Origin of the sequence: Fibrobacter sp. UWH5 (assembly GCF_900142505.1) — a bacterium.
Lineage (GTDB): Bacteria > Fibrobacterota > Fibrobacteria > Fibrobacterales > Fibrobacteraceae > Fibrobacter.
Genome location: NZ_FRBB01000011.1, coordinates 57672 through 107741 on the forward strand (window position 1 = coordinate 57672; position 50070 = coordinate 107741).

43 protein-coding genes and 2 pseudogenes (1 of these 45 cut by a window edge) are annotated in these 50070 nt (G+C 44.4%); 21 read left to right on the plus strand and 24 right to left on the minus strand.

Features of this window, described 5'->3' with window-relative positions; all coding sequences use genetic code 11:
* The 5 genes from BUB38_RS10060 to BUB38_RS10080 all read right to left on the minus strand — a co-directional run.
* Nucleotides 1-367, minus strand: the start of a protein-coding gene (locus tag BUB38_RS10060; RefSeq protein WP_073160142.1) for a circularly permuted type 2 ATP-grasp protein. 1124 nt of this gene lie to the left of the window's left edge; the window shows 367 of its 1491 coding nt (coding positions 1-367); its start codon is at nucleotides 365-367; its stop codon lies beyond the left edge, outside the window.
* Between the two features lie 57 nt (nucleotides 368-424).
* Entirely contained in the window at nucleotides 425-1300 is an 876-nt protein-coding gene (locus BUB38_RS10065) for a transglutaminase family protein (protein ID WP_073160144.1), read from the minus strand.
* Nucleotide 1301: 1 nt separating this feature from the next.
* Nucleotides 1302-3713 carry a circularly permuted type 2 ATP-grasp protein gene (locus tag BUB38_RS10070; protein ID WP_254794936.1) on the minus strand — a complete coding sequence of 804 codons (2412 nt, stop codon included), beginning with the start codon at nucleotides 3711-3713 and terminating at the stop codon, nucleotides 1302-1304.
* 361 nt (nucleotides 3714-4074) lie between these two features.
* The gene (locus BUB38_RS10075) at nucleotides 4075-4761 is read right to left on the minus strand and encodes a hypothetical protein (protein ID WP_073160148.1); all 687 of its coding nucleotides are present in this window, start codon (nucleotides 4759-4761) and stop codon (nucleotides 4075-4077) included.
* Nucleotides 4748-6103, minus strand: a complete 1356-nt coding sequence (locus BUB38_RS10080) for an AAA family ATPase (RefSeq protein WP_139258395.1) — start codon at nucleotides 6101-6103, stop codon at nucleotides 4748-4750. Before BUB38_RS10080 ends, BUB38_RS10075 begins: the two co-directional genes overlap by 14 nt.
* 232 nt (nucleotides 6104-6335) lie before the next feature.
* On the opposite strand from BUB38_RS10080, the gene BUB38_RS10085 reads away from it, so the two are divergent.
* Genes BUB38_RS10085 through BUB38_RS10100 form a run of 4 tightly spaced genes read left to right on the plus strand, consistent with a single transcriptional unit; the run spans nucleotide 6336 to nucleotide 12751 of the window.
* Nucleotides 6336-7187 (plus strand): GIY-YIG nuclease family protein, encoded by an 852-nt coding sequence (locus tag BUB38_RS10085; protein ID WP_073160151.1) that lies wholly within the window; start codon nucleotides 6336-6338, stop codon nucleotides 7185-7187.
* Between the two features lie 4 nt (nucleotides 7188-7191).
* Entirely contained in the window at nucleotides 7192-9903 is a 2712-nt protein-coding gene (locus tag BUB38_RS10090; protein ID WP_073160153.1) for a type I restriction endonuclease subunit R, read from the plus strand.
* Between the two features lie 3 nt (nucleotides 9904-9906).
* Nucleotides 9907-11307, plus strand: a complete 1401-nt coding sequence (locus BUB38_RS10095; RefSeq protein WP_073160154.1) for a type I restriction-modification system subunit M — start codon at nucleotides 9907-9909, stop codon at nucleotides 11305-11307.
* Between the two features lie 13 nt (nucleotides 11308-11320).
* Entirely contained in the window at nucleotides 11321-12751 is a 1431-nt protein-coding gene (locus BUB38_RS10100; RefSeq protein WP_083542094.1) for a restriction endonuclease subunit S, read from the plus strand.
* On the opposite strand, the gene BUB38_RS10105 is transcribed toward BUB38_RS10100, so the two are convergent.
* Nucleotides 12743-13276, minus strand: a complete 534-nt coding sequence (locus BUB38_RS10105; RefSeq protein WP_139258396.1) for a restriction endonuclease subunit S domain-containing protein — start codon at nucleotides 13274-13276, stop codon at nucleotides 12743-12745. The genes BUB38_RS10100 and BUB38_RS10105 overlap by 9 nt on opposite strands.
* 83 nt (nucleotides 13277-13359) lie before the next feature.
* On the opposite strand from BUB38_RS10105, the pseudogene BUB38_RS17020 reads away from it, so the two are divergent.
* Nucleotides 13360-14163: pseudogene (locus BUB38_RS17020) on the plus strand (tyrosine-type recombinase/integrase).
* Nucleotides 14164-14206: 43 nt separating this feature from the next.
* Here the strand turns inward: BUB38_RS17020 and BUB38_RS10115 are convergent.
* Complete coding sequence (locus tag BUB38_RS10115; protein WP_217650878.1) at nucleotides 14207-15445, minus strand: restriction endonuclease subunit S; 1239 nt, start codon at nucleotides 15443-15445, stop codon at nucleotides 14207-14209.
* Between the two features lie 160 nt (nucleotides 15446-15605).
* On the opposite strand from BUB38_RS10115, the gene BUB38_RS10120 reads away from it, so the two are divergent.
* The 4 genes from BUB38_RS10120 (at nucleotide 15606) to BUB38_RS10130 (ending at nucleotide 19209) form a co-directional block, all read left to right on the plus strand.
* On the plus strand, nucleotides 15606-16871 hold the full coding sequence (locus BUB38_RS10120; RefSeq protein ID WP_073160158.1) for a PH domain-containing protein: 1266 nt from the start codon (nucleotides 15606-15608) through the stop codon (nucleotides 16869-16871).
* Between the two features lie 82 nt (nucleotides 16872-16953).
* Nucleotides 16954-18219 (plus strand): hypothetical protein, encoded by a 1266-nt coding sequence (locus BUB38_RS10125; RefSeq protein WP_139258397.1) that lies wholly within the window; start codon nucleotides 16954-16956, stop codon nucleotides 18217-18219.
* Nucleotides 18220-18407: 188 nt separating this feature from the next.
* On the plus strand, nucleotides 18408-18488 hold the full coding sequence (locus BUB38_RS17025; protein WP_371328338.1) for an ORF6N domain-containing protein: 81 nt from the start codon (nucleotides 18408-18410) through the stop codon (nucleotides 18486-18488).
* A 355-nt stretch (nucleotides 18489-18843) separates the two neighbouring features.
* Nucleotides 18844-19209 carry a helix-turn-helix domain-containing protein gene (locus tag BUB38_RS10130; protein WP_073160162.1) on the plus strand — a complete coding sequence of 122 codons (366 nt, stop codon included), beginning with the start codon at nucleotides 18844-18846 and terminating at the stop codon, nucleotides 19207-19209.
* 220 nt (nucleotides 19210-19429) lie between these two features.
* Here BUB38_RS10130 and BUB38_RS10135 read toward each other — a convergent pair whose 3' ends face one another.
* The 13 genes from BUB38_RS10135 to urtA form a co-directional block, all read right to left on the minus strand.
* A complete protein-coding gene (locus BUB38_RS10135) occupies nucleotides 19430-20140 on the minus strand; it encodes an urease accessory protein UreD (RefSeq protein ID WP_073160164.1) in 711 nt (236 codons plus the stop codon).
* A gap of 20 nt (nucleotides 20141-20160) precedes the next feature.
* Nucleotides 20161-20472, minus strand: coding sequence for a hypothetical protein (locus tag BUB38_RS10140; RefSeq protein ID WP_073160166.1), 312 nt, complete (start codon nucleotides 20470-20472; stop codon nucleotides 20161-20163).
* Between the two features lies 1 nt (nucleotide 20473).
* Nucleotides 20474-20839: a hypothetical protein gene (locus tag BUB38_RS10145; protein ID WP_073160170.1), complete on the minus strand. Its 366-nt coding sequence runs from the start codon at nucleotides 20837-20839 to the stop codon at nucleotides 20474-20476.
* A gap of 38 nt (nucleotides 20840-20877) precedes the next feature.
* Nucleotides 20878-21486 carry an urease accessory protein UreG gene (gene ureG, locus BUB38_RS10150; protein WP_073160172.1) on the minus strand — a complete coding sequence of 203 codons (609 nt, stop codon included), beginning with the start codon at nucleotides 21484-21486 and terminating at the stop codon, nucleotides 20878-20880.
* A gap of 10 nt (nucleotides 21487-21496) precedes the next feature.
* Nucleotides 21497-22189, minus strand: coding sequence for an urease accessory protein UreF (locus tag BUB38_RS10155; RefSeq protein WP_083542084.1), 693 nt, complete (start codon nucleotides 22187-22189; stop codon nucleotides 21497-21499).
* Nucleotides 22190-22197: 8 nt separating this feature from the next.
* A complete protein-coding gene (locus tag BUB38_RS10160) occupies nucleotides 22198-22692 on the minus strand; it encodes an urease accessory protein UreE (protein WP_073160176.1) in 495 nt (164 codons plus the stop codon).
* Nucleotides 22693-22716: 24 nt separating this feature from the next.
* Nucleotides 22717-24429, minus strand: a complete 1713-nt coding sequence (gene ureC, locus BUB38_RS10165) for an urease subunit alpha (protein WP_073160178.1) — start codon at nucleotides 24427-24429, stop codon at nucleotides 22717-22719.
* 1 nt (nucleotide 24430) lies between these two features.
* On the minus strand, nucleotides 24431-25111 hold the full coding sequence (ureA, locus tag BUB38_RS10170; RefSeq protein ID WP_073160180.1) for an urease subunit gamma: 681 nt from the start codon (nucleotides 25109-25111) through the stop codon (nucleotides 24431-24433).
* Between the two features lie 2 nt (nucleotides 25112-25113).
* Nucleotides 25114-25827 carry an urea ABC transporter ATP-binding subunit UrtE gene (urtE, locus tag BUB38_RS10175; RefSeq protein WP_073160182.1) on the minus strand — a complete coding sequence of 238 codons (714 nt, stop codon included), beginning with the start codon at nucleotides 25825-25827 and terminating at the stop codon, nucleotides 25114-25116.
* A gap of 2 nt (nucleotides 25828-25829) precedes the next feature.
* Complete coding sequence (gene urtD / locus BUB38_RS10180) at nucleotides 25830-26660, minus strand: urea ABC transporter ATP-binding protein UrtD (protein WP_083542086.1); 831 nt, start codon at nucleotides 26658-26660, stop codon at nucleotides 25830-25832.
* Nucleotides 26661-26669: 9 nt separating this feature from the next.
* Complete coding sequence (urtC, locus tag BUB38_RS10185) at nucleotides 26670-27743, minus strand: urea ABC transporter permease subunit UrtC (protein WP_073160184.1); 1074 nt, start codon at nucleotides 27741-27743, stop codon at nucleotides 26670-26672.
* 31 nt (nucleotides 27744-27774) lie between these two features.
* Nucleotides 27775-28677: an urea ABC transporter permease subunit UrtB gene (urtB, locus tag BUB38_RS10190; protein ID WP_073160186.1), complete on the minus strand. Its 903-nt coding sequence runs from the start codon at nucleotides 28675-28677 to the stop codon at nucleotides 27775-27777.
* 137 nt (nucleotides 28678-28814) lie between these two features.
* Nucleotides 28815-29981, minus strand: a complete 1167-nt coding sequence (urtA, locus tag BUB38_RS10195) for an urea ABC transporter substrate-binding protein (RefSeq protein WP_346348701.1) — start codon at nucleotides 29979-29981, stop codon at nucleotides 28815-28817.
* 502 nt (nucleotides 29982-30483) lie between these two features.
* Here urtA and BUB38_RS10200 point away from each other — a divergent pair.
* Entirely contained in the window at nucleotides 30484-32124 is a 1641-nt protein-coding gene (locus BUB38_RS10200; RefSeq protein WP_073160189.1) for an acetolactate synthase large subunit, read from the plus strand.
* A gap of 18 nt (nucleotides 32125-32142) precedes the next feature.
* The gene (locus BUB38_RS16380) at nucleotides 32143-32313 is read left to right on the plus strand and encodes a hypothetical protein (RefSeq protein WP_158236723.1); all 171 of its coding nucleotides are present in this window, start codon (nucleotides 32143-32145) and stop codon (nucleotides 32311-32313) included.
* Nucleotides 32314-32375: 62 nt separating this feature from the next.
* Here the strand turns inward: BUB38_RS16380 and BUB38_RS10205 are convergent, their stop codons facing one another.
* The 3 genes from BUB38_RS10205 to BUB38_RS10215 all read right to left on the minus strand — a co-directional run bounded on the left by BUB38_RS10205 (nucleotide 32376) and on the right by BUB38_RS10215 (nucleotide 36858).
* Nucleotides 32376-34718, minus strand: a complete 2343-nt coding sequence (locus BUB38_RS10205) for a DUF4859 domain-containing protein (protein WP_073160191.1) — start codon at nucleotides 34716-34718, stop codon at nucleotides 32376-32378.
* Nucleotides 34719-34807: 89 nt separating this feature from the next.
* Entirely contained in the window at nucleotides 34808-36016 is a 1209-nt protein-coding gene (locus tag BUB38_RS10210) for a LamG domain-containing protein (protein ID WP_073160193.1), read from the minus strand.
* Nucleotides 36013-36858, minus strand: a complete 846-nt coding sequence (locus BUB38_RS10215) for a TIGR02147 family protein (protein ID WP_073160195.1) — start codon at nucleotides 36856-36858, stop codon at nucleotides 36013-36015. Before BUB38_RS10215 ends, BUB38_RS10210 begins: the two co-directional genes overlap by 4 nt.
* A 491-nt stretch (nucleotides 36859-37349) precedes the next feature.
* Here BUB38_RS10215 and BUB38_RS10220 point away from each other — a divergent pair, with 491 nt between their 5' ends.
* The 5 genes from BUB38_RS10220 to BUB38_RS10235 all read left to right on the plus strand — a co-directional run bounded on the left by BUB38_RS10220 (nucleotide 37350) and on the right by BUB38_RS10235 (nucleotide 45100).
* A complete protein-coding gene (locus BUB38_RS10220; protein WP_139258398.1) occupies nucleotides 37350-38144 on the plus strand; it encodes a Fic family protein in 795 nt (264 codons plus the stop codon).
* A 227-nt stretch (nucleotides 38145-38371) separates the two neighbouring features.
* Complete coding sequence (locus tag BUB38_RS10225) at nucleotides 38372-39400, plus strand: PDDEXK nuclease domain-containing protein (protein ID WP_073160199.1); 1029 nt, start codon at nucleotides 38372-38374, stop codon at nucleotides 39398-39400.
* A 379-nt stretch (nucleotides 39401-39779) separates the two neighbouring features.
* Nucleotides 39780-40721, plus strand: a complete 942-nt coding sequence (locus tag BUB38_RS15835) for a restriction endonuclease subunit M (RefSeq protein WP_083539797.1) — start codon at nucleotides 39780-39782, stop codon at nucleotides 40719-40721.
* Nucleotides 40711-41739: an Eco57I restriction-modification methylase domain-containing protein gene (locus tag BUB38_RS15840; RefSeq protein WP_083539798.1), complete on the plus strand. Its 1029-nt coding sequence runs from the start codon at nucleotides 40711-40713 to the stop codon at nucleotides 41737-41739. The genes BUB38_RS15835 and BUB38_RS15840 overlap by 11 nt, the downstream gene beginning before the upstream one ends.
* 7 nt (nucleotides 41740-41746) lie before the next feature.
* Nucleotides 41747-45100: a DEAD/DEAH box helicase family protein gene (locus BUB38_RS10235; RefSeq protein ID WP_073160224.1), complete on the plus strand. Its 3354-nt coding sequence runs from the start codon at nucleotides 41747-41749 to the stop codon at nucleotides 45098-45100.
* Between the two features lie 375 nt (nucleotides 45101-45475).
* Here BUB38_RS10235 and BUB38_RS10240 read toward each other — a convergent pair whose 3' ends face one another.
* The gene (locus tag BUB38_RS10240) at nucleotides 45476-46192 is read right to left on the minus strand and encodes a hypothetical protein (protein WP_073160201.1); all 717 of its coding nucleotides are present in this window, start codon (nucleotides 46190-46192) and stop codon (nucleotides 45476-45478) included.
* 11 nt (nucleotides 46193-46203) lie between these two features.
* Between BUB38_RS10240 and BUB38_RS10245 the strand changes: the two are divergent.
* The 5 genes and pseudogenes from BUB38_RS10245 to BUB38_RS10265 all read left to right on the plus strand — a co-directional run.
* Nucleotides 46204-46602: pseudogene (locus BUB38_RS10245) on the plus strand (N-6 DNA methylase); the annotation flags it as partial.
* A gap of 126 nt (nucleotides 46603-46728) precedes the next feature.
* Entirely contained in the window at nucleotides 46729-47640 is a 912-nt protein-coding gene (locus BUB38_RS10250) for an Abi family protein (protein WP_175547672.1), read from the plus strand.
* Between the two features lie 210 nt (nucleotides 47641-47850).
* The gene (locus BUB38_RS10255) at nucleotides 47851-48105 is read left to right on the plus strand and encodes a hypothetical protein (RefSeq protein WP_073160205.1); all 255 of its coding nucleotides are present in this window, start codon (nucleotides 47851-47853) and stop codon (nucleotides 48103-48105) included.
* A 37-nt stretch (nucleotides 48106-48142) separates the two neighbouring features.
* Nucleotides 48143-49399: a restriction endonuclease subunit S gene (locus BUB38_RS10260; RefSeq protein WP_139258401.1), complete on the plus strand. Its 1257-nt coding sequence runs from the start codon at nucleotides 48143-48145 to the stop codon at nucleotides 49397-49399.
* A 2-nt stretch (nucleotides 49400-49401) separates the two neighbouring features.
* Nucleotides 49402-50001, plus strand: a complete 600-nt coding sequence (locus BUB38_RS10265) for a hypothetical protein (protein WP_073160207.1) — start codon at nucleotides 49402-49404, stop codon at nucleotides 49999-50001.
* Nucleotides 50002-50070 lie beyond the last annotated feature (69 nt).

Below are 50070 nucleotides of genomic sequence, written 5' to 3' on the forward strand. Positions count from 1 at the left end.
GACTTTCGGGGACAACCTTGTCGCGCAAAATCTTGCGGTCGTTGTAGATGTCTGTCAAAAAGCAGTTCAACGCTTCGGTACGCTGCTTAAGACCTGCTTCCAGATGTTTCCAGTCGGCGGCACTGACGATACGGGGGATGACATCGAAGGGGATGATCTTGTCCTTACCATCCTTGTTGCCATACACGGCGAAAGTGATGCCGTTGTCGTAGAAGGCTGATTCTGCAACTTTCTGACGACGCTGCAGTTCTCCTTCGGGGAGTTCGTTGATGCGGCTGATCAACGGTTCTGCCGCCGGACGGGGAGTTCCATCGGGAAGGCAGAGCTCATCGTAAAAGCCCTCGGTATTGTAGTTTCCAAATTTCATGTTCTGTTTTCCTTGTGTGTTTTTTAGGTACGAGGCTTCTGGTTCCAGGTACGAGGTTTATTTCTCGTCTACGTTTACGGCTACTTTCAAGGTGTGATCGCCGCCGCCCGTAATGACGCCCTTTAGGGGGCTTACGTCACCGAAGTCTCTTCCCCAGGCGAGGATGATGTGTTCCTCGCCGCCCAGCACATTGTTGGTGGGGTCCAGTTCCACCCAACCGTGGCCGGGAATGTAGGTGCTTGCCCAGGCATGTGTGGCGTCGGCGCCTACAAGTTTTGGCTGACCCTCGGGCGGGTGGGTTCGCAGGTAACCGCTTACATAGCGGCACGGCAAATGCAGTGACCTTAGGCAACCAATCATCAAGTGGGCGAAATCCTGACAGACGCCTTTGCGCCCGCGAAGAATTTCTTGGGGTTGTGCGCCGATTCTTGTGGCACCGGGAGTGTACTTGCAATCCGTGTAGATGCGGGTCATCAGTTCCTTGGCGGCGTCAAAAATTGGGCGGCCCGGTTCAAAACTTTCCAGCGCGTAGTTCTTGACAGATTCGTCGAAGTTGGCGAAGGGCGAAGTGTAGGCGTACATGGCCGCGTCCAGAATTTCATCGTTGTTTGGACGTTCCAGAATTTTTGCCACTTCTTCCCAGGGCATGGTTTCTCCGGCTTTGGGCGGTTCCTCTTCACGGACTTCTACAACGCCTGTGGTGTTGAATCTGAAATGAGTGTGTTCTTCTTCAACGCTAAAGGCGAGAACGCGGTTTCCGAAAATGTCCAACCTTTCCTGGCGTGCCGTAGGATTGGGTTCCACTTCGATATTGTGGCTAATCCAATTCTGCCGGCTGACCATGCGGGGGAGCATATGGGCCAGGTGATTGCTGTAGAGAACGGGCAGATGGTAATCGTAAACTGTTTCGTGATCGATCTGATATACAGGCATTTTAAACCTCCGACACTTCTGTGGTTGTGGCGTGAATAACTCCTGCGCGAGGAGCGTGGTTCAAGTAGAGCCTGCTTATGATTTCTGCGATATGTTCTACATTCTTTATTTGTTCGTCAACTAGTCTTGTTAAGTTCTCCCTTTGATATCCGATAGTTCCTGCTAACGATTCGATGTTCGCCAGACGAAGATCCGTAAGGACTCGCATCAATTCAAGATCCAGAGGCGAGAAGGCGGCTTCTCCCTGGAGGTTTCCTGGCAGGTGTTCCGTTTCTTCACGCAGGCGTGCAATCTGATAGGCGACGCTTCGCGGATTTGATTCGTCAGACAACAGCAAATCCAATACCGGCACCACTTGCAAACGGCCGCCGTAGCGACGGTGGTAAGTCATGAGACCGTCACCAATTTCAAGTACGGCCTGCAACAGGCGCAGGTTTGCAATTTCTTCGGCGGGGGCCGTAGACAGCAGACTTTTAATCAGCTGTAAGGTGCGAATGGCGCATTCTATCTGTCGACCGATTTCTAGGAATCGCCATTCGTGGCCGCGCGTCATGGAGTCCGCTGCGAGCCCGGCCACGGCAGCACTGTCTGATAAGACTGCCTTTAGGTAAGGCAACAGTGATGCTGCACCTGCCCCCGCCGGCATTTCTGCAACACCGAATCCGTTCAGGTAAAGCCATAGATCTTCAGAAATTCTGTCTCGCAACTGAACAGCCAGATCGCGAATTTCTGTCAGTACACATTGCATCCCGTTATGGTTATCCTTTCTCAGGATGAAGTAGCGCAATGCGTTTTCCGGATCCTGTGCCATTCTCGCCAGGGATTCATCGGAAAGGCCTGCTTTCAGAATCCAGGGAAGTTCCGGCATTTCTGTCCAGGATTCATCAGACAGTCGCACTGCAATTCCTCTTGCAATACGAGCCATCATGTTGGAAGCGGACAGGTCCCGGCCGAGGCGATACAAATTCTCAGCAGCGCGGCTGGGCAAATCACCGCCTGCTCGAGAAGGTGTAATGGCCTGGTCGGCCGGGGCCAGGAGAGAGAAGTGGGCAACAGGTCTTTCGGAAAGCACCCAGATGTCCTTTTCTCCAACATCGCGTTCAAGGATGTGGGCCTTTGAAATGCTTGCTGCGGCGCTGTTTGCCAAGTTCTTGTCGATGAACTGGAAGATCCCCAGTCCGCCGGGCATTACGGAAGTTTCCTTTGCTGTGTTTACGGCAAAGAACCTCATCAGCGAAACGGCCGGTTCAATGCTTGCGGAACTGCTGACATCGCCTGGACGGTGTGCTAGAACTGTTGCCAAGTCTACGGACTTTTCGGCGACCCATTGTTCCGGCGAATTTTCGATAGCCTGCAACAGCGCAAGCTGCGCCGTTGTGGTCATGGAAGCGTATGCCTTGGGCTCCGGCTCCTTGAAATTTCCAGCGTCCCTAAAGGCTTTCTTGAAAATCCACTTTTCGGGTTCTGCAAGAACACGATCTATATCGTTAGCGTTTCCAAGCCAGACGGTTTCCACATCCTTCAGGAGCAATTCTTCTCCGAGAAGTTCCTTGCAAATCTCCGGGAGGAAGGGCTTGAACATAGGCGTTTCTAAAACACCTGTTCCAAGGAAGTTTCCGATGGCCACGTTCCCTGCGCGTACGGTGCTGATCAGGCCCACTGCCCCTTCGCCACTATCAATGCGAAGTTCCAGCGGATCGCACATGCCATCTTCGACACGACGGAAAATGGTACCGATTTTTTTCAGCCCCATCAAGGTCTTCATGTAGACTTGCAAATTTCGTACGGCCAAGTCGTCGTTTTCGACCAGGGGGATTCCCAAGTAGCGGGCCAGCATGGCATCTTCGGCACGACGGGGGTTGTCCGGCCCCGAGGCCAGAAGCACAACCTTTCCACTGTCGCCTCGAGGATCTTGGGCGTTAATATCCTCGTGCATGGCGTCTAAACCATCCAGCAACTTCTTGAAGAAACCTGCCAGACGTTCCGTACGCATGCTGCGGAATAATTCCGGGAATGCGCGGCTGACGCCAATGCGGTTTTCCAGGGCGCGGCCTAAACCTTCGGGCACTTGCAAATGGTCTGCGATGGCGACGAAGGAGCCGTCTTCGAGGCGGGCCACATCTGTTGAGGATAGATTCACGAAGATGCCGCCGGCGGGTTTTACCTTCCAGGCCACTTGCATAAAGTCCGGATTGGAGAACAACAATGCGGCTGGCAACTTGCCCTTTTTCCACAAAGTCTGATCGCCGTAAATGTCATGGGCCAAGGCGTTAAAAAGCCTGGCTCTCTGAGCAACGCCTGCTTCCAGGATGCTCCATTCCTCAGACGAAATCACCAAGGGAATGGGGTCGGTACCCTTGTGGCTGCCGCTGGAACTGGACGAAAGATCGTTCTCGTCCAGAACGTTATGCAAGCGCCTACAACGGTGCTCGAACTCCTCCTTCGACAATGCCGAAAGGGATTTGATAAATGAGTTTTCTGATTCCACACAGTTCATACCCCTGCAGATGCAAAAGCCGTGCCAAAGTCTGTGATGTTTCGATGAAATTGAAAAAGCGCCTAGCCTAAACGCCCCAAGCTTGCTGAACAAATTGCTTTTAAGACATTTTCCGACAAATTTTTCGTTTTTGACGAGTTGGTAATTTTATCGTAAGAATTATGTAGATACAATTCTTGTTTATTTTACAATTTTTGTTTGTAAAATGAGGCTAGCGGTCGAGCTATACTCGCTTCGCTCTCCGTGCCTTGTCGATGAAGGCCATCAGACTATTTTATTACTTGTCAAAGAATACGTGAAAATTCGACCAACGTTCCAGAGAATGTGTGCCCTCGTTGATAAATTTCCAAGAGTCTTCGTAATTCCCTGGCGCTGCGAATCCGCCGGAGCGCAGGTGTTCGACAAAATCTTTAGGCCTGTCCGCATAGAAATCGTCAAACTGTTCTGCAAGGGTCATCTTTTCTGCCGAAGAAAGTTCGCGACTCTCGTTGTGTAGCGAGTGTTCCATGTTTCTTGAAAAATAGAACATCTTGTAAGGTTTCTTGCTGATTTCGCTTTTCCCTCGAAGAATGCTCACAAAACTTTTCTTTTGGGCGTTCCTTTTCAATATGGACTCGACGTTGGCAGTCTGGATTGAGTTTTCTGTGTACTCAACGTGTGCTGCTTCGCTTTTTTCCACTACAGCGGTATTTGGAACGAAGGCTCCGTCAGTGTCAATCAGATGGACGACGCTGTACAAGTCGGAAGACTTGAACGCATTCTTCTGCAGGGCTACTTTCACAATTGCGTTTACCCTATTTACAACATTGCTTGGGGTCACGCTGTTATTAGTTGTAATATCGCCATCGGTCATGGCAAAACGCACGGTCTCGCTGTTGAGCAAGTTGGTCAATACGTTACCAAGGGCGGTCTGGTCGGTTATGCCCTCGACAATGAACAAAATGACCTTCTTAGTTTTTGCCATCGTTCATCTTCCCTGCTTTTCTAAATGCTCTATCAATCTTGAAATGACTCGTTTCCTGGTAGATTTCTTCCTTCTGGCCACCCAAGCTAATGCTACGCAGATAAACATTGCGCGGATTATTGTTTGTCTGAATTCCTGATAGGCGAATATAACGATTGGAAGCGTTGGTCGTCGTAAAAATCAATGAATCCTTCTTGATCATTTCAAGAGGGCGAAGGTTGTGGGATGTGAACAGCAAACGACCCTTTGCCTTTTCGTCAACGATGTTCAGGATTTCTCCTAAAAGGTACTCGTAAATTCCTGCGTCCATTTCGTCAACAGCAAGGCACATGGCGGGGTTGTTGTACACGGAAATCAAAATGCTCAAGATGGAAATAATCTTTTTTACGCCTTCTGATTCGTAACGAAGAGGGATGGCATCTGCATCTCCCTTTTTTGAAAGGAGCTCGAACCGCACCCCCTCGGATCCATCTTGCGTTTGCTGGGGTCCCTCGTTTTTGACAATCACGTTGAGACCAGGCACAATCTCCTGGAGGACCACGTTCATTTCGTTGAGAGAGTTTTCAATCAACTGAAACAGTTGCTTGGGGAAAACCGTCGGATTGATTAGTGAAATACCGATATTGCCGTAAGTTAAGTTCTTGCCTTCTTCGTGCCTGAAATTAAATGGGAACGAGAAATCGAGGCTGTAGGGACCGTTACCGTTGTTCTTGATGACAAAAAGATTGGCTTGTGCGAATGCCCTGATCTTATCGGCAATTTCCAGCTTCTTTACAGGACTGTTGGCCATGGACTTTACAAAATTTGCCAGGTCGGCAGAAAATAACAGAGAACGATGTTCCCTGGAGGTCATTTCCTTAAGCACCTCTAATTTTACGGACGATTCCTTTGTAGAGGAGGCGAACTCCCAATCTGCGGTGGGTGTAATCCATTTTTCTTGTTGTGATTTGTCTATGCATACAACTGTGGATTTGCTTCGTTTTCCGGATTGCTTCTCTGAAATCTGTTCATAGCAAACTTCTACACCGCCCAATGAACTATGTTGGATTCGGAAAACATATTCCACCAGGCTTTCAACGACTCCTTCTCCGTTGTTCAACTCAAAAGTCAGGGCGCATTCCGCATAGGGCTTGCCACACATGATCAGATTCTCGACAAAAGGAGGAAGAACTTCGCCTCTAGCGACCGCCTGGAATATCTCCAGTGCATCAACAAGGGCGGTCTTACCGGAACCATTCTGGCCATAGACCCCAAGAATGTTGTTCTTGAAATCAACGGAACCAGAAACTACGTTCTTGAAGTTAACGAGAGTAATAGACTTGATTTGAATAAACGGAGTCATAAGAATATTGAAAATCTGATTAAAACTATACAAAATGTATAAATTTTATCTAAAAATTTCAAATTTTTGTTTGAGGAAAAGTAAAAAAATAATACAAATTGTATTTGTTTTTGTTCTTTGGCTGTTTTTTCTCTAAAAACGCAATGCTAGCCCGCAATCCTTAATGACCAATTCAAAAAAGAGAGTATATTTATATCGTTATTGATAAATTTACGAGAGTGGAACTAAAGTCATGAGTGCAAAAAACGCCTTCACTATCCACACCGAATTGATAGATGGAACTCTTTTTGGTGCTAGAAACATCTATATGGGTGCAAATTCGACTTGCCACTTGTACGTCATCCCCCGTGAAGAGATTAACATCGCTAATAGTATAGCTGATATTGCTGGTCAACCGGCATTTTACATTTTACTTGGTGATGCCAACGCTTTGAAGCCCGAAGCATACATCGGTCAGACAACGGATTTTGCAAACCGTAAAAATGACCATGTCCAGAAGAAAGACTTTTGGAAGACAGCTCTAGTGTTTATCTCTGACAATCACAAGATATATGGTGATGATGTAAAATACTTAGAACATCTTGGAATTGAGTCAGCTCAAAGTGCTGATTCTTTTACTCTCTTAAATGGAGCAAATCCCCGTAAGCCAAATATTGCTCCCTTCCGAGTCAATGACATGGAGGTATTCTTCCGTGATATACAATTGCTCACTCGTTTCTATGGCTGCGGTATTTTTGACGTTCCTGTTGCAAAGCCTCAATCCAAACATTTATTCTATGTGCGTGCAACCGATCGCCCTGCGGAAGGAATTGGCTATTACGATGAAAACGCAAAACAGTTTGTTCTTGTCAAGGGCTGTATAATTGCAAATGGTGTCGTGGCGAGCTACAAGCCTAAGACCGCTCGTGAAAAGTTTATCAAAGAACACTGCAAGACAGACAAAGGTCAGATTGTTCTGCAAAGCGATGTACCTATAGAAAGTCCAAGTGGTGCTAGTGGAATAGTCCTTGGTCGTCCAAGTAATGGCTGGGATGACTGGAAGGATTCGGACGGCAATAAGCTAGGAAACATTGTAAAACGATAGTAATATGACTCCCGAAGAACGAGCTAGGGTCAAGATAGACCAAATGTTTGAGGATGCCGGCTGGCAGGTTGTTGATAGAGATTTCTATTCACCAACAATTAGCGCTGCGGCTATCCGAGAAGGACTCCTTAAAGGTAATCATGAAGCAGACTACTTTCTGTTTATCAACGGAAAGGCTATTGGCGTACTTGAGGCAAAACGCAAAGAGGTTGATGTCTCCTCTAGCAAGGTTTGCGAGCAGACTGCAATGTATGTTTGCGGAGTGCCAGAATATTATCAAACATGGCAACGTCCTCTCCCTTTTGGTTATCAGTCAAATGGTGAAGAAACCTACTTCCGAGATTTTAGGGATAAGGATGGCAGTCTAAAACTTCTTAACCGCATCCATACTCCTAAAGAACTAACAAAAATGATGGGCATAGAAGACCCTTATGCGGGTCTTCCAACGCTAAAGAAGAAAGGTCTACGAGACTGTCAGTTTGAAGCAATTACAGAATTGGAAAAGTCTTTCCGTGCCGGGCAGAATAAAGCACTGATGGTGTTGGCTACTGGTTCCGGTAAGACATATACAGCTTGCTTGGCTTCGTACAGATTCCTGGCGTATACTCCAATGAGGCGCATCCTTTTCCTTGTTGACCGAAATAATCTTGGGAAACAGGCGGAAGGAGAGTTCGGAATGTTCCGACTCACAGAAACGGGAGATCCGTTCAACACGATTTTTACCGTCAATCGTTTGAAATCTGCCAAGATTCCAAGTGACAGCAATGTGGTGATATCTACTATTCAGCGTCTGTTTTCCTTGCTGAAGGGCGAAGACATTACAGATACTGATGATGAGGATGACAATAACGATACGATTGTAGAACTTCCCGAAAATCCGACACTTCCAAAAGATTTCTTTGACGTTATTATCATAGACGAATGCCATCGCAGTATTTATGGAAACTGGAAGAAAGTTCTTGACTACTTTACAACAGCCAAGATGATTGGTCTTACTGCAACTCCTGTTCCTGAGACCATGGCGTTCTTCAACAACAATCGCATTGTCAATTATACGCTAGAAAAGAGTATTGTTGATGGAGTAAACGTAGATTGCCGAATCTATCGCATTAAAACAGAGATTACAGAGAATGGCGGTGCAATTAGGCAAGGTGACAAGCTACGTGTTGAAACTCGGTACACAGGTAAGGTTGAAACTGTAAATCAAAAAGAGACGAAACAATACTCTAAGGAAGAACTGAACCGAAGTGTCATTAACCCGGCTCAAATCAAACTTATTCTTGAGACTTATCGAGACAGTGTCTATACAGAAATGTTCACAGACCCGCAACGTGAACCAAACATGGATTATCTGCCAAAGACGTTGATTTTCGCGTTAAATGAAGCTCATGCTACAAACATCATGAACATTGCCAAGGAGGTGTTCGGGCATACTGGCGAGAATGATCCGTTCGTTCAAAAGATAACCTACAGTGCAGGCGATAGTAATGAACTGATACGCCATTTCCGCAACGACAAGGAATTCCGCATTGCTGTAACTTGTACCCTTGTGGCTACAGGTACAGATGTAAAACCTTTGGAAGTGGTCATGTTCATGCGCGATGTGCAGTCACTTCCTCTTTATGTTCAGATGAAGGGACGAGGGGTTCGCACTATCGGTGATGAGCAGTTGCGCAATGTTACACCGAATGCTTTCTCTAAAGATTGCTTCTACCTAGTTGATGCAGTGGGTGTAACTGAACATGAAATGTACATCCCATCTGTTAGTTCCGAAGAAGAACAAAAGGAAACTGTTTCTTTCAAGATTCTGCTCGAACTGATAACGCACGGCAATGTGACTGACACGTACTTGAGAATGTTAGCCTCTCGTCTCGCTCGTATATACAACAAGTGTGATGATGAACAGCGAAAAAAGTTTACGGATCTGGCTCTACTAGACATGAAGGAGCTTTCATCCGCCATCTTTACGGCTATTGACCAGCAGCTATTACCTCCATTTGAGGACATTAATCAACCGAATAGCGAACGCAAGTGTTTGGTCGGTTGTATTATCAATCATCCTGAGGTACGCCAATATCTGCTTACTCTCAATGCCGGTTTTGTTGAAATTCTGATGCCGGGCGAAGACAATCTTATAAGCAAGGGTTTCTCTATTGAAGATGCCAAGGATACAACCGAATCTTTTGAAAAGTATTGTAATGAGCATCGTGATGATATTGAGGCTTTGCGAATCATTTGGAACAATGATGGTGAACCGCTCACATACGCGGTACTGAAGGATTTGGAAAATAAACTGAAGATGGCTAACAACCGATTCTCGGCAAGCCGTCTTTGGAATTCCTATTCGTTGATAACACCCAGGGATGTGCGCAAACATTCTACTAAAGAAGAACGTTCTGCGATGACAAACATCATTCAGCTTGTCCGTTATGCGTTCCATCAGATTGAGAAGTTGGACAGCGTTTATGCAACGGCTCAACAGTATTTCAATCTTTGGTGCGGCCAACGTAACAACGAAAAAACTCCCAAACAAATTGATGTTATGCGACAGGTTGTTGACTATGTGGCAAGCAATGGAGCAGTAACAATCAAAGACATAAGGGAAGACGACAATACACGTGCAGCTCAGCTTATCCAAGCTTTTGGCGGAATGGAACCTGCTACAAACGCTCTTCTCAGTTTGTATAAATTCGTAGTTTATAGAAAGACAGCATAAAAAATGGCGACAAATACAGAATCATCACTCACTAAGAAAGTCTGGACACTTGCAACAACTTTGGCAGGTCAAGGCATCGGCTTTACTGATTATATCACACAGCTCACTTATCTTCTTTTCTTGAAGATGGACAACGAGAACACCGAAATGTTCGGTGAAAACTCAGCGATACCAGAAGGTTTCCGCTGGTCAGACCTCATTGAATTAGATGGTCTTGACCTCATTGCTCAATATGAGTCAACATTGAAGAAACTTAGTGAGGAAGAGAACCTTATTGGTACTATCTTCGTGAAGGCCCAGAATAAAATTGACAAGCCAGTCTATTTGAAGAAAGTCATCTCCATGATCAATGAAGAACAATGGCTTGTCATGGATGGAGATGTAAAGGGAGCCATCTACGAAAGCATTCTTGAAAAGAATGGTCAGGATAAAAAATCTGGTGCAGGCCAGTACTTCACCCCTCGTTCGCTCATTCAGGCTATGGTTGATGTGGCACAGCCAAAGATTGGCGAGACTGTCTGCGACCCAGCATGTGGTACTGGCGGATTCTTGCTTGCTGCATACGACTACATGAAAAATCAGAGTCAGGACAAGGCTAAACGAAAATTCCTTCGTGATAAGGCTTTGCATGGCTTCGATAATACCGCACTTGTTGTTACCCTTGCTTCAATGAACCTCTATTTGCACGGTATTGGAACAGATCGTAGCCCAATTCTTTGCCAAGACTCGTTGGAGAAAGCCCCTGATACTCTTGTTGATGTTATCCTGGCCAACCCTCCCTTTGGAACCCGTCCGGCGGGTTCCGTAGATATTGACCGTCAGGACTTTTATGTTGAGACAAAGAATAATCAGCTAAACTTCCTTCAGCATATCATGGTGATGTTGAAGAATACGGGCCGTGCGGCAGTGGTTTTGCCTGATAACGTACTCTTTGAAGGTGGAGCCGGTGAAACAATCCGCAAGGAACTTCTGAAGAACTTCAATCTGCATACAATCCTTCGTTTGCCCACAGGCATCTTCTATGCCCAGGGAGTCAAGGCTAACGTGCTGTTTTTCCAGAAGGGAACTCCGACCAAGAATGTGTGGTATTACGACTACCGAACAGGTGTCAAGCATACCCTGGCGACAAAGCCCATGCAGCGTCAGCACCTTGACGATTTCGTGAAGTGCTACAATGCTGGTGATATTAGCCAGCGTACAGAAACAGAACGATTCAAATGCTACCCTGTAGATGAATTGCTTTCTCGAGACAAGACGAGCCTTGACATCACGTGGATTAAGCAAACCGACGATGACGAAGATGTTTCGCTCGGTGAAATAATCTCCATTATGGAAGAAAAGAGTCTGAACATAGCCAATGCAGTGGCTTGTCTCAAGGAACTCATGTCAGGCATTGAAGAATAACGAAAGGGAAAGTATGGACACAAAGAAATTACGTCAGAAGATACTCGACCTCGCTATTCATGGTAAGCTTGTTCCACAGGATCCTAACGATGAGCCAGCAAGTGTATTGTTGGAACGCATCCGTGCAGAGAAAGAACGCTTGATAGCCGAAGGCAAAATCAAGCGTTCTAAGAAGGCTACTACTTCCGATACGCCCCATTATGAGAATGTGCCATTCGAAGTGCCGGAAGGATGGAGTTGGTGTACTCTTGATGATTTAGCATTTTACAAAAAAGGTCCGTTTGGAAGTAGCCTTACAAAATCAATGTTTGTTCCAGATTCTCCATTGGCATATAAAGTATATGAACAGAAGAATGCAATCCAAAAAGATCATACACTTGGTTCGTATTTCATTGATGAGAATAAATATAAAGAACTGTCTGGCTTTAAAGTAGAACCTAACGATATTATTGTAAGTTGTGCTGGTACAATTGGTGAAACGTATGTAATGCCTAATGATATTCGTGAAGGAATAATCAATCAGGCTCTTATGCTTATTAGACTGCATTTGAAAGACATCCAAGACTTTTATCTTTTGTATTTTGACTTTATCTTAAAGGCTGAAGCAGCAAAAGAAAGCAAGGGCACTGCAATCAAGAATATTCCTCCTTTTGATATTCTTAAGAGTTTTCTTATTCCAATTCCTCCTTTAGCTGAACAAGGAAGAATTTTAGAAGAGGTCAATAAATTGATGTCCTTTGTGGACTCTATAGATGTAAGTACTAAAGACTTTTCTTCATTGATAAATAGCGCAAAGTCAAAGATTCTCGACCTTGCTATTCACGGAAAGCTCGTACCTCAAGACCCCAACGATGAACCAGCTTCGGAATTGCTGAAACGTATAAACCCAAAGGCAGTTTCATCTTGTGATAACCCGCATTATGGGAATATACCAGATGGATGGATTATGCTTAAAGGCAAATATCTATTTGATTCAATGAAAAGTGCAAAACCGACGGGAAAGTTCTTTAAGTACATTGACATTGATTCCATTGACAACAAAAGAGGCGTTGTTACAGATCCGAAGGTGCTACCATCCAATAATGCACCAAGCAGAGCAAGTCGATATACATGCCAAGGTGATGTGCTTTTCTCTATGGTGAGACCATATTTGCGAAATATCGCCATCGTGCCCGAAAACGATTGTATAGCCTCAACAGGATTCTTTGTTTGTCATCCTATTCCAATTATGACCGCAGAGTTTTGTTATTACTTGATGAAGTCATCATATATTGTTGATGGTCTCAATCAGTTTATGAAAGGTGACAATTCGCCATCCATAAACAATGCAAACATAACAGATTGGATCTATCCTATACCACCAATAGAAGAACAAAACCGAATCGTACAAAAGATAAAAGCACTATATGGAACTATCGACTGCATAACAGAGGCATTATTGTAATGCCTTTGCTATGCTGTCAACTCTTTCTGTTATCGACTCAACTTTTTCAATGATTTTCATTTGTTCTGTTAATGGAGGTAGTGGTGTCATGGCCTTGCGAGCATCATTTGTGCTGAGTCTAGGCATTTTAACTCCATAACCACATTGAGCGGTATAATCTAGAAAGTATTGTGAGCGTAATACATAACAAAGGTATTGCGCACATATAACACCTGTACACTCTATAGGGATTATTTCTGTAGTACAGAATCCATCATCCTTTGCCAAAAGAACCTTGTTCAAGTATGTTCGCAACTTTGAATACAGTACATTCCCAGCAGAAAAGGAATGTCGCACACCTTTTATTTCTCTTTCTGCTTTAGTGAATCGTGTAAGAATTTTGCCGGTATCTTTTTCTATGTCTTCTAACTCCAAAATCCAGCAGTTGTCATCAATATCTTCGACGGAACAGGTTGTGCATTTGCCATAATTTGTAACATCTCCTAATTTCACCCATGCCCAGTTTGAAGGTATTTCAAAAGGCACTTTCTCATAATGCGGGCTATGTGGCAGTATGTTTAAGTATTTTCATGTTGTTGCGGTGTCGTTCTTTTGCGACATTTGACAATATGATTACAAAATTCAAAGCATGGCTCGCCAAACAAGATTTGGCGGAAAATTCCGTTACATCGTACGTGTGGACGGTGAATTACTTCTTGCGTGAATACCAGGAAGTAAAGCGTAGTAAACTCTTGGCATACAAAGGGTATTTGGTAGAAAACTTTAAACCACAAACAGTCAATCTACGTTTGCAAGGTATCAACAAATATCTAGAGTTCCTAAAACAGGACAAATTGAAGATGAAATTCGTGAAAGTTCAGCAGAAGAACTTCTTGGAGAATGTCATCAGCGATGCTGACTATCATTTTTTCAAGCAACGTTTGAAGAATGACGGACTTGTCGAATGGTATTTTATCGTGTGGTTTATGGCCGCATCTGGCGCTCGCGTAAGCGAACTCCTTCAGATTAAGGCAGAACATGTAAAGACAGGATTCCTTGACATTTATAGTAAAGGCGGCAAGATTCGCAGACTGTATATTCCTAAGAATCTATAGAAGGAAGCTCTATTATGGCTCGAATCAGATGGAATTAGTAGCGGATATATTTTCCTAAATCGGTTTGGAAAGCGTATTACTACTCGTGGAATCGCAACCCAGCTAAAGCAATATGGCATAAAGTATGGCTTGCCAAAAGAGGTTGTTTATCCCCACTCCTTCCGCCATCGTTTCGCCAAGAACTTCCTTGATCGATTCAATGACATAGCCCTTCTTGCTGACCTCATGGGTCATGAGAGCATTGAGACCACTCGTATTTATCTTCGTCGCACAGCATCTGAACAACGAGAGATAGTTGATAAGGTTGTGGATTGGTAAGACTATAAAGACCTATGCTTCATAATGGGCATAGGTCTTTTTTTCATTCTATATGATTGGTTATATCATCAAGTTGATGATATAGCGATTCTATTTTGGAGGCAATCCTTCTTTGTTCCGTAATAGGGGGAAGTGGAACATCTACGTTTTGAAGTACGCTTATATAAAGTTCTTTTTGATTCGTACTACCAGCAAGATTGTCTTCTAGATATGTCTGAATCCATGATGAGGACATCAACGCAAAAATATATTCAGAAACAATGTCACAATGCGTTCTGATAACAGAAACATGGGAATCAGGAACAACAAACGGATAGGCTCCTAGGCAAGAATCATTAAAAAGCCGAGTTCGACCGACTGTTCCCGTACCAGTGGAGTTCACAAGTACATCACCAGTTTGTAGATGATAGATATCCGGCCATCTGTTCAATGTAGTTGGCTCTAAAAATTGAGCTTTCTCTAATGAGATTCCACCTTCTTTCAAATTACACTTTTGTGCAAATACAGGATATGTTGTATCCGTTTCTGAATATTTTGGAGATTTTCCGCGTGAAAGAAAAGTACATATATCCGTCAGCTTACACCAGGTCCAGCCATTAGGCAGTTCGTATGGCTCTGCATAATGCGGGTTATCACAAGATGCAACAGCCTTTGGATTGATGCGTTTTAGCAGTTCCGATGCCGGTTCATCATTGGGATTTTGCGGTACGAGCTTGCCATGGATAGCGAGGTCGAGAATTTTAGATTTTGCGGATTGAATAGATTGCAACAAATCTGCAGTGCAACTTTCAATAGAATCAATAAATGACGTCCATTGACTTACAGCATGCACAATACGCATCTGTTCAGCTAAAGGAGGAAGAGGGATTATAGAATCAACCACCTGATTTATATAAAATCCTTTCTGAGCAGTCCCTTTAGCGGTGTCCGTCATTAATTCCTGATAATAATTGCTGTCGAAAACATATTTTAAGTATTTGTTGTAAATCAAAGTGGTTAAAATCGTCACACTTCGCTGAAAACAAATAGGCTCATCAGTTTCTACAACACAGCTGCGACCTAAAGTACCCACAGTTGTTAATAGTACATCCCCCTTATTTAACCCTGTGCGAGAATGACATATTTTCCAATCATGTTCAGATAAATATCTACAATCGTCTATATTAACTATTGTATTGCAGTTGATATTTTTTGAAGAAAGCATTCGATATTTTGTTGGACAATCTTCTCCAGAAGGAGGATTATGATCTCCATCAACGATTTTTGAACATATTGAATTCAAATCTATCCAAATCCAATTCTCCGGCACTTCAAAGGGAACATTCTCATAATGGGGCGTATCGGAAGTGACTAAAAAGAAATCATTAAGGAATTAATCAGTTACATACAAATTGAGAAAATGTTTGTTGATTCTATAGATTTTTCAATGTATATTTCTTCATATGGAGAATCTTACCCGATATAAAATTTGTACTGAAAAAGCCGACTGGCGTGGAATCTGCGAGATTAACGGCATAAACTTTGATTCCTTTGGTACAAATAAGGAACTTGCGGCACTGTCCGGCTATCTAGAGCCTGGAGAAGTTGTATTTGCATTGTCATCGGGTATGATGAATCAAACGGTTACGTCAAATGCTTTTGATTTAGGCGTAAATACATGGCTTGTGGTTTTGACTTCGGAAAGATTTCTTTTCCTGGATGCCGCCCTGCTAACTTCATCCATAGACACGCAAAGCATCCGTTTAAATAAGGTTCAGGCAATTTCCGCCTCTCAAGGGTTTGCCCTTGGCAAAATTTCCATTGATTTGGGCAGTCGATTAATAACGATTGATAACTGCACGAAGGAATCCGTGAAGGTTATGGCGGATTTGGCTAATAAATGGCTTAAAGATCTGGAAAACGGTGTGAATATTCCCGAAGATTCTCCAGAAATGGAGGCTTCTAAGAAAAAGGCGAACGATACCAATATGGTCCGGCCTCCCATTGCACCTTCAAAAACAGCAAATCGAACGGCCGCGGCACTTGTTGCAGCAATCTTAGGATGGTCTGGTCTCCATAGTTATATCTGGGGAAAGTGGCAAATTGGCTGGATAAAGGGAGTCCTATCAGCAGCGTCATACCATCTGTGGACTAGAGAGTTCTACACGCTTTCTGCATTGCTGATGCTTGTTGTTGTTATTTGGATTCTGGTTGATTTAGTTCGCATATACGATGGATCTTTCTTCTCAGGTGCAGAACCATTGCCAATGGCAAACGGATTACAAGGTTTTCTTTCCCTGGCTTACCTTATTCTAGTTGTTTATTCTGGGTACAGTGTCGTTACGAACTTTATTGACTCTCGAAAAAAAGACAATGGCAAGCTTGCAAGTATTCGTGAAATAGTAGATACTTATAATAAAAACGCCGCAGCAGCAGAAAATAGTTTTGATGGTCCTATGTTTACGATTGCAGGCGCCGTTCGTTCTGTAGAAAAAGATCCGTTTTGGGGTGATTATACTGTGAAATTTGAAGGTCTTGGCCCCTTTAACATTTTCAACCTAGGAAGCAAGGTTTCAGAAATTGAACTGACGTTTCCTAAAAAGCAAAAAGATGATTTGCTTAAAGTCCGCAAAGGTGATGTAATCGCTGCAACTTGTATTGGTCGCGGATTATCTGTTGGTACTTATTCTGCAAATCGCTGCAAGCTTAAAGCTGTAAAACGGAAATAGAAAAATCAACAAATCGATGAAACGTATTCTTTTTTGCCTTCTTTTCTTTTTCCTAATGGTTTCCTGCTCCAATGACGTGAAAATGGATCAGGACATTTTGGCGTTCCATATTTACAGCCAAACGTCCATTGACTTGGATTCTGAAAATAAGGAAAACGTGGCATTGCTTTCGAAATCCTTCGGCATGGAAGAATCGGAAGTCAAGGAAATTCAAAAGCACATATTATCGAAAAAGAGTGGAAGTGCCTTGCGATGGAGTTTTCGCTCCGTGCTTGAAGATAAGGTGAAAGAACTTTCAGGAGAGACGGGAAAGAAAACCTCGGAAGATTTCGTTGTCAATGTTTTGGCGCCTTACTTGAACTTGTTGGCCCGAAATGAATTGTCATCTGTTGGACTAGAATCTCACGAATTTCAAAACAAAATTTGCGCTTTGTACGCCAAGTTCTTTCCAGAAAAATTCAAGAATTCTCTGGATATGTTTATTGGCGATGTCCGTTTCTATTTTGATGGCGGAACTTCTTCCGTCAAATACTTGCATGCCCTAAACGAAAATCTTCTAAAGTACGGTTACTATGTTGATTTTGAAAAACAGGGTTCATCCAACATTTTGAAAGTTCAAGATGAATTATTGCCCGAAACGAAATACAAGAAGTCTTCTGTAAAAATTCTCAATCTGAAAAGATTTATTCCGGGATTGCTACCGCCCAAAAGTGGTTATTACACCATAGGGAGTAATGCCGTGATTGTTCTCGACGATATGATAGACCATGAGGCGGAAGAACTTTCTGCTGAATTAAAAGAGGACTATTTCAAAAAATATACTGACCACCGTTTTGACAAATTCTGGAAAGCAATCGGCCTTGATTTGAATCTGATGAAGGCCAATCAAATCTATAACGAACTTGTGAAACGAGATTTTGAAAACAAGAAATTTCCTTACATAAAGGCGGTCTGCCAAATGGGAGTCGCCATCCATGAAGCGAAGCATTTAGTGGATAATATCGAGCATCCAGAACTGACGTTGAATATTGATCACGAGTTTGCAGCCCATGTGACGGAAGCAATCTACAGTCCAGCAACCTACGCAACACTTTTCTCGGCGATAAACAGAATGCAAAACTACGCAATGTTCAACCGAGTTTCTGAATTGAATCAAACGACTAAAAAACTATGGGAATTGGCTATACGTTCTTTTGATGATCAATCCTACACGAGAGAAAATTTACGTTCCGATTTGCTGGATCTTTATGAGAATTATCGAACGATTCGTGAACACGCAAGTTTTGAATCTCTTGACGTCTTTGAACAGTCCGTTGTAAGTGGGCTGAATCGGTTTTACCAGAAGTAACCGTTTTTACTCAAAATTACAAACTAAGCTTTGCCAACTTTCTAAAAATCACGTGCATTACTGCCTGACGTACTTCACTGTCAAATGGAGAAGTACGTCTTTTTTTATTCCGTTTTTTTGTGGTAAAGAAGATGCCTCTGTTAAAGATTAACGTTGGAGATGTAAATGAATGACGTTGAAAAAAGATAATCGTTGTGAGAAATCAACAGGTTATTGTTGATTCGGATGTAGCAACGCTATATGGTGTATCTGCAAAGGAAATTAACTAGGCTGTAAAGAATAATCCGGAAAAAATTCCCTGATGGTTATGTATTCCTGCTTACTTTTCAAGAAAAATGTGAGGTGATCAAAAATTTTGTCCCCCTCCAGAAACTTAAATTCAGCAAAGTTTTTGGTTTCTTAGGATGATTTTTGTCGCTAAAGTGTCAAAATCTATTTTAATAATATACTGTATAGCGAAATAATCCTTCCGACGGCGTTGCAGGCTCATCTTTGGGAACGTTTGAGCTAGCCGGGTGACGAATCTGGGCATTTCCCTAAAAATAATACATGATACTTAATAACGGTATTGAAATGTACCCTAAAAAAGGGTGTATTTGGATTGTTTAACAATAGAGATTTATTATGTTGGCAGTCGTGAAAAAGCCCCATATTGAAGTTCGAGCCCATCGGATTCCTGGGGCATTAATCATATTCATGCAAGAAACTTATAAACCAGAAAATGTTGAAATCAAGAACGAAGAATCGACTTCCTGGGAAGAAACTGATTTGTTCAAAATTAGATTTGATGATTCTACTCCTGGCGAAATGATTTTTGCAAGCAGGGATATGCGAGGTTGGTCCCTGGCAGCTTTGGCTGAAAAGTTGGGCAAATCGGCACACTATGTGTCTGATCTTGAAAATGGACGGCGTCCGGTTTCAAGAAAGATGGCTGTCGCTCTCGGGAAAATTTTTGAATGTGATTCAGCAATTTTCTTTGAGTTTAGCTAGTTTTTCTTGTATATTATCATTCCATAAAGCATCAATCCTTGCGACAGTCAACATAGACTTGCATAAGTCCGTACGTGCATTCGTGGCAAGGTTCGTTAACCATCTGGTTGATGTTTTATTTGAAGAAATCGAAAGGTTCTGAATATAGTTATAAATATGCAATATCGACGAACATGTCGCAAAATGTGATCGGCTTGAAAACTTAAAGCAATCGTCTTCGCTAAACGATACTTTCAAATAGTGTCCAGATGTTTTCCCCTCGCATGGAGAGAGCTCGTAAAACCATTCCTTTTTCGACGTTGGATATTCCTACGATTCCGTCAAAGTTCTTGCCCATTTCTCGAACTTTTTCTTTGAGTTGGATAAGCATTTCTTTTTCGGGACTGTACGCAAAAAACATTCCGTTATGGGTGTAATTGCCCCAAAAGCCGATTTTCGTGTAATCGAATTTTTTAGGGTCAATTAGGGTGTGGTCGGCAAAGGCTAAATGTTCGCCCACGTAAAAGCGACTCTTGCTTTGGAATTTTTCCATGGCGAAATATTCGCCCATGCCTGTACGGCCACAAGTGAAAATGTCGGTGTAATAAAATGTTGCGGAAGGATGAATCTGGACTCGGACATTGCTTTGATAATTGCTGCCGGCAAAAGGGATTGCCGGATAGGGCATGTAATTGACGCGGGCGTCGGCCCCGACGTTAATGACGATATCCTTGGAGGCAATTTTTCCGTCGGTATTGAAAACTTTCTCGTAACTCTGAGAAAGAAATGTGGCGTCGCTACTCTCGCCGAATTCAAGCTGCAACGAAAAATGGTCTCCGCCGAGAAGCCCGGCAGAGGCCGCCATCATCATGATGTCGGAATGTTTTCCGTTGTGGAACGGATGCATGACCTTGTAAGGGGACGTGTAGAATGCGTCCTCGATCTCGGTCATGCCATTCCGTAGACAGGTCTTTATGCGGAGTGTGCTCTGCATAGGTCTCTTGCGGACCAGAGGAGACGTGCTAACCAAATAACGAGTGCAAGTGCCACTACAGAAACACCCAGGAAGGCGTCGTTCAGCATATCAGCTGCTGCAGGGGTAAAGTATTCTGCACCAAGTTCTGCGTATTCAGCGATAGCGTCTACCAGCCACATGAGGGAAGCGCCCCAGAACATGTAGCAGAGGGTGGAATACTTCATGGAGTCCTTGCCATGAGTCTTTATCTGGTTGAACCAGAGAAGGCTTGCAATGATAGCTGCGAAAACGGTAATGAGTAAAGTCATTTTAAGCCCCCTTGGAATGGTTGACTGTTGCGTGGCTGCTTGATGGTTTCCGAACCTTTAGGAATATCAAGGAGGCCGCCCACGCCAATGTGACCATGCAAGCCATCCCAACGCCCACAGTGGACATTTCATGAATCATGACTTGCGAGGATTCGGGATCCTGTGCTGCAGTCAAGAAAGGGTAGAAAGGTTGAATTTCTCCGTGCCAGAAGTGCTCAAAAGCAAGCAGAGCGGAACCGCCCCACAGCAGCTTGGAAAGACGTCTAGTGGCCTGCAGCGGAGCCTTTTCGGGGAACTTCTTTTCTACGACGAGGGTGACAGCGGTGGTGATTAACGCCTCTGCGGCAGGAACAACAAAACATGCCATAAGTGACTCCTTTAAAAAATGGTAAATGTTTCGACGGGCTAAATACCTTCAAAAAGTACGGCTTTCTTGATCCACGCAATGACTTCGTCTACGCCATCCATGTTCATAAGATTTGTGAACAAATACTTGCGGCCTTCTCGCATACGTTCGGAATCGCGGGCCATGACTTCAAGGCTTGCGCCTACAAGAGGAGCCAGGTCCGTTTTGTTGATGACCAGCAGGTCGGAACGCATAACGCCGGGGCCACCCTTACGGGGAATCTTTTCGCCTTGGGCAACGTCGATAACATAAATGCTTGCGTCGGCCAGGTCGGGGCTGAAGGTGGCCGACAGGTTGTCTCCGCCGCTTTCGATAAAAATAATCTGGACATCTGGAAACTTGCGGGCCATTTCGTCTACGGCTTCCAGGTTCATGGAACAGTCTTCACGAATGGCGGTATGGGGGCATCCTCCAGTTTCTACACCGACGATTCTTTCGGGTGGCAATGCGGAATTTTTGATTAGAAATTCGGCGTCTTCCTTGGTGTAGATGTCGTTGGTCACGACGCAGATGCTGTATTCCTTGCTCATCTTGCGGGTGAGTCTTTCAATCAATGCGGTCTTTCCCGAACCTACGGGGCCGCCTACGCCAATTTTAACATAACTCATATTTTGCTCGTTAGCTCATGTAAAGTCGGGAATAAAGTTCTTCGTGTTTCATTCCTGCAATATCTATGCCAGTTCCGCCTACGCCCAAGTCATCCATGTCCAGCGTGCAGGCCCGCTGAACGGCTTGGATGATTTTCTTTTGGGAATTGCTTAAAATCTTTTGGCCGACCATCTGACTTAGAGGAATCATCTTGACGCCGTTTGTGACAATGGCGTTTAGCAAGCTGTAGGTGTAAATGCTTGCGGCTTCTTCCTTGTTTAAACCGATGTCGTTTGCGAAGAGACCGATTGCAATGGCGTGGTTTCCGATGCAAGAGCCATTTTTTAAAACTTCATCTCGATAAAAATCCAGAGATGGAAAGCAGTTGTTTTTTGCACCTTCAAATTCGCCATAGATTTTTAAAAATCTGCTGCAGAGTTTTTTGGAACCTGTGCGAACTTCTTCTGGAGCCTTTAGAGCCATGGAAAGGCTGTCTAGATTTTTAATGAAACTCATGTCCTCGGCGTGGTCGAAGCTGAGAATCATGCCCCCTAAATCATTGTAGGGGAGTACATTCAAAAAGCTAGAAACGTATTCTTGAAGGGTTTCTCCGTTTGTGATGGTCTTGTTAGCAATTAAAGTCTCAAGACCATTGGAGAGGGTAAATGCTCCAATGGGAAAGAGGCTGTCGCAAACCTGAATCATCCGGAGAGTGGCTAGCATATTCAGTTCTAATGATGGTGCTCGTGATGATGGCCATGCTCGTGGCTATGGGGGTGCCCGTTACTTGCGCCGTGAGCCTTGCAGACGATGTAGTCAGAAAAAACATCTTCTACAATCTGAGGGAGAAATCCCAAACGGACTAGGTATTCGAAGGTGGGCTCGTCATAAGGAATGGTGACATCCTTTTCTGTAATTTGCAGGGAAAGATGCCTGTTACCCAATTCAAATCCAAGGCGTCCCATTTCTTCCATAGTCTTGACGGGAATGCGAACCAGTTTTGTCTTGTTGATCTTTACAGCGTAAATTTTATCGGGACTGACGGCGAGAACATCGCCATCAGAAAGGGATTCCTCAATCTGAATTCCTAATTCGGTTCCGTCATCGGCAACTTTAAAAATACGATGCTTGTCCAGTTCAAACCATTCGAATGGAATGTCTACCACGGTCTTGGAAGGAACTTCGTTTCCGTGATGGATGTTTCCGAGAATTTTATCGGCAATCATTTTTTGACTCCTTGCAGATTGCTTTTAGAAAAGGAAGTACCTTCTTGCAAGAGAAAGCTCTGTGGCGGCTTCGCAGGTGATTCGTTCACCATCCACCTTTACAGTGTAGGTTTCAGGATCTACTTCCAGCTTTGCGATGCGGTCGTTGTGAACCATGTCCTTCTTGCCGATGTTTCGACAGTTGCTTACGGGGAGGACCATTCTTTCGAGGCCCAGTTCTTCCTTGATGCCATTTGCAAAAGCGTATTCCGAAACGAAGGTGATGCAGGTTTTTGCTAAAGCCTTGCCGTGAGCACCGAACATATCGGTATACACAACTGGCTCTGGGGTGGGAATGCTGGCATTGGCATCGCCCATTTTGGATGCGCAAATAAAACCATTCTTCAGGATCATTTCGGGCTTGGCTCCGAACATGTCGGGACGCCAAAGGACAAGGTCTGCGATTTTGCCAACCTCTACGGAACCAACGTACTTTGAAATGCCGTGGGTAATGGCCGGATTGATGGTATACTTGGCAATGTAACGCTTGATGCGGTTGTTGTCGTTGCGTTCGCAGTCGGTGTCGAGAGTACCGCGTTGTTTTTTCATTTTGTCTGCGGTTTGCCAAGTGCGGGTGATCACTTCACCTACACGGCCCATGGCCTGAGAATCAGAACTCATCATGGAAAAAATTCCCATGTCGTGAAGAATGTCTTCGGCGGCGATGGTTTCCGGACGAATTCTTGAATCCGCAAAAGCCACATCTTCTTTATTGTTCTTGTCCAGATGGTGGCATACCATCAACATGTCCAAATGTTCGTCAATGGTATTTCTGGTGAAGGGCATTGTCGGATTTGTTGAAGATGGCAAGACGTTTTCGAAGGCGGCTGCGCGAATGATGTCGGGAGCGTGTCCACCGCCAGCACCTTCCGTATGGTAGGTGTGGATGGTGCGTCCCTTAAAGGCTGAGATGGTATCTTCTACGAAGCCGCCTTCGTTTAATGTATCCGTGTGGATGGAAACCTGGACGTCGAATTCATCCGCGACGCCTAGGCAAGTGTCAATAGCCTTGGGAGTGGAACCCCAGTCTTCGTGAAGCTTCAGGCCTGCAGCTCCTGCACGCACCTGTTCTCTCAAGGTTTCTGCACAGGATCCATTTCCCTTGCCGAGGAAGGCTAAGTTGACAGGCAAATCTTCTGCAGCTTCCAGCATCTTGTGGATGTTGAATGCGCCGGGCGTACAAGTGGTAGCGTTGGTTCCGTCTGCAGGGCCTGTGCCGCCACCAATCATGGTGGTGACGCCGCTATAAAGAGCTGTACGAACTTGTGTGGGAGAGATAAAGTGAATGTGGGTGTCGATACCGCCGGCAGTCAAGATCAGGCCTTCGCCAGCGATGGCTTCGGTGGAACTGCCGATGATCATGCCTGGGGTAACGCCATCCATCATGTGGGGGTTGCCGGCTTTTCCGATGCCAGCAATTTTTCCGTCCTTAATGCCTATGTCGGCCTTGAAAATTCCAGTGGCGTCAATGACAAGTGCGCTTGTAATGACGGTGTCTAGGCATTCGTCATCCTTAAAGGGCGCTGCCTGGCCCATGCCATCTCGCAATGATTTTCCGCCACCGAATTTGGCTTCGTCACCGTAAACACAATAATCCTTTTCTACTTCTACAATAAGGGAGGTATCTGCAAGACGGATGCGGTCGCCTACGGTGGGGCCATACATTTGTGCGTAATCTTTTCTGGAAATCTTGTACATATTAAGCTCCCGTAAAACCAGAGGTTGATGCTCTGCCAAATGCAGCCGTTTTTACGAATTCATCATCCATAGGGCCTTCTACTAGACCGTTCAATCCATGACCTTCGCGGCTACCACCGATTTCAACCAGGTTTACGGTCTTTGTTTCGCCGGGTTCAAAACGTACTGCGGTTCCCGCGGGTACATCAAGACGCATGCCATAGGCTGCCATGCGATTGAAATCCAGTTTTTTGTTGACTTCAAAGAAGTGAAAATGGGAACCTACTTGAACTGGGCGGTCTGCCGTATTGGTAACATCTAGAGTAAGTGTTCTCTTGCCCGCATTCAGTTCGATGAAACCTTCCTCCACGAGAACTTCGCCAGGAATCAATTTCCCGGTAGCAGGAATTGGATCGTGTACGGTAACTAGCTTTGTTCCGTCAGGGAATGTGGCTTCCAGCTGAACTTCATGAATCATTTCTGCGACGCCGTCCATCACCTGTTCGGCAGTCAGCATCTTTCGACCCTCGGACATCAATTCTGCAACGGTCTTGCCATCTCGAGCCAATTCCAATAACTTGCTGGAAATGTAGGCGATGGCTTCCGGATAATTCAGTTTCAGTCCGCGTTGCAGTCTTTCACTTGCCACAATGCCTGCATAGTGCAGCATCAACTTTTCAGTTTCTCTAGGAGTTAAATGCATAATTAATCCGTCATCAATTTTTGGACTTCAGCCTTGTCACAAAGGGATGTTTCCCTGTGGAAAATGATGTTTCCCTTTTCCATGATGTTGATGTAGTGGCTGTTTTCCATAACGAAATCCAGATACTGTTCCACCAACAATACGGTAATGCCCTTCCATTCGTTAATCTTACGGATGGCGCGACCAATGTCGTTAATGATGGATGGCTGGATACCTTCGGTAGGTTCGTCAAGAATCAAAATTTTTGGGTCCTGCACTAGGGCGCGTGCGATGGCAAGTTGCTGCTGCTGACCGCCGGAAAGGTCGCCACCGCGGCGTTTGGCGAATTTGGGCAGGATAGGAAACAGGTCGTAGAGATATTCGGGAATCTTGTTCTTACCCACCTTTTCTCCACGGCCAAGAATGGGCTGTATGCCCAATTCCAGATTTTCCTGGACGGTCATCTGCGGGAAAATGTCTCGACCTTGCGGGACGTAGCCAATACCGCAGCGAACGCGCTCGTAGGCGGGAAGTTTTGCAATTTCCTTGCCGTCAAAAACGAGAGATGTTTCGGGGCCTGTCTTTACTAGCCCCATAATGCTCTTTAGTGTGGTGCTTTTTCCAACGCCGTTTCGACCGATGAGGCTTACGATTTTTCCCTTGGGAATATCCAGACTCAAACCTTCAATGACGCGGCTTTCGCCATAATAGGAATCCATGTTTTTCAAATAAAGCATAATTATTCTCCACCACGACCTAGGTAAACTTTCTGCACGGTAGGATCGGCAAGAACTTCCGTTACGCTGCCCTCCATCAGAATTTTTCCTTCATGAAGGACTGTCACTTTGTCGGCAACCTGCTTCACGAAATCCATATCGTGTTCAATAACGATGACGGTACAATCCTTCTTGATTTCCTTCAGGATTTCTCCGGTTTTAAATGTTTCTGGCTTGCCCATGCCGGCGGCGGGTTCATCTAGCATAATGACTTCCGGCTTTTGCACCAGCTGCATTGCGATTTCGAGCCATTGCTTTTCGCCGTGAGCCAAAGCTCCTGCGCGCCATTGACGTTTGTCGGCAAGGCCCACTTTCTGCAGAGTGGCATCGATGTTATCCAACTCTTCCTTCTTGGGCTTGCGCAGAATGGTGTCCATAATTCTCTTCCCTTTTTTCAGGGAGAGAATCATGTTTTCTTCCACAGTCAGGTTTACAAATACCGAGGGAACCTGAAATTTTCTACCGATACCAAGCCAGACAATCTTGTATTCCTTCATCCCTGTCAAGGTTACGGGTTCCTTGTACATGGGGTGATAAACAACGTTGCCTTGGGTAGGCTTTGTCTTGGCGCAAATAATGTCAAGTAATGTTGTTTTCCCTGCTCCATTGGGGCCAATGAAGAAATGAATTGTATTTCTCTTGACTTTTGTGTTTACATCGGTTAGAGCATAAAACCCATCAAAGCAAACAGAAACATGGTTGATATCCAATACAGATTCTGAAAGCTGTGTGATTTTGATAGGTGCGGGGTTTTTGGCAAGAAGTTCTTCTTTTGATACGATTTCGGTTTGCATAAAAACTCCTTAGACCTTTTTGAACAGAGAAGGAACCTTGTCGCGAACTAAGCCTACGATGCCGCCCTTGAAAAACAGGATGGTGACGCAGAAAAGGACGCCGATGATGTACTGCCAAATTTCTACAGTGCTTCCGGAACTCAAATTGTATTCGCAGATGTTAATGAAGAAGGCTCCGATGACAGCGCCAATAATAGTGCCGCGGCCTCCGATGGCCACCCAGATTACCATGCCGATGGAGTAGGTGATGGTCATCTGGGAAGGAGTGATACATCCATTGAAGTTGACAAAGATTGCGCCTGCAATGCCTGCGAAAATAGCGGAGAGAACGTAGATGAAAGTCTTGTAGCGACTTACAGGATATCCAGAGAAATAAGTCCTATTTTCGCCATCGCGAATGGCAATCAGAACCTTACCGAACTTACGTTCTACAAGGAATTTGGAAAGTGCGTAAACAGCGATCAAGGCGATGAGGGACGCATAGAAAAGAAGGAACATGTTCCCTTGATTAGCGCTGCCCTTGATGCTTCCAAAGATAGACTTGATCTCTGTAATGCCTACGTTTCCGTTGGTATAGGGAGACATGGCGATGAACAGGGAGCATGCTGCCCAAGTAAGTGCCTGAGAAATAATGGAGAAGTACACGCCCTTTACGCGATTCTTGAAAATAAAGTAACCTACAATCCAGGCGACTACGGCGGGGGCGATAATCACCAGTAGCAGACTTCCCGGAGAAAGTGTAAAAGGAACCCAAATCAGAGGCATCTCGGTAAGGCCACCGATGTGCATGAAATCGGTCAAATGACCGCCTGTGGCCTGCATCTTCAGGTACATGGCCATGGCATATCCACCCAGGGCGAAATACAATCCGTGTCCGAGACTCAAGATTCCTGTATAGCCCCAGATCAAGTCGATACCGATGGCGACAATAGCAAAGCTAATGCACTTGCCCAGGAACAAAATGGTGGAACCGCCGCTAACGACGCCCATCATCAAAAGGACGGGCATCATGGCGAGAATAAAAACGATAATTCCAAAAGTGATGTTGGATCCGTGTCTTTCGAAAAGTCTTAATGCTTTCATATTTGTACCAGTAATCCTTATTCGTTAAACCTTAATCCAAATTTCTGCTCTTGATAACGAACAGTCCCTGAGGTCTCTTTTGCAGGAATACAATCACAATCAGCAATACCACTGCCTTGGCGATGGTGGAGGAGGTGTAGTTTTCGGTAAAGATGGAGCTGATGCCGATGATGCCGGAGCCGATGACTGTTCCAATCAGGTTTCCGACGCCTCCAAGTACGACTGCCATGAAGGAGTTGACGATATAGCTTTGCCCGACAGTAGAGTCAATGGAGCCGAGAAGAGCTACGGAGCATCCTGCGATACCTGCAAATCCTGAGCCCATTGCGAAAGTCAAATTGTCCACCTTGCGGGAGTTGATGCCCATGCACTGTGCCATGGGACGGTTCTGCATGACGGCTCGCATCTGGCGACCGAAATTGGACTTGTACATCACAAGCCAAACGGCGCCCATGCAAAGAGCTACCAGCAAGATGATGAAAATTCTGTTATAGGAGAAAGTGCATTCTCCGAGAGTGATGCCGCCACTTAAAAAGGAAGGAGCCGTAACGTTTACACCCTGGGATCCAAAAATGGAGCGTGCACCTTGCTGTAAAATCAAGCTGATGCCCCATGTTGCTAAAAGGCTGTCGATTTCACGACCGTACAGTCTTGAAATCACGAATTTTTCAAGAAGGCTTCCTAGCCCGAATGCGACGCCAAATGCGGCGATGATGGCTACGAAGTAATAGAGTCCGCCAATAGATTCTGGCAGGAACTTGGCGAAAAGCTGCTGGACCACAAAAGTCATGTAAGCGCCGATCATGACGAATTCACCATGGGCCATATTGATTACGCGCATGACGCCAAAGGTAATGGCTAGGCCAAGCGAAGTCAGCAAAATAATGGAGCTGAGGCTCAAGCCGTTAAAAAGGATGTTGATGGTCTGTTCCAAGGTGTCCTCGGTCCGTTTGCGTTTGTTTTTTGATTGTTAAAAGAAGTGTTGAAATAAAAGGTGGCGGGCCCAGAGACCCGCTTCCCTTTATAGAATGCAAGCGAAAAGCCTGCGGTCTTTATGAGGATGGGTATATTTTAGTTCAGCGGCTGGAGGCCTGCCTTCACTGCCCAATCGTAGGTAGTCAGGTAGGGATCCGGTGCAACAGGAGCTGCGGTGGCGTAAACTTCCTTGATGAGACCATCTTCGGAAACTTCACCCACGCGGACAGGCTTTGCAAGGTGCTGGCTCTTGCCGTCGATAGCCACAACGCCTTCCGGAGCCTTGTAAGAAATGGAACCGGACTTGATTGCTGCAAGAACTGCATCCACTTCAAAGCTCTTTGCTGCCTTCACAGCTTCTGCCCACAGATAAACTGCGTCATAAGCAGCTTCTGCCGGGTCGGAGGTTACGCGGTTTGCACCGAACTTTTCCTTGTAAGCAGCAACGAATGCAGTGTTTTCAGGAGTGGAGGTGGTCTGGTAGTAGTTCCAGGAAACCAGATGACCCTTCAAGATGGCGGGGCCGATGGTAGCTACTTCTTCTTCAGCAATGGAGAAGGACATGGTCATGTATTCCTTGCTGGAGTAGTTCTTTTCGGACATCTGCTTGAAGAAGGAAACGTTGCCGGTGCCGTTCAAGGTGTTCACGATAACATCGGGCTTTGCGGCTTCGATCTTTGCGATGATTGCTGCGAAGTCTGTCTGATCCATGTCTGCGTATTCTTCGCCGACTACAGAAATGCCTGCAGCCTTAGCCTGTGCGTTGATGATCATGTTGGCGGTGCGGGGGAACACATAGTCGGAACCCAGCAGGAACAACTTCTTGTAGCCCTTGGAAATCAAGTATTCAATAGCCGGAACGATCTGCTGGTTAGGAGCGGCACCGGTGTAGACAATGTTCGGAGACATTTCCATACCTTCGTACTGTACTGGATACCAGAGCAGGGACTTGTATTCTTCAAAGATGGGCTTTACAGCCTTGCGAGAAGATGAGGTCCAGCAGCCGAAAACGGTAGCGACTTTTTCGATGTCGATCAACTTTTCTGCCTTGGTTGCAAAAGTAGATGGTTCGGAAGCGCCGTCTTCTTCAACAAAAACAATCTGCTTTCCGAGAACGCCGCCGGCCTTGTTGATTTGTTCGATTGCCAAAACTTCGGCGTCACGGACGGACTTTTCGCTGATGGCCATAGGGCCGGTCAGAGAGTGAAGCAAGCCCACCTTTACGGTTGCGGATTCTGCAGCCTTTTCTTCGTTGCAACCCATGAGGCCAAATGCGCCCAGGACTACAGCACTAGCTGCAATGGTGGATAGGAACTTGCGTGCGATATTCATAGGGGTCTCCTTGTTGGTTTCGCCCTATCAAGCGCAAAAGCCGTGCCAAAGTTTTAATTACAGGACTGGTTTGCCATTCTAACCCAGTGAATTAAAGGTTTTTAAAACATTGCGAAGGAAAGAATCTAGAGTGTAGTTTTAGATAATTTTCGTATAACAATTTTGTAGATACATTTTTTGAATATTTTACAGAAATTGTTTGTAAAAGTTACTGAATAAATATGGTTTCTTCGTTTAAGAAGCCCTAGGATTTACATTTTTATTTCATTTCTTGTAAAAGGCGGCCGATTCGAATAAATTTGACGTTTTTTATCCGCTATGGCACGCTTTTTGCAAATGTCCCAACAGAAAACTATGGAGGTGGTTTGGAATGCAATAGGAGTACATCTCCCGCGTTCCTAATCACTAACCACTAATCACTGACTACTATCCTATGAATACCGCAGAAGTTTTGATCAAGTCCTTGGAAAGTGAGGGCGTCAAGTATATTTTTGGAATTCCCGGTGAAGAAACCTTGGAATTGATGGAGGCCATCAAGAATTCTTCCATTCGTTTTATTACGGTTCGTCACGAACAGGGTGCGGCCTTTATGGCGGATGTTTATGGTCGCCTTACGGGGAAGGCTGGCGTTTGTCTTTCGACTCTGGGACCGGGGGCTACCAACTTGGTGACCGGTGTGGCCGATGCCAATTCCGATGGTGCTCCGCTCATTGCCATTACGGGTCAGGTGGGTACGGAACGTATGCATTTGACTAGCCACCAGTATTTGGATTTGGTGAACATGTTTACGCCTATTACCAAGCGCAGTAAACAGGTGGTTCGTCCGGATACGGTGAATGAAATTGTCCGCATTGCTTTTAAGTACGCCGAGATGGAAAAGCCGGGTGCCTGCCACATTGACTTGCCTTGCAATATTGCTGCTATGGAAGTGGCGGGAGAAGTGGCTCAGACTCCGCTGAAACACCATCGTGAAAATATCGAGTACGCCAGCGACACTGCAATCAAGGCGGCCGCTGCTGCCATTGCAAGCGCCAAGCGTCCCGTAATTTTGGCGGGGCATTCTGCAGTGCGAAATAACGCATCTGATGCATTGACGGCTTTTGCTTCGGCTGCGAAGATTCCGGTGGTGAGCACCATGATGGCTAAGGGTGTTATCCCTTGCGACAATACATATTCCATGTGGTGTATCGGTATTCCTCAGAAGGATTACCAGAACTATATTCTGGAACAGTCTGACTTGGTAATCGCCATCGGTTACGATGTTGTGGAATATGCTCCCGCCAAGTGGAACACTAAGGGCGATAAGCGAATTATCCATATTGATGAAACGCCCAACCACATCAATAAATTCTATCAGCCCGAAGTAGAAGTTATTGGAAATATTTCTGCTTCTCTGGAAGCGCTTCGCTGTCTTTGCCCCAGCACAAAGGATCCGGAATGGGCCTTGTACATTCGTGAGAAAATGGCTGCGGATCATGCCCGTTATGACTTGGATAAAAGCTTCCCGCCCAAACCTCAGAAAGTGCTGCATGACATTCGCCTGGTCATGGGTGAAGAGGATATTCTTCTTTCGGATGTGGGCGCTCATAAGATGTGGATTGCTCGACAGTACCATTGCTACCATCCCAACACTTGCATTATTTCCAACGGTTTTGCCACCATGGGAATTGCGGTGCCGGGTGCAATCGCTGCAAAGCTGTTGAATCCCGAAAAGAAGGTGCTGGCAGTTACAGGCGATGGCGGCTTCATGATGAACAGTCAGGAATTGGAAACGGCTTACCGCGAACATATTCCGTTTGTGACCCTTGTGTTTACTGATGGCAATTATGGTTTGATCAAGTGGAAGCAGGAAGAACGTTATGGCGACAGCTACGCCATCAGCTTTACCAATCCGGATTTCGTGAAGTATGCAGAATCCATGCACCTGAAGGGCTATCGCATTGAACGGACGGAGGATCTTATCCCCACCCTTCGTGAAGCCTTTGAACAGGACGTGCCCAGCATTATCGAATGCCCGGTGGATTATGCCGCCAACATGGAACTGACGGAACATCTAAAAAATTTAAAAGTGTAAGCTACAACGAGGAATATCATGGGTTACATCAATTCTCTCTTTACCGCACAAACGGAAACTTCCGGCGTGGCAGTTTCTGAATCCTCTAACCTGCTTTCTATTCACAGCATTTCGGGTCACCCTGCTGTGTACCGCCATCTGAAAAATGGCTGTAAGGCAGAAAGTAAGCGGCAGAAGCAGGCTGAATAAAACTTCATAACCACACTCCAATGACAAAAAGACCCGCGTTTTTTTTCTCGCGGGCCTTTTCTTTACTGAATCATGTTGATGGATTGAATTTCGCGGTAGGAGCCTGTGGACACTTTCACGATGTAGGTTCCTTGCGGTAAACCCGATTTAACGAGGTCAACTTTTTCTCGGTATTGTCCGGCAGGTTTAACTCCAGAAATATTTTGATATAGAAGTTTGCCATAGGCAGAGTAAAGGCTAATCTTCACGTTGTCTTGTCTGTTGATGGTGTAATGAATCTCAAGAACTCCGTGATGATTCTTTAATGATGTGTACTTTGCGGGACCTTGATTCTTGAAGGCGATGGAGGTCGTTCCTTCTGAAGGCTCTCCGGGTTCGGAATCGTTTGCGATTTTTATGGTAAATCTATAGATGACGATCTTGTTTCCGGTTTTAAAACCTTGGGCAAACTTGTAGGTTTCCCCTGCAGAAACTCTATTGGGGTAATGCCCAATGGCGATTTTCCCGTCAGTTAAATTCCATTCGGCAAAGACGTATGCGTTTTCGCCCCATTCAGTGACAAGTCCGTTTTTGTCAAACCAGTGTCCCGGAGCCTTTGCGGTCGAAGTGGTGTTGAATGTGTTTCCATCGATGGCGAAGAATGTGGCGCTTGCAAGTTCATTTGCAGAAATTCCCAATGCGGTTGCCTGCTTCTGAGAATCAAATTCAACGCTTGTAGTTCCGTAATCTTCGCTAATCTGGACGGTTGCTGAAATTTCGAATTCAACAGTGTCTGCTGCGATGATGTTGGAGGAACTGCTAGAGGAACTGCCTGACACTGCTTCGCTTGAACTGCTAAAGGTGTTTTCACCGATTTCAGGCCACTCGTAGTCCAGTACGAAATTGTTGTAGTATTTCGTGTTGGCGTCACCTGCGCCACTCAAGCCTTCTTCAAGTTTAATCTTGTAATTGTAATGGTTGGTGCGGATGTTTTCATTGCCCGTGTATTGGTAATCCGTGTTGACAACAACTGCGAAAACCATTTGCGTGCCGTTGGTAGAAGAGGGGGGCTTATCCAAGCGGAGTGTCACTGCACCTTCGCCAGTAATGGGTTCGCTATAGACGGGGGTTCCATCGGTGGCGCGGTAGCAAAGCAGATAATTCATGTTGGTGTTGTTGGATTTGTCGCCAACATTGTAGAAGGATACGGTCACTTGCTTTGCGCCGGAGGAAACCTTCAGAGGAATGACGTTGGAGCCGGACCAGCCCGGAGTTGTTGCCTCGTCGGGAACGAGATATTCTCCGCTTGCTGTCATGGTCTGGTAGGGAGTCATTTTCCAGGTGTTTCTGTACTGACCGTTATCCCAGTAATACTGCTCTTCGTAACTGGTTCCGCCAAAGTTGTTGTTCAGCAGGTTCTTGATTTCGTTGGACCATTTCTTCATATCCAGCAAGGCCATCCTTGCGCGGAATTCAGTAATGAGCCTGCGAGTGGCATCGGGACCAAGGCCTTTTTCCAATGCGTAGGTTTCAAGTAGGTAGGTGGTTTTGCCGTAAGCATTTCCGTAAATCCAGCGGACAGAACCTGTGCCAAGCCAAGTTCCCATAAAGGTTGGGAAAATGTTACTGTACTGGGAACCGCCCAGAAGGTAACGCTGATTCTTGCCGGTAACGCCCTGTGCGCCGGGACCTCCGAAGGTGCCGTCTACAAGCCAGCCGGAGTAGCATTCAATGGGCATGAAGGGCGCAATGACGGTTGCCGCATTCAAAAATCCCATACCGCTGTAAACGCCTTCGCGATGGGAGAACATGTCCTGCTGAATCCAGGTATTGCCTGCTTCCTGGAACCAGTGGGCCTGTTTTGCGCCAGGGTAGCCGTTGGTCATGGAGTGAATGCCTTCATGAATCATGGCGTCCATCTGGGAAACGCGATCGCGATAGGGGCAGCTTGTGTTGAAACTGTAAAGAGGGTAGAAGGAGGCGGCTACTGCCGTATAGCCCGCCACGTATGTTTGCCAGCCGCCGGTGGTGTCTTCCTTTGCGCCGCCAGCGCATGTGCCGGAACCGTAATAGTAAATAGCGCTGTATTTGCCTTCCTGTGCTTGAGCGTCGGGTGCCCATCCCAAGGTGTCGTAAAGATAGGTGAAATCCGTATCGTATTTCTTCAGGATGCTATCGATGGTCACGTCGGTGATTCTGGAATCACGATCCTTGCCCCAGTAGATTGCCCACCATTTACCAGCTTTTTTCCCGGTAACACCAGAGCAATTGTTGTTGAACTCAGTAGGCGGTGCAATTTCGCCAAGGTTGGATTTTGTGTCGTAATCCAAATCCGAACGATATGTCGGCCATGTGTATGCGTCGCCATTTGCGGCGAAAGAGGCGGTGCTTGCCACAAGCATTGCACCCAGTACTATTTTTTTCATAATCCAAATCCCATACTTAGGGAACCGCAAAAGCGGCTCACTCCCATATTAAAGATATTATGCCTGCATTATTTATGCAATAATTTGGATTATTCCAGTGTGTTAAAGTGTGTTTGAAATGTGTTAAGAATCCATTCCTTGCTGCGAGCCACACTTTCTATACGCACTTCATCGATGAGACCATTCCAGGTTTCTGTACTGATTTCGTTACCACCAACACGGAATGGAACAGCCTGATTTAGGGTATTGGGAACGAATGTATTGGTTTTGCCAACTTGTTCCCCGTTAACGAACATGGAAACCTGATGATCCTTGGAAACCAGCGTCAGGAATGTCCATTTACCCACAGGTACAATGGAAGAATCTCCAAAGGAGATTTCTTCAGGGCTTACAGGGGCGCTTTTCATGACGGAGAATTTGCCTTCAGTATTTTCAAAGTGCCATTGGAATTTTGACGTGCTGTCGCTCCAGTAACTGCGCTGCGCTACAAGAATCTGGTGGTTGCCATTGGGTCCATCCCACTTTGTCCAGAGGGAAATGGTGAAGTCACCATCGGTAGGGTCCAGGGAGTCAATTTCAATAAACTGTCCCGGCTCCAGCTGGATGGCCTTTCCAGAAATTCCATCCACATAATTGACACTTGTTGCCAAGGTGGAATCGTTATCGAAAACGGTTTCGGCCCCTTCCATAGGGAGGTACTTTTCTGTCAATGGAGGGAGGGCAATTGTGTCAGATGTTCCTGCGGTAGACACGGGGAATACTGCCACGGGGGCTTTATTCTCCACATATTGCAAGAGGATTTCTCCTACAGGCGCGTTGTTGATGGAGAACGTTCCATCTTCGGAAATTTCAGCCTTGATGGAGGTTCCCTTGATTCGGACGAATCCATCATTTGCGCCGTCGATGCGACCTGTCAGCATTTTTCTTTCAGAAATCTGCAGATCGTTATTTTCAAGACCTGCGGCATTTATCAAGGCGCAAAGAGCGTTATATTCTGCATAGAGAATAACGGTGTCTGCGTCGGTATTTCGGTCAAAAATCAGCTCGTAATTTCCAGTACTGTCAGAAGTTGTTTCTACGGAGTCTTCAACGGAAATGGAATTGTCGATATAGGCCACCACTCTGGCAGAAGCAACTCCCTTGCCGTTTGCGTCCAGGATCTTTCCCGTATAGGCCATGGAATGGTCAATGTCAGTTATACCGCCGGCCACATCGTTCTTTTTATCGGAGCAGGCACAAACGAGAATGGAGGCGGATAGGGAAATCGCAATTCCGAATGTTGAGTAGAATTTTCTCATTTTTCCCCCGAAATCTTTGTGCTCATAGGGAATGTCATGAACATCATCTCGTAAACCCGTTCAACGTTCTCGTCATTGGCAATCTTGGCCATGATTTTCTTTCGGGCGTCTCTCATGACTTCAACCACATAGTTGAAGGACCTTTCGCTCATGGCAAGCGTTGTAAATGCGGCGTATTGCTCATCTCGGGGAATGCATTCCACCGCACGCAAGGCATGCTGGATATAATCCCGACGGATTTGCTTCAGCGCAATGGGCGATACATCGGATGCGTCTACCATCAGGGAGGTTTCCTCGTAATGGTCGCCAATTTTCTGGATGAGTCCAAGCTCGGTCAGGTTCTTTACGGCGTCGCGGGCTTCGCTGGCTGTTATAGGCGGCACCACCATTTTGGCTAATGCTTTGTAATCGCCCTCCCATTCGGAACTTACGGCAAGTTCGCGAATAATGGGGTTGTACCATTTGGAAAAATAGGACTGTTCCCGATTTGTCAGGTGCTTAAATTCTGCCTGTCGCCTGATTTGAACGATTTGATCCCAGGCGGCGTCCCTCTTGTTGATTTGTTCCGCCTGATTAAATTCCACAAGGGTCAGAAAGTAAGCTTCACGAAGGGCGGTGAGGCCAATGGCAGCTGCAATCTTTTCTGCAGATTTTTGGGTCAGCTTGAATCTGCCGCGAATGACATTCAAACAATAGGAAGATGTCTTGAAACCCGCTTTTGCTGCAAAGAAACGATGAGAAAATGCCGCACTTAAAATCTTCTGTTCTTCGAAGTAATCCTGAAGAAATTTGCGGTAATCATCGTATTCAAGAAGATGCTCAACTACTTTACTTGCTGCCATAATCCAATCCCATAACAAATGGTAAAATACCTTATTTGCGTTGATTTAGAAAAAATTTTTGTTATGAGAGTGGAATTCTGTAGAGAAAACCTCATCGTCTGGAATTTTGCTCCAAAACTTTTCGATTTCTTCGCTGGAGCCTAAAGGTGCACCAATATCTTAATTCTCAATATAGACGTAAGATTGCGGCGCAAATTTTATGTTGTAGTCCTGCAATGTTTTCGCCTTCTTGAATCGCTTAACGCTTCCGACCTGAATAGCAAAGTCAAAAATCTTATTTGCGAATTCGGGCTTAATCAACAACAAAACGTCCGTCAGTCTTTGTACCCTTTACCAAACCATCAAAGGCGAAAATAGTGATGGAACACATTTAAACCTTCAATTGAGTATTCAAAAACTTAATGAACTTGTTGAAGAAAATAAAAAAATTGGCGAAATTTGATAAAATTTATTGAATCTCGCAATTGTAAGACTTGTTTTAGTGCAATTGTTTGTTAATCTTTTTGCAAAAGATGGCCGTAGAGGGGCTGGTTCACGAAGGCGATCCCAACGCAGGCTGCTACCGCGACGTTTCCATTTCCATTGCGGGTTCGAGTCATGAGCCTCCCGATGCCGACGATGTTCCGGCGCTGATGCGCGAACTTGTAAAGTTCATCAATAGGGATTGCGAACAGCAATATGATCTGCTGAAGGTTTCCGTAGCCCATCATCAGTTTGTCTGGATTCATCCGTTCCGCAACGGCAACGGAAGAACGGCAAGGCTCTTGACCTACGCCATGATTGTGCGGCTTTTTGATGTTCGCCAGTCTAGGCTGTTTAACCCTACGGCGGTGTTCTGCTCCAAGTACTACGAAATGTTGAAGGTGGCAGGCTCCAGGAACAACGAGGCGCAGGTACAGTGGTGCCAGTTTGTGCTGCAGGGGCTGCTAGACGAATTGCAAAAAACCGAAAAACTGACAGACGTAAACTACGTTAGGCAAAATATTCTGGAGCCTGTTCTTCGGGATGCATCGCGCAAGGGAATCATCGACAAGGATACGCTTTTAGCGCTGCAAGTTGCTCTCGAAAAACCAATCTTCCAGGCTTCAGACTTAGCTGGCGTGTGGGCAAATACTTTTGCGAGGTCCAGAAACATCCGCGCCATGCTGGATGCTGGCCTTATAGCCCCCGTATCCGAAGGCGCCCGAAAGTACTACCTGAAATTCGCAGGAAGCCCGCTGATGGTGAGCCTGATCTATACGCTGTATCAGCAAGGGTTCCTGCCAGAATCCATGATGAAGAATTAGATAAAAGAGGGGAAATGTAACCATGCGGAAGCCTGAAGAAAGTTTGCTCTGTAGTTTGTAAAATTTTCGCAAGCACCTTGCCAACTTTCTAAAAATCACCTACATTACTGCCCGACGCGCTTCTCTATCGAATGGAGAAGTGCGTCTTTTTGTTATATGGCTTTGCGGATTCTGCTTGCCGTATTCAAAGACGCCTCTGGTAACAAGAAATGAACGAAGGAGGCTGTATGGCTAAAAAAGAAATAGAATCACTCAACAAAAATTTTGTAACTGATATTCGCGGAATTATCGAACAGTCCCGCCGGAATGCGGTGCGCAGTGTTGATTTTTGCCGTGTACAGATGTACTGGAATATCGGGCGGCGTATTCAGGTAGAAGAGCAGAAAGGTAAAAAACGGGCTGATTACGGCTCGTTTCTCTTGAAAAATCTTTCCAAGGAACTGGAACCGGAGTACGGAAGCGGTTTTTCTTATCGACAATTGGCGTTCTGCCGTAAATTTTACACGCTTTACCCAATTGTGAACGCAGTGCGTTCACAATTGAATTGGACTCAATATAGGGACTTGATTGCTATTGATGATCCCGACAAGCGTGAATATTACGAATTGGAAACAGTGAATAACGCATGGACTAGTCGCGAACTTGAACGTCAAATTCATTCCCAGCTTTATGAGCGCCTTCTTATGAGCTCCGACAAGGAAAAGGTTCTGGCGGTAGCCCGCAAGCAAAGGATTCCCGAGACTCCCCAGGAGGTCATTAAGGACCCGATGGTCTTGGAATTCTTGGGCTTGGAACGTAATCCCGAATATTACGAACGCGATCTTGAAACCGCGATTATCAATCATTTGCAGCGCTTTTTGCTGGAGCTTGGCAACGGCTTTGCCTTTATCGCAAGGCAAAGAAGGATCCTTCTTGAAGACGACGAGTTCTTTGTAGATCTGGTTCTTTATAATCGTTTGTTGCGCTGCTTTGTGGTTGTTGAAATCAAGACCGAAAAAGTGACGCACCAGGATTTGGGACAGTTGCAGATGTACGTGAATTATTTTGACCGTGTGGAAAAATTGCCCGACGAACGCAAGACTATCGGCATTCTTCTTTGTGCCGAAAAGAACGATACCGTCGTAAAGATGACGCTCCCCGAAGACAACGAGACAATCCTTGCCAGCGAATTCAAACTTTACATGCCGAGTAAGGAGCGGTTGATTGCGGAGGTAAAGCAGGTTCGTGAAGAATTCGAACGGAAACAGGAACTGTGAACAGAGAAATAATTTGCAAAAAAATGGCCTAGTACGCTTAAAAATCTCGCTTCGTTTTTTCAAAAAATACCTATATTCCTCTATACATAGCTCCTTCTGCGACCAATGGCCCTCGAGCCTGCGGTGCGTGGGTTGAGCGCCCGTTTTATTGAGTTATTTGCTCTAGTCTCCTTTCTGAAATCGCCAAATTTCCATTGTAACGAGAATAGAGTGAACTGCTCACGTCCCAATTGGGGCGTGGGTCGTTTGCTGTTATTGGTTACAAAGGCTTTGGCGAGCCCCAGAAAGCAGTAATAGCTTCAGCGACTCCACGCCTTTTTTTGTTAGCTGAATTCTTTGACTTCTTCAAATCTCCGTAAACGGGGTGATGCGGAGTCAAATGAAGAAGCTTATTGATATAAATAACTATCCCGTTTCTGTCGTGCTAAAGTCCCTTGTCAAAGATAAGACAACGGGAAGAAATATCGTATTCGCTTCAACAATCACTACAAAGAGTGGAATTGTATATGGCAAGGCTGAACAAATTACCGAAGCCATGTTGCGGAATTTAGGACCAAATCTGATTCAGCCCAGAGTTGCAAAGTCACAAGAAGCACAGGCGGAACGAACTCGCGGAAAAGCGGAAGTGTTCACTCCGTCCTGGATTTGCAACAAGATGAACAACCATTGTGATGCAGAGTGGTTTGGTCGTGAGAATGTGTTCAATGTAGAAGATGACCAATCTTGGAAGCCTACAACGACAAAAGTGAAATTTGCAAATGAAGGCGATTGGCAAAAATATGTGGATTCAAAGCGCATTGAAATTACTTGCGGCGAAGCACCTTACATAGTTTCCAGATACGACTCCACAACTGCGGAGATTATTCCCATTAAAAAGCGTATAGGAATTCTCGATCGCAAATTGCGAGTCGTCAACGAAAATACGGACAATGAAGAAGATTGGCTCAAATGGACTTATAGGGCATTCCAAAGCGTTTATGGATACGAATATCAAGGCGACAACTTGCTTATAGCACGCATTAACCTACTGGTGACCTTTGTGGACTATATGAAAAATCGATGGAATCGCGAACCGACGGATGCTGAGCTTAGAAAAGTAGCCAATATCATCGTCTGGAATTTTTGGCAGATGGATGGCATCACAGGAACAGTACCGTATGGGAACCATACAAAAGAAAATGAACAGACCGGCATGTTTGATTTTGCTGTCGGAGAAAACGCAAAAAAATCCGAAGAAATAGAATGCCGAATTTTTGATTGGACAAGGCAGAAATCTTTGACCTATAGAAGCATAAAGGGAGGTCGTAAAAATGAAGTTTGATTTTGCAATTGGAAATCCTCCGTATCAGGAAAGCGGCGTTGGTGCAAATCCAAATGATCCTTCTGTATATCATCATTTTTACGAGTCCGCATTCTCTGTTGCGGAAAAGGTAGAGCTGATAACGCCCGCTCGGTTTCTATTTAATGCGGGGGATACTCCTGTAGAATGGAATAAAAAGATGCTTGAAGATGAACATCTAAAAGTTAAGATGTATGAACCTAAATCGAGTAACGTATTTTCTGGCACGAGCATTACGGGAGGGGTGACTATTGTTTACAGGGATGAAAAAGAAATATATGGTTCAATAAATTTTTTCTCTCCTTTTGATGATGTAAATACTATTGTTCAAAAGGTTGAAAAGAAGTCAAAACAGAGTTTTGCCGATATCATCTACAATAGGGGTTTGTATCGTTACTCTGATTTAGCTTATGATAAAATCCCTAATTTGACAAAGCTTACGGCGGATCCTAGAATTGCTCCAAAGTCATTTGAAAACTTACCAGATTACTTTACTGAAACAAAACCCAATGATAATTTGCAATATGTCAAAATTTATGGACGAGACAAAGTTGTTCGTTGGTTTCGTAAAGACTATGTGAAAAAGGTAGAAAATCTTGACAAATATAAAGTGTTTATTTCAAAAGCAGATGGAGCTGCGGGACAATTAGGAAACCCCATCCCCGCAAGAATATGCGGAAAACCTTTTGTGGTCTCGCCAGAAGTTGCGTCCACAGAAACCTATATTGCTATTGGATCTTTTGAGAGTGAAGCCGAGGCAAAGGCTGTAGAAAAGTATATTAAAACGAAATTTTTACGTACTATGTTGGGAGCCTTAAAGGTTACTCAAAATTATGCAAAACCAACATGGGAAAAAATCCCTCTCCAAGATTTCTCTTCTAATTCCGATATTGACTGGTCAAAATCTATTGCAGACATCGATCAGCAACTTTACGACAAGTACGAATTATCTCCTGAAGAAAGAACCTTTATTGAAACCCATGTAAAGGAGATGGAATAATATGGCTATGCAAAATCCGAACATTAAGACAACAAAACCTGTTGTTCCGATGATTTACGCCTATACCACTCCGGGTATTTCCTATCATGATGGCTATATCAAGATTGGCTATACAGAACAAACAGTTGAAGAGCGTGTCTATCAGCAAACACATACTGCAGGAGTCAAAGCCCAGGTGGAGTGGCAAGGTAACGCCATTTTTGACGATGGTTCTGGAGTGATTTTTAATGACAAACTGTTCCACGCCTACTTGCGCAAAAAAGATGTCAAACAACCCATGGACTTGGGGAATGAATACTTTAGCAAAGATGATCGAAACGAATGGTTTTTCATTTCACCCAATGATTCCCGCTCAATGTTCTACGAATTTCGTTCAAGTCGAGGTATCGTAGATTTAACGGAAGATATTGTTCCCTACAATCTTCGTGCAGAGCAGGAGTCTGCTGTTTCTATGGCCTTGGCTTACAGGAATGCTCATAACAAGGCGGAATTCCTTTGGAATGCGAAGCCGCGATTCGGCAAGACTCTCGCTGTATATGATTTGATGAAGCGTATGGGCGCGATGAATGTCCTTATCGTAACGAATAGACCTGCAATTGCAAATAGCTGGTATGCAGATTATGCAAAGTTTATTGGACGCCAATCCGGTTATTTCTTTGTAAGTGATGTGGACGGAATCAAGAATAAAAATCTGGTGATTCCTTACAAGGAATACGCTCTTGATAAAAAATCCCGTGTACTTAAGAATAAAAAGGCGATGGGGCTCATTTATTTTGCCTCTTTGCAAGATTTGAAAGGCTCAATCTACTTCGGTGGTAAATTCAACAAACTAGAAGAACTCAAGAAGACTTCCTGGGACTTACTTGTAATAGATGAAGCTCACGAAGGCGTTGACACATACAAAACTGATGTGGCATTTGATCAAATAAAACGTGATTTTACACTTCATCTTTCTGGTACTCCCTTTAAAGCTCTAGCAAATAACAAGTTTGCCGATGATGCAATCTTCAACTATACTTATGCTGATGAGCAGAAAAGTAAACATGGCTGGGATGATGCTTCTGAAACGGAAAATCCCTATGCAACGCTTCCGACCTTAAATCTTTACACTTACCAAATGTCCGAAATTGTTCGTGATGAACTTTCTCAGGGAATAGAGATAAATGGTGAAACGGAAGAATACGCCTTTGACCTTAATGAATTTTTCAAGGCTGAAAATGGAAAATTCGTTCATAATTCGTCGGTTGATAAGTTTTTAGACGCTCTTACCAAGCAAACCAAATTTCCGTTTTCTACAGAAGAATTGCGCGATGAACTTAAGCATACTTTCTGGCTTTTGGATAGAGTGGAAAGCGCAAAACTCATGGCTAAAAAACTTCATGAACATCCTGTATTCAAGGATTATGAAATTGTCCTTGCTGCTGGTGATGGGCGTGTTGACGATGCCGAAGAAAATAAGAAATCTTTCGATAAGGTCAAGAAGGCGATTGCTGAACATGAAAAGACTATCACCTTGTCCGTTGGCCAGCTGACTACCGGTATTACCATTCCTGAGTGGACAGCAGTGCTAATGCTTAGTAATGTGAAATCTCCGTCTCTTTACATGCAGGCCGCGTTTAGAGCTCAAAATCCTTGTCTTTTCCATGTAGGCTCCGAATACAAGCGTAAAGAAAATGCCTATGTATTTGACTTCGATCCTGCACGAACTCTGATTATTTTCGAAGAATTTGCAAACGATCTTTCTCCGAACACTTCTTCGGGAAAGGGCGATATTGAATCAAGAAAGAATAATGTTCGGGAACTGCTGAATTTCTTCCCGGTTATTGGAGAAGATGAAAATGGAGAACTGATTGAACTGGATGCAGAAAAAGTTCTTACCATTCCTCGTAAGATTAAGTCTGTTGAAGTTGTTCGTCGTGGATTCATGAGCAATTTCTTGTTCCAAAACATCGGCAATATTTTTTCCGCACCAAAGGAAGTTGTTGATTTAATCAATCAGTTTGAAGCGGTTGAAGAACCAAAGTCAAAAACACCCGTTGTATTGTCTAATGAGGTCAAGAAGGACTTGTCCTTAGATGAAAATGGTGAAGTCAACTTGACTGATGATTATGTTATTGGAGTGGCTTCGGATATTTTTGGTCCAAAACTTTACGATGTTAAAAAACAGGTCGAGGACACAATCACAGAAGTCAAGGAATCTGAAAAACCTGATTCATTAAATGATAAACTGAAGGAATTGGTTAAAAATACTGTTGTGCAAAATGTGGTTCAAACGGCCAAGGGAAGCTATGGCGATACGGATATGCCGAAATCAGTCGCTCGACAGGTGGAAAGTACTCTTAATTCAAAAGTAGATACCATTATTGACAAAACTGTTGGACAATTTAAAATAGAATCAAATGTTATTGAGCAAGAACGCGTTGTTGCTATGCAACAGCGTAACGTGACGGGAAAAACAACGGCTGAAATTGAAACTGAATTCAAGAAAAAGCAAGAAGATGCTTTTGCCAAGTTCAAAAACGAAATGGATTCAGCAATCAATGAATTTACTCAGGATTCCATTAAAGAAACGGTCAAGACTGTGGAAACCAAAATCAAGGAGCGCGAACGAGACTCTATTCAAGATGGTGTTAGAGACCATTTAAGAGGATTCTCCCGTACGATTCCTTCGTTCCTTATGGCCTATGGTGATGAAACCGTCACTTTGGCGACTTTTGATCAAAATATTCCTGATAATGTCTTTACTGAGGTTACTAGCATAACCTTGGAACAGTTTCGATTCTTGAGAGATGGGGGAGCGTATATAGACTCTGAAACTGGAGAAGAAAAAAAATTTAAGGGACAGCTCTTTGACTCCGTGGTCTTTAATGATTCTGTGAAGGAATTTCTTGCTTTAAAGAAAAAACTTGCAGACTACTTTGACGAAAAGAGTGTTGAAGATATTTTCGATTATATTCCGCCTCAGAAGACCAATCAAATTTTCACACCCAAAGATGTTGTTAAAAGAATGGTTGATATGCTGGAGGAGGAAAATCCAGGTTGCTTTGACGATCAGAACAAAACTTTTGTCGATCTCTACATGAAATCTGGACTTTACATTACTGAAATTGTCAAAAGGCTGTACCAGAGTCAGAAAATGAAGATGCTGTTCCCAGATGACAAGGAACGTCTAAGGCATATATTTGAAAAGCAAGTCTATGGTTTAGCTCCCACAGAAATCATCTATAAAATCGCAACTAACTTCATTTTGGGTTTTGCCGATAATACAGATGATTTGAAGCATAATTTCAGACAACTTGATGCGTTACCTTTTGCAAAGGAAGGAACCTTGCAAAAAAAATTGGATGAAGTGTTTTCTTGAGTGAGCTAATGGTTTATCTGCACAGGTTTTTGAAAAATTGAAAATCAAGAAGCCATTGGCGGATTAAACCGTGTGGTGGCTACGCTTCCTTTTGTTGACAAGGAACTGGTGGAAGGAATTTTTTGCAAAGAAAAAAAATTACGCGTTCCGCCTTGAAAGAGTAACGCAGTTTCTGCCAATAATGGTGAAAAGAATGAAATCGTTTGGTTGACTCAAGCTCAAATGGCAGACTTGTTCGTGACTGATAGAACATCCATATTGCGTTATATTCGAAATATTTACCAAACCGAGGAACTTGACGAACCTTCAACCTGTGCAAAAATTGCACAAGTTCGCATCGAAGGAACTCAATAAACTTATTTTCGCTGTACTCTTCTATCTCACCTGTACTTGCATGCTTCTATTGACCCGGGAGCCATTACTGGAAAGGCCGCGGATATTCACTAGGTAGGAACCTCTGCTATAGTCATTCAGGTTTACAATGGCGGAGCCGTTTACGGAAACGATGGACTTGGAAGTCATTAGGTGTTTGCCGCTTAAATCCGTCACGCTGATAGAAACATTGCGGGGCAATCCGTAAAGATGGACGATGTTGTTCTGGATGGCGACATGGAATGTTTTTTGGTTCAATGCGGCAACGGATGTGACATCGCCATCCTCATCGGGTTCTTCTCCTACCACGGTAATGATTCCACTCTTGACATAGGCTTCTCCTACGCCACCAATAGAAGTGACTAAGAATGCGTACTCACCAGGCTCGTCATTTACTGTGCCGCTAATCGAAACTTTCTTGTTTATGTTGTCTGTGTCAACAAGTAATCCTTCGGGAAGTCCAGTCACTTCAACGGTTTTCGCATTTTCCCAGGTGTAGCAAAAGTCGACAATGGCGGCACCTTTTTCTACAGTTTGCTTGGAACTTCCTGCGCCACACTTGGCAATGGTGGCTACGCCGGGTTCCGGATCCTGTGCGGATACTGCAGCCAATTTCTGGGTAACGCCGATCTTGCGGGAATAGGTATCGCCGGCATTGTCTTTCAGGGTAAAGGTGATGTAGCCAACGCCTGCAAAAGTGTCGTTCAATTTCACTGTCATCTTGGAACCGCTTACTGTTCTTCGACAAGACCGGCGCAAAGTCTGACAACGGCAAGATCACCCTCGTTGATGCAAGCAAGCTTGGCCAGGAATACAAGGATGCCAACGGCCTTAAGAAAGTCCGCCTAGAAGATTACGAAATCGAGAAGATCGTTAAGACCTTCCGCAATGCCGAGGCCGTCGAAGACTTTAGCGTGGTTGTCAGCTACAGCGAGGTTAAGGAAAAGGGCTACAGCCTAAGCGCAGGTCCGTATTTCGACATCAAGATTGACTACGTGGATATTTCCGAAGAGGAAATCAACGCCCAGATGGCAGCCGACACCGCCGAACTCCAGAAAATGTTCGAAGAAAGCCACAAGCTGGAAAACGAAATCAACAAGCAACTGGCCAGCCTCAAATTCGGGGGATAGTAAAATGGAAACGAGGGAGGCCTTGACATTTGGTTTGTGTAATTGTATATTATGTGCAAGAAAACCTTGCACGCCTCTTCACAATGCGCACCCAGCGAGGTTCTTTTTTTATTTAGGGGGAATTTGATGTCTCTTAGAATCTATAGTAAACCTCCCCAGACTTTGGATCAGCAGGCCCAATTACTGATTAGCCGAGGGCTTAAAGATGTTTCTAAGGATGAACTCGTAGAAGTCCTTTCAAGGATTAGCTATTACCGTTTACGAGGATATACTTATCCGTATCAGGATAACACCTCGTCTAATTCGGAATTTCTTCCCACGGCAAGTTGGTCCAGCATTAAGAATGATTACCTGTTTGACTCCGCTCTTCGAAATCTCATCGTAGAAGCGCTCGGCTTTATTGAAATCGCTGTGCGCTGTCAGATGGAATACCAACTCTCCATTGCTCATGGTCCACGTTGGTACGAAGATGTATCGCTGTGTCATAATCAGAAAATTTTTAATGATAACCTGGTAGAACTCCGAAAACATTGGAGCCGTTCTCGTGAGGTTTTCAAAACGCATTACGAAAGCGAGTATGACACCTCTATTGCACCTCCGGCGTGGATGATCTTCGAAACGACAACATTCGGAACGCTTTCCAAGACATTCTCTAACCTGAAATCTAATCTCAATGCCAAAACAGAAGTTGCGAAGTACTTCGGTTTCAATAAGGCCTCAACGAAAGTTCTAGTAAGCTGGTTCCAGCATTTAAACCTGGTTAGGAACATTTGCGCCCATTACTCTAGGCTTTTTACAAGGAGCTTTATTGTGCGCCCCATGATTCCCACAAACAAGCCTGCCAAATGGGTGGATTCGATTCCAAGTCAGGATAGAATCTATTTCTCCATTTGCATTATTACAACATTGCTGGATGTGTGTGCCCCGAATTATGATTTTAGAGGAAAGCTAAAGCAAGTGATGAAGATGGTCCGCCCGGAACAACTGCCGTCGCTTGGATTCCCTGAAAATTGGGGAGAACAAGATTTATTTGCGTAAAAGAAAATCGGAGCCCAGCTTAGAGTCAATTTTTATAGGGTCAAGAAAGTTGATAGTTAAAGTGATAGAATAAACGATAGTATAAATGATAGTTTAAACGGCGATAAAGCGGCGATAAAATGGCGATAAATTTTGAAAACGGCGATAAAGCGACGAAATGGTGCGAGGCAGAGTCATTCAGAGCGAAGCGAAGAATCTAGGATTAGTAAAATGGAAATTGCAACACTGATTATTAGCGTTTTGACACTTCTCACAACGATTGCGGGCATCGTAGTTTCTGTAGTTCTTTATAAGAAACAGAAAAAGGATGCTGCATTGGCAGAGAAAAAAAGAAAAGAAGAAGAACGGCAAAACGCGAAAGATGAGTTAGATGCAATAGGTGTAATCCCTTTTGGAGCTCCTGGTTTTAGCAGAATGGATCTTGCAAAAGTTGCTTATTTGAAAGTAAAGGCTGGAAGAAGGTGACCTTGGTTTGGTGTCATTCTGAACGGAACGAAGTGTAGTGAAGAATCTAGAACACGGATTAAACATGGAAATGACGAAATACAAATTGGGAGATATCGCAAAGACTGGTTCAGGAGGAACTCCGAAATCTACTGTTGCTGAGTATTATGAAAATGGAACAATTCCTTGGATTAACAGCGGCGAGTTAAATCATCCGTTTATTAGTAGTACAGAAAATTTCATCACACAAGCCGGTTATGACAATTCAAGTGCAAAGTTATTTCCGCCACAAACTGTTTTATTGGCCATGTATGGTGCAACTGCTGGCAAAGCATCTTTGCTTGAAATAGAAGCTTGTACAAATCAAGCTGTGTGCGCAATAATGCCAGATGAGAAAGTTTTATCCCCTTTATATCTGAAGTACAAACTTGATACAATGTACAACTATTTAGTTGGTATTAGCACAGGGTCAGCAAGAGATAATTTGTCTCAAGAAGGAATAAGATCATTAGAATTAAATATCCATTCGTTAGCTGAACAAAAGAAAATCGCAGCAGTCCTTTCCGCACTTGATGACAAAATCGCCCTGAACAAAAAGATGAACCAGAAACTCGAAGCCATGGCAAAACGCCTATACGACTACTGGTTCGTACAATTCGACTTCCCCGACGAAAACGGTCGCCCCTACAAAACCTCCGGCGGCCCCATGACCCACAACCCCACCCTCAACCGCGAAATCCCTGTGGGTTGGGAAGTAGATGTTGTTGGAAATGTTTGTGAAACGGTTCTTGGGGGAACGCCATCTACAGAAAATGAAAGTTTTTGGAACGGAAATATTCCGTGGTTAAATTCCGGTGAAGTCGCGGAATTCCCAATTTTAAATGCGGAAAAACGTATTACAGAAGATGCTGTAAAAAATAGTGCAACGGCGTATTTACCTGCTGGTTCTGTTACATTGTCTATAACGCGTCATTTGCGTCCTAGCATTATGGCAATAGATGCATGCATTAATCAATCTGTGGCTGGAATAAAAGAAAATGACATTTTGAAAAACGGATATCTCTATCCATATTTGGTAAATGAAATTCCTCGCTTAAATACCTTAAGGGGAGGTGCTCAACAACCGCATATCAATAAGGATACTGTGGATAAGTCACCTATTGTTATCCCTGCACAAAATGTTTTACATCAATATTATGAAAAGGTAAATCCACTGTATAAGGAAATTATTGAAAAAGCGAAAGAATCGCAAAAACTCACCGCCCTCCGCGACAAACTCCTCCCGCTCCTAATGAACGATCAAGTGGAGGTGTAATAGTGTATACCGATTTAATTGAACGAAATATAAACAATTGTGTGGAATATAACCAAAATCGAGAGAATATAAGAACTGTAGAAGATCGTCGATACATTCTTGAAGTTGATGGAATTTGCCCATTATGTGGTGATAGTCTCATAGACAAACGCAAGGGATCTGGCGTAAAGCAATATGAAATAGCTCATATATATCCAAATAGTCCCACTAAGGAAGATTTAGTGGCTCTAAAAAATGTTAATGTTCTTGGGACTAATTCTGAAGATTTTCAGAATAAAATTGCCATATGCAAAAAATGTCATAATAAATATGACTACCGCAAAAATGTGGACGAATATAATAACCTTTTGAACAAAAAGAAAACTTTGTATACAAGGCAATTGGCTAAAGAAGCTCTTGCAGAATGTAATATGAATGAAAGGCTTTTTGCGTTGATGAATAAAATTGCATCTCTTGATGTAGAACTGATTGGACAAGAATTGAGAATGCAGCCTATAGAAATCAAAAGAAAGTTTGGTTCTGATGAAAAACTTTTAAAGGCGAAAATTAACGAATTTGTCGCGGCGTATTACAAAACCCGAATTCTATTTGCAAATGCATAATCCGAGCGGAATCTGAAGGATGCAAAAAAGGCCCCCAGATGGGAGCCAGCTAGGATAACTAAATTGCAA

Excerpts from the sequence above, each read along its gene's own strand:
- BUB38_RS10065 (WP_073160144.1), bottom strand. The coding sequence starts at position 1,300 with ATGCCTGTATATCAGATCGATCACGAAACAGTTTACGATTACCATCTG.
- BUB38_RS10075 (WP_073160148.1), bottom strand. The coding sequence starts at position 4,761 with ATGGCAAAAACTAAGAAGGTCATTTTGTTCATTGTCGAGGGCATAACC.
- BUB38_RS10080 (WP_139258395.1), bottom strand. The coding sequence starts at position 6,103 with ATGACTCCGTTTATTCAAATCAAGTCTATTACTCTCGTTAACTTCAAG.
- BUB38_RS10085 (WP_073160151.1), top strand. The coding sequence starts at position 6,336 with ATGAGTGCAAAAAACGCCTTCACTATCCACACCGAATTGATAGATGGA.
- BUB38_RS10090 (WP_073160153.1), top strand. The coding sequence starts at position 7,192 with ATGACTCCCGAAGAACGAGCTAGGGTCAAGATAGACCAAATGTTTGAG.
- BUB38_RS10095 (WP_073160154.1), top strand. The coding sequence starts at position 9,907 with ATGGCGACAAATACAGAATCATCACTCACTAAGAAAGTCTGGACACTT.
- BUB38_RS10100 (WP_083542094.1), top strand. The coding sequence starts at position 11,321 with ATGGACACAAAGAAATTACGTCAGAAGATACTCGACCTCGCTATTCAT.
- BUB38_RS10120 (WP_073160158.1), top strand. The coding sequence starts at position 15,606 with ATGGAGAATCTTACCCGATATAAAATTTGTACTGAAAAAGCCGACTGG.
- BUB38_RS10125 (WP_139258397.1), top strand. The coding sequence starts at position 16,954 with ATGGATCAGGACATTTTGGCGTTCCATATTTACAGCCAAACGTCCATT.
- BUB38_RS10130 (WP_073160162.1), top strand. The coding sequence starts at position 18,844 with ATGTTGGCAGTCGTGAAAAAGCCCCATATTGAAGTTCGAGCCCATCGG.
- BUB38_RS10135 (WP_073160164.1), bottom strand. The coding sequence starts at position 20,140 with ATGACCGAGATCGAGGACGCATTCTACACGTCCCCTTACAAGGTCATG.
- BUB38_RS10140 (WP_073160166.1), bottom strand. The coding sequence starts at position 20,472 with ATGACTTTACTCATTACCGTTTTCGCAGCTATCATTGCAAGCCTTCTC.
- BUB38_RS10145 (WP_073160170.1), bottom strand. The coding sequence starts at position 20,839 with ATGGCATGTTTTGTTGTTCCTGCCGCAGAGGCGTTAATCACCACCGCT.
- ureG (WP_073160172.1), bottom strand. The coding sequence starts at position 21,486 with ATGAGTTATGTTAAAATTGGCGTAGGCGGCCCCGTAGGTTCGGGAAAG.
- BUB38_RS10155 (WP_083542084.1), bottom strand. The coding sequence starts at position 22,189 with ATGCTAGCCACTCTCCGGATGATTCAGGTTTGCGACAGCCTCTTTCCC.
- BUB38_RS10160 (WP_073160176.1), bottom strand. The coding sequence starts at position 22,692 with ATGATTGCCGATAAAATTCTCGGAAACATCCATCACGGAAACGAAGTT.
- ureC (WP_073160178.1), bottom strand. The coding sequence starts at position 24,429 with ATGTACAAGATTTCCAGAAAAGATTACGCACAAATGTATGGCCCCACC.
- ureA (WP_073160180.1), bottom strand. The coding sequence starts at position 25,111 with ATGCATTTAACTCCTAGAGAAACTGAAAAGTTGATGCTGCACTATGCA.
- urtE (WP_073160182.1), bottom strand. The coding sequence starts at position 25,827 with ATGCTTTATTTGAAAAACATGGATTCCTATTATGGCGAAAGCCGCGTC.
- urtD (WP_083542086.1), bottom strand. The coding sequence starts at position 26,660 with ATGCAAACCGAAATCGTATCAAAAGAAGAACTTCTTGCCAAAAACCCC.
- urtC (WP_073160184.1), bottom strand. The coding sequence starts at position 27,743 with ATGAAAGCATTAAGACTTTTCGAAAGACACGGATCCAACATCACTTTT.
- urtA (WP_346348701.1), bottom strand. The coding sequence starts at position 29,981 with ATGGGTTGCAACGAAGAAAAGGCTGCAGAATCCGCAACCGTAAAGGTG.
- BUB38_RS10200 (WP_073160189.1), top strand. The coding sequence starts at position 30,484 with ATGAATACCGCAGAAGTTTTGATCAAGTCCTTGGAAAGTGAGGGCGTC.
- BUB38_RS16380 (WP_158236723.1), top strand. The coding sequence starts at position 32,143 with ATGGGTTACATCAATTCTCTCTTTACCGCACAAACGGAAACTTCCGGC.
- BUB38_RS10205 (WP_073160191.1), bottom strand. The coding sequence starts at position 34,718 with ATGAAAAAAATAGTACTGGGTGCAATGCTTGTGGCAAGCACCGCCTCT.
- BUB38_RS10210 (WP_073160193.1), bottom strand. The coding sequence starts at position 36,016 with ATGAGAAAATTCTACTCAACATTCGGAATTGCGATTTCCCTATCCGCC.
- BUB38_RS10215 (WP_073160195.1), bottom strand. The coding sequence starts at position 36,858 with ATGGCAGCAAGTAAAGTAGTTGAGCATCTTCTTGAATACGATGATTAC.
- BUB38_RS10225 (WP_073160199.1), top strand. The coding sequence starts at position 38,372 with ATGGCTAAAAAAGAAATAGAATCACTCAACAAAAATTTTGTAACTGAT.
- BUB38_RS15835 (WP_083539797.1), top strand. The coding sequence starts at position 39,780 with ATGAAGAAGCTTATTGATATAAATAACTATCCCGTTTCTGTCGTGCTA.
- BUB38_RS15840 (WP_083539798.1), top strand. The coding sequence starts at position 40,711 with ATGAAGTTTGATTTTGCAATTGGAAATCCTCCGTATCAGGAAAGCGGC.
- BUB38_RS10235 (WP_073160224.1), top strand. The coding sequence starts at position 41,747 with ATGCAAAATCCGAACATTAAGACAACAAAACCTGTTGTTCCGATGATT.
- BUB38_RS10240 (WP_073160201.1), bottom strand. The coding sequence starts at position 46,192 with ATGACAGTGAAATTGAACGACACTTTTGCAGGCGTTGGCTACATCACC.
- BUB38_RS10250 (WP_175547672.1), top strand. The coding sequence starts at position 46,729 with ATGTCTCTTAGAATCTATAGTAAACCTCCCCAGACTTTGGATCAGCAG.
- BUB38_RS10255 (WP_073160205.1), top strand. The coding sequence starts at position 47,851 with ATGGAAATTGCAACACTGATTATTAGCGTTTTGACACTTCTCACAACG.